General features: G+C 71.5%; 51 protein-coding genes and 1 pseudogene. 26 read left to right on the top strand and 26 right to left on the bottom strand.

Annotated features, from left to right (window positions below; translation table 11 throughout):
• Positions 1-177: 177 nt before the first annotated feature.
• Positions 178-1,236 (bottom strand): SGNH/GDSL hydrolase family protein, encoded by a 1,059-nt coding sequence (locus ABZ887_RS12620; protein WP_361286921.1) that lies wholly within the window; start codon positions 1,234-1,236, stop codon positions 178-180.
• A 150-nt stretch (positions 1,237-1,386) separates the two neighbouring features.
• Here ABZ887_RS12620 and ABZ887_RS12615 point away from each other — a divergent pair, with 150 nt between their 5' ends.
• Positions 1,387-2,778 (top strand): cystathionine beta-synthase, encoded by a 1,392-nt coding sequence (locus tag ABZ887_RS12615; protein WP_361286918.1) that lies wholly within the window; start codon positions 1,387-1,389, stop codon positions 2,776-2,778.
• Between the two features lie 367 nt (positions 2,779-3,145).
• On the opposite strand, the gene ABZ887_RS12610 is transcribed toward ABZ887_RS12615, so the two are convergent.
• Positions 3,146-3,973, bottom strand: a complete 828-nt coding sequence (locus tag ABZ887_RS12610) for a helix-turn-helix transcriptional regulator (RefSeq protein ID WP_361286915.1) — start codon at positions 3,971-3,973, stop codon at positions 3,146-3,148.
• A 146-nt stretch (positions 3,974-4,119) separates the two neighbouring features.
• Between ABZ887_RS12610 and ABZ887_RS12605 the strand changes: the two genes are divergently transcribed.
• Positions 4,120-4,881 carry an SDR family oxidoreductase gene (locus tag ABZ887_RS12605; protein ID WP_361286912.1) on the top strand — a complete coding sequence of 254 codons (762 nt, stop codon included), beginning with the start codon at positions 4,120-4,122 and terminating at the stop codon, positions 4,879-4,881.
• 29 nt (positions 4,882-4,910) lie between these two features.
• Here ABZ887_RS12605 and ABZ887_RS12600 read toward each other — a convergent pair whose 3' ends face one another.
• The 6 genes from ABZ887_RS12600 to ABZ887_RS12575 all read right to left on the bottom strand — a co-directional run bounded on the left by ABZ887_RS12600 (position 4,911) and on the right by ABZ887_RS12575 (position 9,456).
• Positions 4,911-5,330, bottom strand: a complete 420-nt coding sequence (locus ABZ887_RS12600) for a hypothetical protein (RefSeq protein WP_361286909.1) — start codon at positions 5,328-5,330, stop codon at positions 4,911-4,913.
• Positions 5,331-5,402: 72 nt separating this feature from the next.
• Entirely contained in the window at positions 5,403-6,029 is a 627-nt protein-coding gene (locus ABZ887_RS12595; RefSeq protein ID WP_361286906.1) for a carbonic anhydrase, read from the bottom strand.
• A 143-nt stretch (positions 6,030-6,172) separates the two neighbouring features.
• Entirely contained in the window at positions 6,173-7,102 is a 930-nt protein-coding gene (locus tag ABZ887_RS12590; protein ID WP_361286903.1) for an ABC transporter substrate-binding protein, read from the bottom strand.
• 11 nt (positions 7,103-7,113) lie between these two features.
• On the bottom strand, positions 7,114-7,776 hold the full coding sequence (locus tag ABZ887_RS12585; RefSeq protein ID WP_217550742.1) for an ABC transporter permease: 663 nt from the start codon (positions 7,774-7,776) through the stop codon (positions 7,114-7,116).
• A 1-nt stretch (position 7,777) separates the two neighbouring features.
• Positions 7,778-8,419 (bottom strand): ABC transporter permease, encoded by a 642-nt coding sequence (locus tag ABZ887_RS12580; RefSeq protein WP_217550740.1) that lies wholly within the window; start codon positions 8,417-8,419, stop codon positions 7,778-7,780.
• The gene (locus ABZ887_RS12575; protein ID WP_361286898.1) at positions 8,416-9,456 is read right to left on the bottom strand and encodes an ABC transporter ATP-binding protein; all 1,041 of its coding nucleotides are present in this window, start codon (positions 9,454-9,456) and stop codon (positions 8,416-8,418) included. Before ABZ887_RS12575 ends, ABZ887_RS12580 begins: the two co-directional genes overlap by 4 nt.
• Positions 9,457-9,597: 141 nt before the next feature.
• Here ABZ887_RS12575 and ABZ887_RS12570 point away from each other — a divergent pair, with 141 nt between their 5' ends.
• The 3 genes from ABZ887_RS12570 to ABZ887_RS12560 all read left to right on the top strand — a co-directional run bounded on the left by ABZ887_RS12570 (position 9,598) and on the right by ABZ887_RS12560 (position 12,643).
• A complete protein-coding gene (locus ABZ887_RS12570) occupies positions 9,598-11,106 on the top strand; it encodes an aromatic amino acid ammonia-lyase (RefSeq protein WP_361286895.1) in 1,509 nt (502 codons plus the stop codon).
• The gene (locus ABZ887_RS12565) at positions 11,103-11,945 is read left to right on the top strand and encodes a MurR/RpiR family transcriptional regulator (protein WP_351716865.1); all 843 of its coding nucleotides are present in this window, start codon (positions 11,103-11,105) and stop codon (positions 11,943-11,945) included. Before ABZ887_RS12570 ends, ABZ887_RS12565 begins: the two co-directional genes overlap by 4 nt.
• A 95-nt stretch (positions 11,946-12,040) precedes the next feature.
• A complete protein-coding gene (locus ABZ887_RS12560) occupies positions 12,041-12,643 on the top strand; it encodes a hypothetical protein (RefSeq protein ID WP_361286892.1) in 603 nt (200 codons plus the stop codon).
• Between the two features lie 7 nt (positions 12,644-12,650).
• Here ABZ887_RS12560 and ABZ887_RS12555 read toward each other — a convergent pair whose 3' ends face one another.
• The 5 genes from ABZ887_RS12555 to ABZ887_RS12535 form a co-directional block, all read right to left on the bottom strand.
• Positions 12,651-13,025 (bottom strand): hypothetical protein, encoded by a 375-nt coding sequence (locus ABZ887_RS12555; RefSeq protein WP_361286890.1) that lies wholly within the window; start codon positions 13,023-13,025, stop codon positions 12,651-12,653.
• 16 nt (positions 13,026-13,041) lie between these two features.
• Positions 13,042-13,542, bottom strand: a complete 501-nt coding sequence (locus ABZ887_RS12550) for a roadblock/LC7 domain-containing protein (RefSeq protein ID WP_361286887.1) — start codon at positions 13,540-13,542, stop codon at positions 13,042-13,044.
• Between the two features lie 31 nt (positions 13,543-13,573).
• Positions 13,574-14,365 carry a transcriptional regulator gene (locus tag ABZ887_RS12545; protein ID WP_361286884.1) on the bottom strand — a complete coding sequence of 264 codons (792 nt, stop codon included), beginning with the start codon at positions 14,363-14,365 and terminating at the stop codon, positions 13,574-13,576.
• Positions 14,362-14,751 carry a hypothetical protein gene (locus ABZ887_RS12540; protein WP_361286881.1) on the bottom strand — a complete coding sequence of 130 codons (390 nt, stop codon included), beginning with the start codon at positions 14,749-14,751 and terminating at the stop codon, positions 14,362-14,364. Before ABZ887_RS12540 ends, ABZ887_RS12545 begins: the two co-directional genes overlap by 4 nt.
• A gap of 173 nt (positions 14,752-14,924) precedes the next feature.
• Positions 14,925-16,307 (bottom strand): diaminopimelate decarboxylase, encoded by a 1,383-nt coding sequence (locus ABZ887_RS12535; RefSeq protein WP_361286878.1) that lies wholly within the window; start codon positions 16,305-16,307, stop codon positions 14,925-14,927.
• Between the two features lie 180 nt (positions 16,308-16,487).
• On the opposite strand from ABZ887_RS12535, the gene hutU reads away from it, so the two are divergent.
• The 4 genes from hutU to hutI all read left to right on the top strand — a co-directional run bounded on the left by hutU (position 16,488) and on the right by hutI (position 22,067).
• Positions 16,488-18,152: a urocanate hydratase gene (gene hutU, locus ABZ887_RS12530; RefSeq protein ID WP_361286875.1), complete on the top strand. Its 1,665-nt coding sequence runs from the start codon at positions 16,488-16,490 to the stop codon at positions 18,150-18,152.
• A 146-nt stretch (positions 18,153-18,298) separates the two neighbouring features.
• Positions 18,299-19,501 carry an allantoate amidohydrolase gene (locus ABZ887_RS12525; protein WP_361286872.1) on the top strand — a complete coding sequence of 401 codons (1,203 nt, stop codon included), beginning with the start codon at positions 18,299-18,301 and terminating at the stop codon, positions 19,499-19,501.
• Positions 19,492-20,853, top strand: a complete 1,362-nt coding sequence (locus ABZ887_RS12520) for a formimidoylglutamate deiminase (protein WP_361287344.1) — start codon at positions 19,492-19,494, stop codon at positions 20,851-20,853. Before ABZ887_RS12525 ends, ABZ887_RS12520 begins: the two co-directional genes overlap by 10 nt.
• Positions 20,854-20,888: 35 nt before the next feature.
• Positions 20,889-22,067 carry an imidazolonepropionase gene (hutI, locus tag ABZ887_RS12515; RefSeq protein ID WP_361286869.1) on the top strand — a complete coding sequence of 393 codons (1,179 nt, stop codon included), beginning with the start codon at positions 20,889-20,891 and terminating at the stop codon, positions 22,065-22,067.
• A 1-nt stretch (position 22,068) separates the two neighbouring features.
• On the opposite strand, the gene ABZ887_RS12510 is transcribed toward hutI, so the two are convergent.
• Positions 22,069-23,568, bottom strand: coding sequence for an RICIN domain-containing protein (locus tag ABZ887_RS12510; RefSeq protein WP_361286866.1), 1,500 nt, complete (start codon positions 23,566-23,568; stop codon positions 22,069-22,071).
• Positions 23,569-23,716: 148 nt separating this feature from the next.
• Positions 23,717-24,610, bottom strand: coding sequence for an RNA polymerase sigma factor SigF (locus ABZ887_RS12505; RefSeq protein ID WP_361286863.1), 894 nt, complete (start codon positions 24,608-24,610; stop codon positions 23,717-23,719).
• A gap of 306 nt (positions 24,611-24,916) precedes the next feature.
• Between ABZ887_RS12505 and ABZ887_RS12500 the strand changes: the two genes are divergently transcribed.
• The 6 genes from ABZ887_RS12500 (at position 24,917) to ABZ887_RS12475 (ending at position 30,220) form a co-directional block, all read left to right on the top strand.
• A complete protein-coding gene (locus ABZ887_RS12500) occupies positions 24,917-25,312 on the top strand; it encodes an STAS domain-containing protein (protein ID WP_361286860.1) in 396 nt (131 codons plus the stop codon).
• 196 nt (positions 25,313-25,508) lie between these two features.
• Positions 25,509-26,027 carry an ATP-binding protein gene (locus tag ABZ887_RS12495; RefSeq protein ID WP_361286858.1) on the top strand — a complete coding sequence of 173 codons (519 nt, stop codon included), beginning with the start codon at positions 25,509-25,511 and terminating at the stop codon, positions 26,025-26,027.
• A gap of 237 nt (positions 26,028-26,264) precedes the next feature.
• Positions 26,265-26,948, top strand: coding sequence for an LPXTG cell wall anchor domain-containing protein (locus ABZ887_RS12490; protein WP_361286855.1), 684 nt, complete (start codon positions 26,265-26,267; stop codon positions 26,946-26,948).
• A 28-nt stretch (positions 26,949-26,976) separates the two neighbouring features.
• A complete protein-coding gene (locus ABZ887_RS12485) occupies positions 26,977-27,837 on the top strand; it encodes a hypothetical protein (RefSeq protein WP_361286852.1) in 861 nt (286 codons plus the stop codon).
• A gap of 56 nt (positions 27,838-27,893) precedes the next feature.
• Complete coding sequence (locus ABZ887_RS12480) at positions 27,894-28,907, top strand: hypothetical protein (protein ID WP_361287342.1); 1,014 nt, start codon at positions 27,894-27,896, stop codon at positions 28,905-28,907.
• A gap of 2 nt (positions 28,908-28,909) precedes the next feature.
• The gene (locus ABZ887_RS12475) at positions 28,910-30,220 is read left to right on the top strand and encodes a hypothetical protein (protein ID WP_361286849.1); all 1,311 of its coding nucleotides are present in this window, start codon (positions 28,910-28,912) and stop codon (positions 30,218-30,220) included.
• A gap of 109 nt (positions 30,221-30,329) precedes the next feature.
• Here ABZ887_RS12475 and ABZ887_RS12470 read toward each other — a convergent pair whose 3' ends face one another.
• Entirely contained in the window at positions 30,330-31,826 is a 1,497-nt protein-coding gene (locus ABZ887_RS12470) for an oligopeptide:H+ symporter (RefSeq protein ID WP_361286846.1), read from the bottom strand.
• A 490-nt stretch (positions 31,827-32,316) separates the two neighbouring features.
• On the opposite strand from ABZ887_RS12470, the gene ABZ887_RS12465 reads away from it, so the two are divergent.
• Positions 32,317-32,994 carry a response regulator transcription factor gene (locus ABZ887_RS12465; RefSeq protein WP_058928367.1) on the top strand — a complete coding sequence of 226 codons (678 nt, stop codon included), beginning with the start codon at positions 32,317-32,319 and terminating at the stop codon, positions 32,992-32,994.
• Between the two features lie 129 nt (positions 32,995-33,123).
• Positions 33,124-34,395, top strand: a complete 1,272-nt coding sequence (locus ABZ887_RS12460; protein ID WP_361286843.1) for an ATP-binding protein — start codon at positions 33,124-33,126, stop codon at positions 34,393-34,395.
• A gap of 6 nt (positions 34,396-34,401) precedes the next feature.
• Here the strand turns inward: ABZ887_RS12460 and ABZ887_RS12455 are convergent, their stop codons facing one another.
• The gene (locus tag ABZ887_RS12455; RefSeq protein WP_361286840.1) at positions 34,402-34,905 is read right to left on the bottom strand and encodes a GtrA family protein; all 504 of its coding nucleotides are present in this window, start codon (positions 34,903-34,905) and stop codon (positions 34,402-34,404) included.
• Positions 34,906-35,111: 206 nt separating this feature from the next.
• Between ABZ887_RS12455 and ABZ887_RS12450 the strand changes: the two genes are divergently transcribed.
• The 4 genes from ABZ887_RS12450 (at position 35,112) to ABZ887_RS12435 (ending at position 39,298) form a co-directional block, all read left to right on the top strand.
• Positions 35,112-36,251: a 5-(carboxyamino)imidazole ribonucleotide synthase gene (locus ABZ887_RS12450; protein ID WP_361286837.1), complete on the top strand. Its 1,140-nt coding sequence runs from the start codon at positions 35,112-35,114 to the stop codon at positions 36,249-36,251.
• Positions 36,248-36,772 carry a 5-(carboxyamino)imidazole ribonucleotide mutase gene (purE, locus tag ABZ887_RS12445; RefSeq protein WP_361286834.1) on the top strand — a complete coding sequence of 175 codons (525 nt, stop codon included), beginning with the start codon at positions 36,248-36,250 and terminating at the stop codon, positions 36,770-36,772. Before ABZ887_RS12450 ends, purE begins: the two co-directional genes overlap by 4 nt.
• Positions 36,773-36,793: 21 nt before the next feature.
• A complete protein-coding gene (locus tag ABZ887_RS12440; RefSeq protein WP_361286831.1) occupies positions 36,794-37,972 on the top strand; it encodes a dipeptidase in 1,179 nt (392 codons plus the stop codon).
• Positions 37,973-38,200: 228 nt separating this feature from the next.
• Positions 38,201-39,298, top strand: coding sequence for a dipeptidase (locus ABZ887_RS12435; RefSeq protein ID WP_361286828.1), 1,098 nt, complete (start codon positions 38,201-38,203; stop codon positions 39,296-39,298).
• 55 nt (positions 39,299-39,353) lie between these two features.
• Here ABZ887_RS12435 and ABZ887_RS12430 read toward each other — a convergent pair whose 3' ends face one another.
• The gene (locus ABZ887_RS12430) at positions 39,354-39,743 is read right to left on the bottom strand and encodes a VOC family protein (RefSeq protein ID WP_361286825.1); all 390 of its coding nucleotides are present in this window, start codon (positions 39,741-39,743) and stop codon (positions 39,354-39,356) included.
• 39 nt (positions 39,744-39,782) lie between these two features.
• The gene (locus ABZ887_RS12425; protein WP_361286822.1) at positions 39,783-40,142 is read right to left on the bottom strand and encodes a VOC family protein; all 360 of its coding nucleotides are present in this window, start codon (positions 40,140-40,142) and stop codon (positions 39,783-39,785) included.
• 117 nt (positions 40,143-40,259) lie between these two features.
• Between ABZ887_RS12425 and ABZ887_RS12420 the strand changes: the two genes are divergently transcribed.
• Positions 40,260-40,766: a CGNR zinc finger domain-containing protein gene (locus tag ABZ887_RS12420; RefSeq protein ID WP_361286819.1), complete on the top strand. Its 507-nt coding sequence runs from the start codon at positions 40,260-40,262 to the stop codon at positions 40,764-40,766.
• Between the two features lie 195 nt (positions 40,767-40,961).
• Here the strand turns inward: ABZ887_RS12420 and ABZ887_RS12415 are convergent, their stop codons facing one another.
• Entirely contained in the window at positions 40,962-42,305 is a 1,344-nt protein-coding gene (locus ABZ887_RS12415) for a UDP-glucose/GDP-mannose dehydrogenase family protein (protein ID WP_361286816.1), read from the bottom strand.
• A 177-nt stretch (positions 42,306-42,482) separates the two neighbouring features.
• On the opposite strand from ABZ887_RS12415, the gene ABZ887_RS12410 reads away from it, so the two are divergent.
• A complete protein-coding gene (locus ABZ887_RS12410; RefSeq protein ID WP_361286813.1) occupies positions 42,483-43,640 on the top strand; it encodes an acyl-CoA dehydrogenase family protein in 1,158 nt (385 codons plus the stop codon).
• 180 nt (positions 43,641-43,820) lie between these two features.
• The gene (locus ABZ887_RS12405) at positions 43,821-44,186 is read left to right on the top strand and encodes a four-helix bundle copper-binding protein (RefSeq protein WP_361286810.1); all 366 of its coding nucleotides are present in this window, start codon (positions 43,821-43,823) and stop codon (positions 44,184-44,186) included.
• 74 nt (positions 44,187-44,260) lie between these two features.
• Here ABZ887_RS12405 and ABZ887_RS12400 read toward each other — a convergent pair whose 3' ends face one another.
• Positions 44,261-45,568: an LCP family protein gene (locus ABZ887_RS12400; protein ID WP_361286807.1), complete on the bottom strand. Its 1,308-nt coding sequence runs from the start codon at positions 45,566-45,568 to the stop codon at positions 44,261-44,263.
• A 118-nt stretch (positions 45,569-45,686) separates the two neighbouring features.
• Here ABZ887_RS12400 and ABZ887_RS12395 point away from each other — a divergent pair.
• A pseudogene (locus ABZ887_RS12395) lies at positions 45,687-46,234 on the top strand (acyl-CoA thioesterase).
• Between the two features lie 153 nt (positions 46,235-46,387).
• Here the strand turns inward: ABZ887_RS12395 and ABZ887_RS12390 are convergent.
• Positions 46,388-47,839, bottom strand: a complete 1,452-nt coding sequence (locus ABZ887_RS12390; protein ID WP_361286804.1) for an LCP family protein — start codon at positions 47,837-47,839, stop codon at positions 46,388-46,390.
• A 249-nt stretch (positions 47,840-48,088) separates the two neighbouring features.
• On the opposite strand from ABZ887_RS12390, the gene ABZ887_RS12385 reads away from it, so the two are divergent.
• On the top strand, positions 48,089-49,138 hold the full coding sequence (locus tag ABZ887_RS12385; RefSeq protein ID WP_361286801.1) for a glycosyltransferase family 2 protein: 1,050 nt from the start codon (positions 48,089-48,091) through the stop codon (positions 49,136-49,138).
• A 24-nt stretch (positions 49,139-49,162) separates the two neighbouring features.
• Here the strand turns inward: ABZ887_RS12385 and ABZ887_RS12380 are convergent, their stop codons facing one another.
• The 4 genes from ABZ887_RS12380 to ABZ887_RS12365 all read right to left on the bottom strand — a co-directional run bounded on the left by ABZ887_RS12380 (position 49,163) and on the right by ABZ887_RS12365 (position 55,929).
• The gene (locus ABZ887_RS12380; RefSeq protein ID WP_361287339.1) at positions 49,163-50,716 is read right to left on the bottom strand and encodes an LCP family protein; all 1,554 of its coding nucleotides are present in this window, start codon (positions 50,714-50,716) and stop codon (positions 49,163-49,165) included.
• A 259-nt stretch (positions 50,717-50,975) separates the two neighbouring features.
• The gene (locus ABZ887_RS12375) at positions 50,976-52,700 is read right to left on the bottom strand and encodes an LCP family protein (RefSeq protein WP_361286798.1); all 1,725 of its coding nucleotides are present in this window, start codon (positions 52,698-52,700) and stop codon (positions 50,976-50,978) included.
• Between the two features lie 191 nt (positions 52,701-52,891).
• The gene (locus tag ABZ887_RS12370) at positions 52,892-54,616 is read right to left on the bottom strand and encodes an LCP family protein (RefSeq protein ID WP_361286795.1); all 1,725 of its coding nucleotides are present in this window, start codon (positions 54,614-54,616) and stop codon (positions 52,892-52,894) included.
• Between the two features lie 242 nt (positions 54,617-54,858).
• Entirely contained in the window at positions 54,859-55,929 is a 1,071-nt protein-coding gene (locus ABZ887_RS12365) for an LCP family protein (protein ID WP_361287336.1), read from the bottom strand.
• Between the last annotated feature and the right edge of the window lie 313 nt (positions 55,930-56,242).

Below are 56,242 nucleotides of genomic sequence, written 5' to 3'. Positions count from 1 at the left end.
TGCGGGCCGGTGGGGGCCGATCGCGCAGTTCCCCGCGCCCCTTTCGGGGCGCTGCAGTCGCGTCAGCTACATAGCTGCGGGCAGGCGTGCCGCAGGGCGGCACGGGTGGGCGCGGCGGCACCCTGCCAGCGCCGGTAAGCGTCCCCACCCCCGGCCCCGGCCCACCCCACCGTCCCCCTACTCGGTCGTACCGGCCCTCGACCTCGCCTCCTCGGAAGCCGAGTCGGGTGGCAGGGTGGGCGGTTCCACGTGCTGGCGCCGCCGGCGTTTCAGCAGGGCCCACGGTCCCCGCGGCCCCGTCGGCATCGCCGCCGTGACCTCCGTGCCTGCCTCGGCCGCCGCCTCCGCCGCGGCCCGCGCGACCGGCAGGAAACCCTCGCGGCGGGTGACGTCGGGGCGTTCCTCCTCCGCAGGCCAGAGGCCCAGCGCCGCGCAGACCGTCGGCAGCACCGCCATCGCCGCCGTGGCGTAGCCCTCCGCAGAGGGATGGAAGTTGTCGGGGCCGAACAGCTCGCGCGGGTTGGCCGCGAACTCCGGGCCGAGCAGGTCGCCCAGCGACACCGTGCGGCCGCCCTGCTCCACCGTGCCGATCGTCTGGGCCGCCGCCAGCTGCCGGGAGGCCCGCCGGGCCAGCCAGCGCAACGGCTGCCGCACCGGCTCGATCGTGCCCAGGTCGGGACAGGTGCCGACCACCACCTCGGCCCCCGCCGTACGCAGCCGCCGGACGGCCGCCGAGAGGTGACGGACCGAGCGGGTCGGCGGCATGCGGCGGGTGACGTCGTTGGCGCCGATCATGATGACGCAGACGTCGGGGATGGGCGAGCCCGTACCCAGCACGAGGGCGACCTGGCGGTCCAGGTCGTCGGACTGGGCACCGGGAAGGGCCACGTTGCTGAGCTCCACCGGGCGTTCCGCGACCGCGGCGAGCCCGGACGCCAGCAGCGCGCCCGGTGTCTGGGCGGCGCGGTGCACGCCCTGCCCGGCGGCCGTGGAGTCGCCGAGCATGGTCAGGCGGATGGGCGGCTCACCGCAGGCGTCGTATCCGACGCCGTAGCGGCCGTCCGCCGGCGGCACCCGGCCGCCACTGTTGCCGTTGTGCACCGCCGTCCTGGCCATCCGCACCTCGGCCAGCACCAGGCCCACCGCGGCCGCGCCGACCAGCCCGACCCCGCCGCCGCCGTACGCCGCCCCGGCCGCGATCCGCCGGGCCACCCGCGCCCTCGACATGTTCGTCATGCGTCGCCGCCACCTCCTCGTTGCCGCACATCCACTCCTTGCCCCGTACAGCCCGTGCGTCAATCTCAACGGGGAGTGAACCTCCGGAACAGGGCCTTAGGCTGGCCACACCACTAGGACCACACCTTTTGCAAGCAACCGGAGACAACGGTGCGATTCCACGACTCGATGATCAGTCTCGTCGGCAACACCCCGCTGGTGAGACTCAACAGCGTCACCCAGGGCATCCAGGCCACCGTGCTCGCCAAGGTCGAGTACTTCAACCCGGGCGGGTCCGTGAAGGACCGCATCGCGCTGCGGATGATCGAGGCCGCGGAGAAGAGCGGGGAGCTGCAGCCCGGTGGCACGATCGTCGAGCCGACCAGCGGGAACACCGGGGTGGGGCTGGCGATCGTGGCCCAGCAGAAGGGGTACAAGTGCATCTTCGTGTGCCCCGACAAGGTGAGCACCGACAAGATCAACGTGCTGCGCGCGTACGGCGCCGAGGTGGTCGTCTGCCCGACCGCCGTCGACCCGGAGCACCCGGACTCGTACTACAACGTCTCCGACCGGCTGGTCCGCGAGACGCCCGGCGCCTGGAAGCCGGACCAGTACTCCAACCCCAACAACCCCCTCTCCCACTATCACTCGACCGGCCCCGAGCTGTGGGAGCAGACGGCGGGGAAGATCACCCACTTCGTGGCGGGCGTGGGCACCGGCGGGACCATCTCCGGTACCGGGCGCTACCTGAAGGACGCCAGTGAGGGCCGGGTGCAGGTCGTCGGCGCCGACCCGGAGGGCTCCGTGTACTCCGGCGGCTCCGGGCGGCCGTACCTGGTCGAGGGTGTGGGTGAGGACTTCTGGCCCACCGCCTACGACCGGACCGTCGCCGACGAGATCGTCGCCGTGTCGGACAAGGACTCCTTCCAGATGACCCGGCGCCTCGCCAAGGAGGAGGGCCTGCTGGTCGGCGGCTCCTGCGGGATGGCGGTCGTGGCCGCGCTGCGGGTGGCGGAGCGGCTCGGCCCGGACGACGTGGTCGTGGTCCTTCTCCCGGACAGCGGCCGTGGGTACCTGAGCAAGATCTTCAACGACGAGTGGATGGCCGACTACGGCTTCCTGGAGGACGAGGGCCCGAGCGCCCGCGTCGGCGACGTGCTCAGCGACAAGGCCGGAGCCACCATCCCGTCCCTCGTCCACATGCACCCGGACGAGACCGTCGGACAGGCCATCGAGGTGCTGCGCGAGTACGGCGTCTCGCAGATGCCCGTCGTCAAGCCGGGCGCCGGCCACCCGGACGTGATGGCCGCCGAGGTCGTCGGCTCGGTCGTCGAACGCGAGCTGCTCGACGCGCTGTTCAACAAGCGGGCCTCCCTGGAGGACCCGCTGGAGAAGCACATGTGCGCCCCGCTGCCCCAGGTCGGCTCCGGCGAGCCGGTCGGGGACCTGATGACGGTGCTGGGCGCGGCCGACGCCGCGATCGTCCTCGTCGAGGGCAAGCCCACCGGCGTGGTCAGCCGACAGGACCTGCTGGCCTTTCTCGCCAAGGGCGGCAAGCAGTAGCGAACGTCCGGTGAACGGCCCGTGACCCGGGGGAACTTGCTGTTTCCTATCCGAGTGGTGGACTTCGCGGAAGTGGTACGAGCGTGTCACGTGCGCGCAGCACCCGCTTAACACGGGTCCGGCAGATTAGTGGGTGTCGGCAGGGCGGGAGCGGCTCCCCGCCCCGGCCGACACCGAACGTCCAAGGACCTCCGGAGCGGCTCCCGGACCTCCATGGACGCCTGGACGCGCAAGCCCGGCCCTGACCCGGCTGCCGTCCCTCGCGGGGACCGCCGTCGTCCCGCCCCCCGGTAACGGGGGTGCGGCGGTCCCCGCGCATTACTTTTCCCGGGCTTTCCCGGACTTCCCGGTTCTCACGTCTCCCGGCTCATGCCGTCGTCGCCCAGCTCCCCAGCAGCGCCAGTCGTTCCGCCGTCTCCGAGCCCGGCTCGGGGGTGTACGCCACGATCGTCTGGTCCGGGTCCGTCGGGACCGTGAGGGTTTCGTAGGGGAGGGTGAGCAGGCCCGCCACCGGGTGCTGGATGCGTTTCGTGCCGTACGCGCACTCCTTGACCTCGTGGTCCGCCCACAGCCGGCGGAAGTCCGCGCTCTTCAGCGAGAGTTCGCCGACCAGCGAGGCCATGCGGGGGTCGTCGGGGTGGTGGCCTGCGTCGATGCGCAGGTTGGCGACGGTCTGGGCGGCGACGGCGGCCCAGTCGGGGTAGAAACCCGCGGCGGCCGGGTCGAGGAAGACCTGGCGCGGGATGTTCCGCTCGGCCGGGGCCAGGGCGCTGAAGCCGTTCACCGAGTCGCCGAGCGCGTTCCAGGCCAGGACGTCCATCCTGCGGCCCAGTACGAACGCGGGCGTCCGCTCCATGCCGTCCAGCAGCAGCTGTACGCCGGGGCGGACGCGGGGACGGGCCGGGCGCGCGGTGTTGCCCTTCTTGTGCGGCCGGGCGACCGTCAGCAGGTACGCGTGCTCGGTCTCGTCCAGGCGCAGGACACGGGCGATCGCGTCGAGCACCGCGTCAGAGACACTCGGGCCTCTGCCCTGTTCCAGACGGATGTAGTAGTCGACGCTCACCCCCGCCAGTTGCGCCACCTCCTCGCGGCGCAGGCCCGGTACGCGGCGCCGGCCGTACGAGGGCAGCCCCACCTCCTCGGGCTGGATGCGGGCACGGCGCGAGCGCAGGAAGTCTCCGAGTTCCCCGTCCATGGGTTCGATCGTAGGGGAGTCGCGTTCTTCCAACCTGGTTCTGCCAGACCCAGGAAAAGGTCAGCCCTGGGTAGGCCGCCCGGCCCCGGCGAGTGTGGAGACACGCCACCGGGGCAGGCCCGGCGGCACTCACCAGGGAGTACCTCATGTCGTACGACAACCTGACCGGCCGTACCGCCGTCGTCACCGGTGCCGCCAGCGGGATCGGGGCGGCCGTCGCCCTGCGGCTCGCGGAGTCGGGCGCCCGGGTGGCGCTGCTCGCCCGGCGCGCGGACCGGCTGGAGACGGTGGTGGCGAAGATCCGGGCGAACGGCGGGGAGGCCCTCGCCGTGGTCGCGGACGTCACCGACGACGCGTCCGTCCAGGCGGCGGCCGACGCCGTGCACGCGGCCTACGGGAGCGTCGACCTCGTCGTCAACAACGCCGGCGTCATGCTGCCCAACCCCGTCGACGACGGCCGTATCGACGAGTGGCAGCGCATGCTCGACACCAACGTGACCGGTGTGCTGCGGGTGCTGCGGGCCTTCACCGGGGACCTGGTGGCGGCCGCGGCCGAGGGCCGGACCGCCGACCTCGTCAACGTGTCGTCCATCGGCGCGCACGTCGTCTTCCCGACCTTCGCGGTGTACGGCGCCACCAAGGCCGCCGTCACCTTCCTCTCGCAGTCCCTGCGCACCGAGTTCGGGCCGCGTGACGTGCGGGTCACCAACGTCGAGCCGGGGCTGACGGACACCGAACTCGGCACCCACATCGACGGCGAGGAGCTGCGCGAGCAGGTGGCGGGCATGTTCGACGGGATGGGGGCGCTGGCCGCCGAGGACCTCGCCGACCTGGTCGGCTATGTGGCGAGCCGCCCCCGGAACGTCAACCTGCGGCAGGTCGTCGTCCAGCCGACCCGGCAGGTGTGACCCGGCCCGGCCCCGGCCCCGGCCCCGGGTCAGTCCTCGTGGCCGTGGTCGCCCCGGCGGAACAGGCCGGGATTGAGGCGGACGGCCTGGGCCATGTTGACGCCGACGATGCCCACCCAGGCGGTCACCAGACCGGGCAGGTGGGCGATGCCGCCGCCGATCGCCGACAGCGGGATCGCCAGCACCAGCGAGACGATCCCGAAGCCGAAGCGCTCGCCCCACGAGTCGGTGCCGCCGCCCCTGGCGCCACGAGCCCCCCGGGCGACCTGCATCTGCTGCTCGGCGAGGCTCCTGCGCAGCCGACGCTCGACGGCGCCGTCGATGCGCTGGTCGATCTTCTCGACGAAGGAGTCGGCCAGTTCCGACTCGTACTCGGGCCCCAGCTCCCTGCGGGCGTGCAGGGTCGCGTCGAGTTCCTTCTTCAGGTCGGTGTCACGCGCGTCCGTCATGGCGTCCACGGTAGGGATCCGGGGCGTGCGCCGCACTGGGGCAATCCCCCGCATCCGGCGGGGGGTCCGCCCTCAGGGCAGCAGCGACACCAGCCTGCTGCCGGCGTCGAACCGGGCCGCGACCACCGACGCCCCCGCGAACCCGGGGTCCGCGCGGATCGCGTCCCGTGCCCACACCGTCTGGGCCCGCATGGTGTGTTCGGCCCAGTCGCCGGGCAGCGCCCTGGTGCGCAGGGCGGCCGGTGCGATCTCCCTGGCGAGGAGTTCCAGGTGAGCGGGGACGGGCGCGCCGGTGCGCAGCCGGGCGAGGGTGGCGGCCACGGCTCCGCACCCTTCGTGGCCCAGCACCACGACCAGCGGGACGCGCAGTTCCTGCACGCCGTACTGGAGCGAACCGAGCACCGCCTCGTCCAGCACCTGCCCGGCCGTCCTTATGCTCAGCAGGTCGCCGAGGCCCTGGTCGAAGACCAGTTCCGGGGCGGCTTCGGAGTCGACGCAGCCGAGCACCACCGCGAACGGGCGCGGTGCGGCGGCCGCCCGGCTCCGGCGGGCGTGGCCGGTGGCGTACCGCCGGTTGCCCTGGAGCAGTTCGTCGAGGGCGGCGCTCGCCGAGGCGGGCCCGACGGCCGCCGACGAGAGGGCGACGGCCGGCGCGCCGACGGCGGTGGCCGTCGGAAGGGCCCTGGGGTTCGAGGCCATGACGCTTCCTCAGGTGCTGGCGCTGATGGTTCTCATCACTGTACGCGGCGGAAGCGTTACCCTCGGTGTCGGTTTAACGGCTCTTGGCCGGATCATCGCCCGCGCGATACCGATGCGGTGGCGGGCGATCGATGGACGGGCGGTCAGGTCAGCCCGTGCTGTTTCGCGTAGGCGGCCGCCACGTCCTCCGGGTCCTTCTTGTCGTTGTCCACCTGGCTGTTGAGCTGGGTGAGCTGGTCGGTGGTGAGGACGTTGCCCAGCCGGGCGAGGGCCTTGCGGACGGTGTCGTCGGCCTTGCGGTCGGCGATCAGCGGGACGATGTGCTGGCTGGGGATCAGGTTCTTGGGGTCGGTCAGCACCACCCAGCCGTTCGCCGCGATGTCGGTGTCGGTGGTGAACAGGTTCGCCACGTCCACGTCGCCCTTCTTCAGCGCGCCCTTGACCAGCGGCCCGTCCGAGTCGAGCGACTTGAACTCCTTGAACTCGACGCCGTACACCTCCTGGAGGCCGACGGCGCCCACCCGGCGCTTCTTCACCTCGGGCGCGGCCCCGATGACCAGCTTGCCGTTCTGCTTGGCCAGGTCGGCGAGCGAGGTCAGGCCGTACTTCTGCGCGGTCGCCCGGGTGACGACGAAGCAGTCGGAGTCGGCGGCCTGCCCGTACGGCAGCACCTGGAGGCCGGCGGGCAGCGCCAGGGTGAGCGCGTTCTGCATGGTGCCCGGCTCGGCCGAGGCGTCCTTGGGGGCGAGGTAGTTGAGGAGGGCGCCCTGGTACTCGGGCAGCAGGTCGATGTCGCCGGCCTTGAGCGCGGGGATCACGATCTCGCGGGTGCCGAGGTTCGGGCGGACCTTCACCTTGACGCCGGCCTTCTGGAGCACGGCCGCGTAGAGGTAGCCGAGCACCTGGTTCTCGGTGAAGTTGGCGGTGCCGATGGTGATCCCGCTCTTGCTGGAGCCGCCGCCGGCGGTCGAGCCGCTGCTCTCGTCCAGGGAGGTGATGCCGCCGGAGCAGGCGGCGAGGGCGGGGACGGATCCGGCGGCGAGCAGGCCACCGAGGAGGGTGCGACGGTTCATCTTCGGGTTCCCTAGGCAGTGCGGTGGCGGAAGAGGAAGCGCTGGAGGGTGCTCAGGAGCAGGTCGAGGACGACGGCGACGACCGCGACAAGGACCGCGCCGCCGAGCACCTGGACGAGGTCGCGCTGGGCGAGTCCGTCGAAGACGTAGCGGCCGAGGCCGCCGAAGGAGACGTACGCGGCGATGGTGGCCGTGGCCACGACCTGGATGAGCGCGAGGCGCAGCCCCGTCATGATCAGGGGGAGCGCGAGCGGCAGTTCGACCTGGAAGAGGACCTGGTGGCCGCGCATGCCCTGGCCGCGGGCCGCGTCCTTCACGTCCGGGTCGACGGCGGTCATGCCCGCGTAGGTGTTGGTGACGATCGCCGGGACCGCGAGGGCGACCAGCGCCACGTACACCGGCAGCATCGACAGGCCGCCGGCCAGGAAGACCAGCACCACCAGGCCGACGGTCGGCAGCGCGCGTCCGAAGGACGCCAGGTTGATGGCGACGAACGCCCCCTTGCCGGTGTGCCCGATCAACAGGCCCAGCGGGAGGCCGATCGCGGCGGCGATGAGGGTGGCGAGCAGCGAGTACTGGAGGTGCTCGCCGAGCCGGTGGGCGATGCCGTCGGAGCCGGCCCACTGGGAGCCGCTGGTCAGCCAGGTGCCGAGGTTCTTGAAGAGTTCGAACATGTCAGGCTCGCCTCCGCCGCCACGGGGTCAGTACGTACTGGAGGGCCACCAGCAGGGCGTCCGCGACGACCGCGAGCAGGATCGTGAGGACCACGCCCACGATCACCGGGGTCGGGAAGTCGCGCTGGAAGCCGTCGGTGAAGAGCTGGCCGAGGCCGCCGTCGCCGATGTAGGTGGCGACGCTCACCAGCGAGATGGACATGACCGTGGCGATCCGCACGCCCGCCATGATCACGGGGAGGGCCAGCGGGAGTTCGACGGTGAGGAGCGTGCGCAGCGGGCGGGTGCCCATCGCCTTCGCCGCCTCCTTGGTCTTCGCGGGGACCGAGTCCAGCCCCTCGACCGTGTTCCTGAGCAGCACGACCAGCGTGTAGACGGTCAGGCCGATGACGGTCGTGGTCCGGGTCAGGCCGCTGATCGGGAGCAGCAGCACGAAGATCGCGATCGACGGGATCGTGAAGAGCACGTTGGAGAGGCCGAGCAGGAAGCCGCGCAGCGGGCGGACCCGGTGGGCGACCACCGCGAGCGGCAGCGAGATCAGCAGGCCGAAGAAGACGGCGGTCATCGCGGCCTGGAGATGGGAGAGGGTGAGGCTGGTGAGGTCGTCGGTGTGGTCGCCGATCCACGACCAGTCGATGGTCATGCCGCCACCTCCCGGGCCGCGCTGTGCGCCTGACCGGCGTGGACGTGGATGTCGTCGCGGGACGAGACACCGGTGAGGACGCCGTCCGCGTCGACCCGGGCGACCAGCCCGGCCGGGGAGGCGATCGACTCGTTCAGCGCCGCGAGCAGCGAGTCGCCGTCCTTGAGCGGCCGTACGGGGAGTTCGGCGTCGTCCTTCGAGGCCCAGTGCAGGGGCTTGCCCGCGGCGTCGAGGACGAGGGTCCAGTCGCCGCCTCGGGGTGCCGGGCCCTGCGGGACGCCGGCCAGGGTCTCCAGCGAGAGCAGCTTCAGGCCGCGCTCGGCGCCGAGGAAGTCGGCCACGAAGTCGTCGGCCGGGCGGGCCAGCAGTTCGGCGGGCGGGGCGATCTGGACCAGGTGGCCGCCGGTGCGGAAGATCGCGATCCGGTCGCCGAGCCGGACGGCCTCGTCGACGTCGTGCGTGACGAAGACGATGGTCTTGTTCAACTCCTTCTGGAGCCGGAGCAGTTCGTCCTGGAGCTGGGTGCGGACCACCGGGTCGACGGCGCCGAACGGCTCGTCCATCAGCAGCACCGGCGGGTCGGCGGCGAGCGCGCGGGCCACGCCGACGCGCTGCTGCTGTCCTCCGGAGAGCTGGTGCGGGTAGCGCTTGCCGGCGTCGGCGGCGAGGCCGACGGTCTCCAGGAGTTCGGCGGCGCGGGCGCGGGCCTTCTTCCGGTTCCAGCCGAGCAGCAGCGGGACGGTGGCGATGTTGTCCAGCACCGTGCGGTGCGGGAAGAGGCCGGCCTGCTGGATGACGTACCCGATGGACCGGCGCAGTTCGGCGGCGTCCTGCTGGGTGACGTCCTTGCCGTTCACCTTGATCGTGCCGGAGGTCGGCTCGACCATCCGATTGATCATCCTGAGGGTGGTGGTCTTGCCGCACCCGGAGGAGCCGACCAGGACGGTGACCCCGCCCTCCGGCATCTCCAGGGAGAGATCGTGGACTGCTGTCGTGCCGTTGGGGAAGCGCTTGTGGACCGCGTCGAACTGGATCATGAGATGTCCCTTGCCCGGCTGTATAACGTCATGCAGAGTTCTCGTTAGGTGAATAGGTTGTCAACGGTCTCGCGTTAATCCGAGGTAACGGATGACCGCAACGCATGATCGAGTGTCCGGATTGAGGGGAGTTTGGGCGTGATGTCTTCTCGTATCGTGGACGCTCCCGGAACAATGCATTCCGGCCTGGTGGTCCTCGACGGCATCGGCATGGGTGTCGAGGACGTCGTACGCCTCGCCGACGGCGCCGCCCGCCCGGTACCGGGCACCGAGGCGATGCGCCGCGCGGAGGAGTCCTGGAACGCCGCCCGGCAGATCGCCGCGACCGGCCGCGTCTACGGCCGCTCCACCGGCGTCGGCGCCAACCGGAACGAGGCCGTGCCCACCGAGGCCGCCGCCGGCCACGGACTGCGGCTGCTGCGCAGCCACGCCGGCGCGATCGGCGACGAACTCCCCGCCCGGCAGGTCCGCGCGATGCTCGCGGTCCGCGCCAACCAGCTGCTGGCGGGCGGCGCGGGGCTGCGGCCGAGTGTGGTCACCGCCCTGTGCGAGGCGCTGGAGTCCGGCGCGTACCCGGCCGTCAACGAGTTCGGCTCGGTCGGCACCGGGGACATCGCGGCCCTCGCCCAGGTGGGCCTCGCCCTGGTGGGGGAGCACCCCTGGCGGGGCGCCGGGGCACCGGAGCCCCAGCCGCTGGACAACAACGACGCCCTCGCCCTGATCAGCAGCAACGCCCTCACCCTCGGCCAGTCGGCGCTCGCCCTGCACGAGCTGCGCGGGCTGATCGAGGCCACCCAGGTGGTGGCGGCCCTGTCACTGCTCGCCGTCGACGGCTCCCACGAGGCGTTCGCGGCACCCGTGCACGCGGCCCGCCCGCACCGCGGCAGCGTCGAGGCCGCCCGCCGGATGCGGGAGCTGATCGGCGCCGCCGACCGGCCGACCCCACCGCTCGGCCGGATCCAGGACCCCTACGGCTTCCGCTGCCTGCCCCAGATCCACGGCCCCGCCCATGACGCGGCCGACGCCTTGGAGGGGGTGCTGGCGATCGAGATCAACGCGGCCGCCGAGAACCCCCTGATCTCCGTCGAGGACCTGGCCGCCTACCACCACGGCGGCTTCTACCAGGCCCAACTCGCCCTCGCCCTGGACCACTTCCGGCTCGCCGTCACCCAGGTCGCCCGGCTGTCCACCTCCCGCCTCTCCTCCCTGAACGAGCCCGCCTTCACCCGGCTGCGCCCCTTCCTCGCCGACCAGGAGCCCGCCTCCTCCGGCGTGATGATCCTGGAGTACGCCGCCGGCGCCGCCCTCGGCGACCTGCGCGCCTTCTCCGCACCCGCCTCCCTCGGGCACGCTGTACTCTCCCGAGGCGTCGAGGAGCAGGCCAGTTTCGCCTCGCTCGCCGCCCGTCAAACGCTGCGCGCCTGCCGTGCGTACCGTCTGGTGGTCGGCTGCGAACTCGTCGCCGCCGTACGGGCGCTGCGCCAGCGCGACCTGAGGCCCGAACCCGGGCTCGGGGCGGGCAGGGCGCTGGAGCTCGCCGAGGCGGTGCTCGACGCGGAGGTGGCCGACCGGCCGCTGACGGACGACGTGACGGAGGCGGCCGGGCTGCTCGACCGGTTCACGGACATCTGGAGGGGGAGCACGTCATGAACGTGACCGACAGCCCTGCGACTCGCTTGCAGGCGCTCTTCGAGGGGCACCGGCTCACGCCGACCCAGCGGCGCATCGCGCACAGCATGGTGCGGCGCGCCGCCGACGTGCCCTTCCTGTCCAGCGTGGAGCTGGCCGAGCTGGCCGGGGTCAGCCAGCCCTCCGTCACCCGCTTCGCGGTGGCCCTCGGCTTCGACGGCTACCCGGCGCTGCGCAAGCACCTGCGCGAGGTCGTGCCCCCCGAGCAGGCGGCCGGCTCCGGTTCGTACAACGAGTACCAGCAGGCCGTCGAGGCCGAGATCGAGAACCTCCGGCACCTCGCCGAGGTGCTCGCCGACCCGCGCCCGGTGCAGCAGGCGGGACGGCTGCTGGCCGCCTCCCGGCCGCTGCCGGTGCTCGGGCTGCGCGCGGCCGCCTCGCAGGCGTACGGCTTCGCCTACTTCGCCGCCAAGGTCCACCCGGACGTCCGGCTGCTCAACGAGGGCGGCACGATGATCCACGACCGCATCGACGCGGCCGTCCTCGCCGGTGCCTCGGCCCTGCTGTGCTTCGCGCTGCCCCGGCATCCCCGCGAGGTCGTGGACACCCTCGGCTATGCCAAGGAGGCCGGGCTGACCGTGGTCACCGTCGCCGACTCCGCCTTCGCGCCCGTCGCCAAGGTCTCCGACCTGCTGCTGCCGGCCGCCGTCGGCACCGGGCTCGCCTTCGACACGGCCTGTGCGCCGATGCTGCTCGGCCGGGTGCTCCTGGAGGCGATGTGCGACGACCTGCCGGACGCGCAGGCCCGCCTGGAGGAGTTCGACACCCGGGCGGCGGCACGGGGACTGTTCGTGGAGTGAGCCTTCACCACATGGTTCTTTAAGGCTCGTCTCACGTTCGCTGGTTAGCGTCCCGCCATACGGACTGGGCCGAGACCGGCGAGGAGGCTGCGGACATGGCGCGTGCGGGACGAGAGGGACGAGGCGGACAGGGCCTGGCCCGGGTGGCCGTGGTCGTACGGGCCGGGGCCGCGCCGCTGTGGTGGTCCGGGGTGTTCGCCGCCGGCGTCGGGGTGCTGCCCCCGGGGACCACCGGACGGCGGATCGGGGTGCTGGCCGGGGCCGCGCTGTTCATCATCGGCGCCGCCGTCGTGGCGCTCACCCGCCGCAAGCGGTACACCGCGCTGGTGCGCGGTGCCGCCCGGGCCGGCAAGCACGACGTCCTCCAGGACCGTGCGGTCACCGTGCGGAACTGGCGCCGCGGGCACCGCTGGTGGCTGCTGCTGGCCTTCGCCGTGGCACTCGGCTCCGCCTTCGCGATGCCCGCGGCGGGCGGCATGCTGCTCGCCGGGACCGGCACCGGGCTGCGGCTGAAGGCGGCCTGGCTGGGCCGCCGGGAGAAGGCCGGCGAACAGCTGCTGTGGCTGCGCGTCGACTGGCTCGACAAGCGCGGCGGCCGCCCGGCGGGCAAGGACGTCAGGGCGTACCGCGGTACCGGCATCGCGGCGGGCGACGCGGCCCCGGGCGGAGCACGCCGCCGCACCGCGGCGCTGGTCTGAGGTCCGGTCAGACCTCCAGGTCCTCCTCGATCTTCTTCAGCTGGTGCCGGGCCATCGCCAGGTTGGCGCGGGCCTGGTCGAGCACCAGGTAGAGGAAGAGGCCGTTGCCGCCCCGGCCCTTGAGCAGCCGGATCAGGTGGTACTGGTTGGAGAGCGTGATCAGGATGTCCTCGATGTCGCCCTTGAGGCCGAGGTGCTCCATGGTGCGCATCTTGGCGCGGATCACGTCGGTGTTCCCGGCCGCGGCCACGTTCAGGTCGAAGGTCTTGCTGCCGCCCATCGTGCCCAGCGCCATCCCGCTGGTGTAGTCGACGAGCGCGACGCCGGTCGCGCCCTCGATGGAGGTGAGGCACTCTTTCAGGGCGGTTTCGGTGTTGGCCATGACTTTCTGGTTCCTTTCAACTGTCGGTTGCGGTGCGCGCGTCGGTGGTGGTGCTGGTGCGTGGCGTGCGCGTGGTTCTGGTCCGTGTGGCTGCGCTGCGGGCCGGGCGCAGCGCCTTGGCGGCGGCCTCGGCGGCGTCGACCACCTCGCCGATCCGGGCGGCGGCCCGGCGGCCCTCCAGGTGGAGCCGGCCGACGTTCACCCGGTCCTCGGCGAGCAGGGTGAGCACGGCGCTGTGACCGGCGGCATAGGTGGCGACATAGCCGTCCTCGCCGCGCACCAGCAGCTCCCTGAGCTCGCCCTTGCCGGTGGCGTCGGAGACCCGGACGGCGACGCCGAGCTCGGCCGCGGTGAGCGCGGCGAGCCCCTCCGGGTCGACCCCCGGGCAGTCGTGGGCGACGACCAGGCCGTCGACGCCGGCCGCGAGGGCCCCGGTGAGCTGGGGCATCCGGGTGCGTAACCGGCGCAGTTCGTCGAGGACGGCCTCTCTGTCGGAGCTGCCGGGTTCTGCCGCCATCAGCTGTCTCCTCTCGGCGGGGCGGTGCCGTTCAAAGGGCCTCCAGCGCATCCCTGAGCCTCTTCAGCAGCGCGATGTCGGGGTCGGTGACCGGGGGAAGCGGGGGCGGGGCGGTCGGGGTGTTCCTCGGGGCGAGGAGTCCGGCCGCCGCCAGCCGCCGTATGTCCACCAGCGTGTGGAAGGCCGGCCGGCCCAGCTCCCGGGCGATCCGGGTGGCGGTGCGGACACCGTCCACCCGGTCCAGGACCGCCCGCTGCCGGGGGGTGACCGGCGGCGGTGCGACCGGGTCGGCGCGGATCAGCGGGGCGACGTCCGCCGACGGGTCGGGCCAGATGCGGTGCAGCAGCTCGCGGCGGCGCAGGGTCTCGCGCTCCAGGTCCGTGACGGGCACGGCGTGCAGCGGGCCGGCGGCGGCCGTGGTGCCGTAGCGGAACCGGCCCGGGGTGCTGCTCGGCGCCAGCGCGAAGTACCCGGCGTCGTAGAGGGCGCCGAGCCGGCACAGCTCCAGGGCGCCCCGCGGGAGCAGGCCGGCGGCGAGCAGCCGGTGGACGGCCGCGGGTATGTCGTCGGTCCAGGGCCAGGCCGCCGCGTCGAGCGTGCCGTGGGCCGTGAGGAGCACGTCGAGGCCTGGGGCGAGCGGGCTCTCGGCGTGCACCACGCGGCCCTCGGCCAGGTGCAGGGTGCCGTGCTCGCGGACCAGGACACCCGTGGCCCGCTCCTCGGCGAGGCGTATCAGCATCGGTGACAGCGCCCCGGGCACTCTCTCGTGCAGGGCCGCACGGTCCCGGACCGGCAGCGGCGGCGGCGTTTCGACCACGGTCATCCCAGCACCAGCCGCTCGGCCATCTCGCCGAGCCGGATCCGGGCGAGGGCGAGATTGCCGTCCTCGCGGGCCAGCCACAGATGCAGGAACACGGTGGCGTCGAAGGACGTGACCACGAACCGCAGCAGGTGGTAGCTGTCCCGGTTGCTGACGATCAGGTCCTCCACCGGAGGGCTCAGATCGGCGTCGTCCTCCGTGCTGAACGCCCCGTGCTCGGCGGCCAGCCGGGCCAGCTCGGCGGCCTCCGCGGCGGTGGTCTCGTGGTCACCGCCGGGTGCGTCCCCGACCGTGCCGAGGGCCAGCCCGCTGGTCCAGTCGACCAATGCGGCGCCCCGGGCCCCGGGCAGCCGCATCGCTTCCAGTAAGCACTCGTCGATTCCGGGCACCGTGGCTCCCCTCCCGCCGCGCGAATCTCCGGTTGAGTGACGCAGACACTACGCAACGTGCGCGGGGAGGGGTGAGTCGTTTGGCATTTTCCAGTGGAACATGCGCCCGGCAGACTAGTGTTGGTCAACTGGCCTGCTTTTCACACCAGTTGATCTCTGTTGTCCGAGGTGTCTCAACGGCTTCCGGTTGCACGCAGGGTGGTGAGTGCGTCCGCGTGCGCCCCTCCGGATTCGGCCACGACCTCGGCGACCGTCTGCGGCTCCCGTACGACGGCGAACGCCACGCCCCCGCCGCCGTCCGGAGCGAAGCCGTAAACCCCGGGGCGGGCAAGGGAGTTGTAGGAGTAGTGACTGCCGAAGTAGTACGCCCCGGTGTCCAGCGCGGCCGCCAGGTCCCCCTGCTCCAGCGGGGGCAGCGCGCGCCCCTCGGCGAGCAGGTCGCCCGCGAAACAGGCCGGCCCCGCCACGTCCTGCACCACCGGGACCCCTTGCTTGGGCCGCCCCTTCGCGTCGTACGCGGCGATCCTGAGCGGCCACGCCCCCGGCACGTACACCGTGCGCGGCGCCACCTGCACCCCCGCGTGCGTCACCGCGATCCGCCGCCCGCCGGAGCTCTTCGCGTACTCCACCCGGGCCACCACCGTGCCGTGCCGGGCCAGCAGCGACCGCCCGAACTCCGTCACCAGCCCGTACCGCCCGTCGAACAGCCCCGGCACCGCCTCCGCCAGCAGCCGCGCGTACTGCGCGTACGTCGGCTCCGTCGCCTCCGAGGCGAAGTTGACCGAAAGCCCGCCACCGATGTCGAGGGTGTCGACCTGCTGCCGCCCGGCATGCGCGTTGATCTCCTCGGCCAGCGCGTACGTCTCCGCCACGCCCCGCACCAGCAGCGGCAACGGGATCCCCTGCGACCCGATGTGCGCGTGCAGCCGCGTCAGCCACGGCCGCTCCGCGAACGCCTGCACGACCCACTCCCGGGCCCCCTCGTCCCGCAGCCCCACCCCGAACTTCGAGGTCGCCGTCGCGGTGGAGGTGGCCCCGATCGACCCGGCCCCGATCTGCGGGTTCACCCGGATCCCGAGCGCCGGGGAGACGGCGCCGCTCGCGTTCACGAGGGCATCGAGGCGCCGGAGCTCCTGCGGGTTGTCCGCGTTCACGGCCACACCCAGCGCCAGCGCCTCGCGCAGCTCCGCCGCCGTCTTCGCGGGCGCGTCGAACACGATCCGCTCCGCCGGCATCCCGGCCGCCCGCGCCAGCGCCAGCTCGCCCGCGCTGGCCACCTCGGCGCCGAGGCCGGCCTCGGCCAGCAGCCGCACCACCGGGACCAGCGGGTTCGCCTTCACCGCGAAGGCGTGCAGGATCGCGGTGCCGGGCGCCGCGACCGCATCGAACGCCCGGCGCAGCGCCACGGCGGACGTGTGGATGCCCTGCACGTCCAGCAGGCCTACGATCGGCGCGTCCGGCCCCAGCAGCCCCTGCTCCACCGCCGCCCGCACGGCGTCGTCCCGCCGCCCGACCCGCTCGCCGTCGTCCTCGCTTCCGTCCCCGTATCCGTCCATGACGCCCCCCGACATGTCATCGTCCGCACCCTTAAGGCCCATAAGTCCAGCGAAACATCCGGGACGCGGCCGCGCTGGCGGACCGAACGTATTGACTAGTTCTATTCAGCGAGCCAGGATGTGAATAACCGCAGGAATACTTCGCTGGCCGTTGATCCCTGATCCGCTAGGAGGCAGACCATGTCAGGACCCCGCCCCGTACGAGCGCCGCGCGGTACGGAACTGAGCGCCCTGGGATGGCAGCAGGAAGCCGCCCTGCGGATGCTGCAGAACAACCTGGACCCCGAGGTCGCCGAGCACCCCGACAAGCTCGTCGTCTACGGCGGCACCGGCAAGGCCGCCCGCGACTGGCGCTCCTTCGACGCGATGGTCCGCACCCTGCGCACCCTCAAGCAGGACGAGACCATGCTGGTCCAGTCCGGCCGCCCGGTCGGCGTCATGCAGACCCACGAGTGGGCCCCCCGCGTCCTCATCGCCAACTCCAACCTCGTCGGCGACTGGGCCAACTGGGAGGAGTTCCGCCGTCTGGAGGCCCTCGGCCTGACCATGTACGGCCAGATGACCGCCGGCTCCTGGATCTACATCGGCACCCAGGGCATCCTCCAGGGCACCTACGAGACCTTCGCCGCCGTCGCCGCGAAGAAGTTCAACGGCACCCTCGCCGGGACCATCACCCTCACCGCCGGCCTCGGCGGCATGGGCGGCGCCCAGCCCCTCGCCGTGACCATGAACGACGGCGTCGCGATCTGTATCGACTGCGACCCGCGCGCCATCGAGCGCCGCATCGAGCACCGCTACCTCGACGTCAGGGCCGACTCCCTCGACCACGCCCTCCAGCTGGCGACCGAGGCCCGCGACGCCCGCCGCCCGCTGTCCATCGGCGTCCTCGGCAACGCGGCCGACCTGGTGCCGCAGCTGCTCGCCATGAACGCCCCCATCGACATCGTCACCGACCAGACGTCGGCGCACGACCCGCTGTCGTACCTGCCGGTGGGCGTGGCCTTCGAGGACATGGCGGACGCCGCGGCCAAGGATCCGGCCGGGTTCACGACCCGTTCGCGTGAGTCGATGGCCAAGCACGTCGAGGCCATGGTCGGCTTCATGGACGCCGGCGCCGAGGTCTTCGACTACGGCAACTCCATCCGCGGCGAGGCACAGCTGGCCGGATACGAGCGGGCGTTCGCCTTCCCCGGCTTCGTCCCGGCCTACATCCGCCCCCTCTTCTGCGAGGGCAAGGGCCCCTTCCGCTGGGCCGCCCTGTCCGGAGAGGCCTCGGACATCGCCAAGACCGACAAGGCCATCCTCGACCTCTTCCCGGAGAACGAGTCCCTCGCCCGCTGGATCAAGATGGCCCAGGAGCGGGTCCACTTCCAAGGCCTGCCCGCGCGCATCTGCTGGCTCGGCTACGGCGAGCGGGACAAGGCCGGCGAGCGGTTCAACGACATGGTGGCGAGCGGCGAGCTGGCCGCTCCGCTGGCGATCGGCCGCGACCACCTCGACTGCGGCTCCGTGGCCTCCCCCTACCGCGAGACGGAGGCCATGCTGGACGGCTCCGACGCGATCGCCGACTGGCCGCTGCTGAACGCGATGGTCAACGTGGCGTCGGGAGCGTCCTGGGTCTCCATCCACCACGGCGGCGGGGTCGGCATGGGCCGGTCCATCCACGCCGGGCAGGTGACCGTCGCCGACGGTACGAAACTCGCCGGTGAGAAGATCCGCCGGGTGCTGACGAACGACCCCGGCATGGGTGTCATCCGGCACGTGGACGCCGGGTACGACATCGCGGAGTCGGTCGCCGACGAGCGGGGGGTCCGGGTGCCGATGCGCGAGGGTGGCGACGCGTGACGAAGAGCGGGGACTCTTCGGTGGGGGCCGAGCTTTCGTCGCCGGGTGCGGGTGCGGGTGCGCCCACCCGTTCCGCCCTGCGGAACGACTGCCCACAGCCTGTGCGGCCTGAGCAGTCTGTACGGAGCGCGGCCTCCTTCCACTCCATGTGGCGTGAGCTGCTTCCCGTCGGGCGGCACGCCGACTCCCGCGGCTACCGGCGGTTCGCCTGGACCGGGGCCGATGCCGAGTGCCGGGCCTGGTTCCAGGAGCAGGCCGAGGCGCGCGGGCTGGTGTACGAGGTCGACCGGAACGGGAACCAGTGGGCCTGGCTCGGGGACCCGGCGGCCGGGGACGCCGTCGTCACCGGGTCGCATCTGGACTCCGTGCCGGACGGCGGCGCCTTCGACGGCCCCCTCGGCGTCGTGTCGTCCCTCGCCGCGCTCGACGAACTCCGAGGGCGGGGAGCCGAGTTCACCCGGCCCCTCGCCATCGTCAACTTCGGCGACGAGGAGGGCGCCCGGTTCGGGCTCGCCTGTGTCGGGTCCCGGCTGACCGCGGGGCACCTCACCGTCGAGCAGGCCCACCGGCTCACCGACGGGGACGGCATCACGCTGCCGCAGGCCATGGCGGCCGCCGGCTACGACCCCGACGCCATCGGGCCCGACCCCGAGCGGCTCGCCCGCATCGGCGCCTTCGTCGAACTGCACGTCGAGCAGGGCCGGGCGCTGGACCTGTCCGGCGACCGGGTGGGCGTCGCCAGTGCCATCTGGCCGCACGGCCGCTGGCGGTTCGACTTCCGGGGCGAGGCCAACCACGCCGGCACGACGCGGCTGGTGGACCGGCGCGACCCCATGCTGTCGTACGCCGAGACCGTGCTCGCCGCCCGCCGCGAGGCCGAACTCGCCGGTGCCGTCGCCACCTTCGGCAAGATCGCCGTCGAGCCGAACGGCGTCAACGCCATCCCCTCCCTGGTGCGCGGCTGGCTCGACTCCCGCGCCGCCGACCAGGCCACCCTCGACACCGTCGTCGGCGGCATCGAGAAGGCCGCCCGGGAGTACGCGGAGGCGCACGGCATCGACCTCGACGTCGTCCGGGAGTCCTTCACACCGGTCGTGGAGTTCGACCACGCCCTGCGGGACGAGCTGGGCCGCATCCTCGGCCGGGACACCGGTCTGACCGTGCCCGTCCTGGGCACCGGTGCCGGACACGACGCCGGGATCCTCTCGGGGAGCATCCCGACCGCCATGCTGTTCGTGCGCAACCCCACCGGCGTCTCGCACTCCCCGGCCGAGTTCGCGGCCGAGGACGACTGCGTGGCCGGGGTGAGCGCACTCGCCGACGTACTGGAAGGGCTGGCCTGCGCGTGACGACACGGACGACGTACTGGTTGGAGTACGCCTGGCTGGACACGCACGTCGAGCCGGGCGTCGCCGTGGAGGTGGCCGACGGCCGGATCACGGCGGTGCGGACCGAGGTGCCCGCGCCGCCGCCCGGGGCCGAGATCCTGCGCGGCCTCACCCTCCCCGGTCTCGCGAACGCCCACTCGCACGCCTTCCACCGCGCCCTGCGCGGCACCGTCCAGGTCGGCTCCGGGACCTTCTGGACCTGGCGCGAGGTCATGTACTCCTTCGCCGACCGGCTGACCCCGGAGACCTACCACGCGCTCGCCCGCGCGGTGTACGCCGAGATGGCGCTGGCGGGCGTCTCCTGCGTCGGCGAGTTCCACTACGTCCACCACGCCCCCGGCGGCACCCCGTACGCCGACCCCAACGCCATGGGCGAGGCACTGATCGCGGCGGCCGCCGACGCCGGGATCCGGATCACCCTCCTCGACACCGCCTACCTCTCCTCCGGCATCCTGAGCGAGCACCGCGGCGAGCCGCCCAACGCCCACCAGCTGCGCTTCTCCGACGGCAGCGCGGAGGCCTGGGCCGAACGCTGTTCAGTTCTCAAGGAACGGGATCACGCACGGATCGGGGCGGCGATCCACTCGGTACGGGCCGTGCCCGCCGGGCAGCTGGCGACCGTGGCCGGCTGGGCCGAGCAGCGGCGGGCCCCGCTGCACGTGCACCTTTCCGAGCAGACGGCGGAGAACGACGCCTGCCTGGCCGCCCACGGCCGCACGCCCACCCGCCTGCTCGCCGACCACGGCGTCCTCGGCCCGCGCACCACGGGCGTCCACAACACCCACCTCACGGACGAGGACATCGCGCTGATCGGCGGCTCCGGCACCGGCACCTGCATGTGCCCCACCACCGAGCGGGACCTGGCCGACGGCATCGGACCGGCCGTGGCCCTGCAGCGCGCGGGCTCCCCGCTCTCCCTCGGCTCCGACAGCCACGCCGTCATCGACCTGCTCGAAGAGGCGCGCGCGATGGAGCTGAACGAGCGGCTGCGCACCCGCACCCGGGGCCACTGGACGGCCGCCGCCCTGCTGCGCGCCGCCTCCGCCGACGGCCACGCCGCCCTCGGCTGGGACGACGCGGGCACCATCGAGACCGGCATGCTCGCCGACCTGACGACGATCGCGCTCGACTCCGTCAGAACCGCGGGGCCGGTACCGCGGCTGGGCGCCGAGACGGCCGTATTCGCGGCGACCGCGGCGGACGTACGGCACACGGTCGTCGGAGGCCGGCACGTCGTACGGGACGGGGCGCACACCCTCGTACCCGATGTGCCTCAGGCCCTCGCACGGGCCGTCGAAGCCCTCCGTACCTGACGACCAGCCCCCACAAGGACTCCGACGAGGCCATCATGAGCAGCAGCACCGTCATCACCAACATCGCCACGCTGGTCACCAACGACCCCTCCCTCGGTGACAACTCCCCTCTCGGTCTGATCCAGGACGCGGCCGTCGTCATCGACGGCGACCGTGTCGTGTGGACCGGTGAATCCAGCAAAGCACCCGCCACTGACAATCGGGTCGACGCGGGCGGCCGGGCGGTGCTGCCGGGCTTCGTGGACTCCCACTCCCACCTGGTCTTCGCGGGCGACCGCACCCAGGAGTTCAACGCCCGCATGTCCGGCCGGTCGTACACCGCGGGCGGCATCCGTACGACGGTAGCGGCGACCCGGGCCGCCTCGGACGAGGAACTGGAGCGGAACCTCACCCGTTACCTCGACGAGGCGCTCCGCCAGGGCACCACCACCTTCGAGACCAAGTCCGGCTACGGCCTCACGGTCGCCGACGAGTCCCGCGCCCTGCGCATCGCCGCCGCCCACACCGACGAGGTCACCTACCTCGGCGCCCACATCGTCTCCCCGGACCACGCCGACGACCCGGCCGCCTACGTCGCCCTCGTCACCGGCGAGATGCTCGACGCCTGCGCCCCGTACGCCCGTTGGATCGACGTCTTCTGCGAGAAGGGCGCCTTCGACGGCGACCAGGCCCGGACGATCCTCACCGCGGGCAGGGCCAAGGGCCTGACCCCGCGCATCCACGCCAACCAGCTCTCCTACGGCCCCGGTGTCCAGCTCGCCGTGGAACTCGACGCGGCCAGCGCCGACCACTGCACCCACCTGACGGCCGCCGACGTCGACGCGCTGGCGAGCGGCAGCACGGTCGCCACCCTCCTCCCCGGCGCCGAGTTCTCCACCCGCGCCGAATGGCCCGACGCCCGCCGTCTCCTCGACGCCGGCGTGACCGTCGCCCTCTCCACCGACTGCAACCCCGGCTCCTCCTTCACGTCCTCCGTCCCCTTCTGCATCGCCCTGGCGGTACGGGACATGCGCATGACCCCGGACGAGGCGGTCTGGTCGGCGACGGCGGGCGGCGCGGCGGCCCTGCGCCGAACCGACATCGGCCGCCTGACCCCCGGCGCCTACGCCGACCTGCTCCTCCTGGACGCCCCGAGCCACGTCCACCTGGCCTACCGGCCGGGGGTGCCGCTGGTCAGTGGGGTGTGGCGGAAGGGCGTCCGGGTCGTCGGCTGACTCAGCTCGCCCCTGCCCGCCAGCGCTGGCCCGTGCCGTCGTCGACCGGGGTCAGGGAGAGCTGGTCGGCGCCGGTCGGGGTGAGGGCTGTTTCGAGGGCTATTTCCGGGCGGATCTCGCCGTCGGGGGTCACGGTGAAGCGGAGGTTGTCGCCGTGGTCGCCGTCCACCGAGTCGCAGCTCCAGATGCCGACGCCCTTGTCGACGGAACCCCGGCTGTCCAGGCAGAAGTCGGGGTCCCCGGCGGACTGCAGGACGCCCCGGTCCGGGTCGACCCGCCAGCGCTGGGTGGCGGAGGCGGAGCAGGGGGCCGTGATCACGTCGGTGCCGTTGTCGAAGTCGCCGTCACGGACGTCCAGGCAGCGGGCGGTGGCGAGGTTCACGACCTGGGCGTAGGCCGTTCCCGGTGGGTCGGGGGTGGGGGACGGGGACGGGCGCGGAGACCGGGTGGGGGTATGTGACATAGCACTGGTTGTGGGCGTCGGCGTAGGCGCAGGCGAGGCGCCGGACGGGCTCGGGGACACGGTCGCCGTCACGGTCACCTGGGGGCTCGGTGGCAGCGGGGTCGCGGCCGCCGGGTCCGGGGCGTGCGTGTCCCGGTGGGCCAGGAGGACCAGCAGCAGCGGTACGAGGGCCACGCCCAGTGCCGTGGAGGTGAGGAGGAGGCGCCGGGACCGGAGGCGGCGCTGCCGGGGCGGGGCAGGGTCGGAGGGAAGGGGCGGCGGGGTGTCCTGGTGTGCGTACGCCGTTCCGGCCCACGGCAGCAGACCCTCCGCCAGGGTCTCGCGCGGGGCGTCCCGGAGCGCGGTGAGGTCCTCGAACGCGGCCGTGCAGTGCGGGCAGTGGGCCATGTGCGCGTGCAGGTCGGGGCTGTGGCGGGGGTTCTCCGGGCGGACCGACTCCTCGATCAGGCGACGGAAGTCCGCACAGCGGGGGTCGTCCGAGGCGGCCAGGCGGCTGCGCAGGCAGGCCTGGGCCAGGGCCTGGACGGCGGACGGGGTGTCGTACCGGACGTCCTCGGGGGTCAGGCCCAGGTACGTGGCGGTCCGTTCGGCGGGCTCCCGGTCCAGCACGGCGTACCAGAGCAGGCCCTGGGTGCGGGACGGCAGGGACTGGAACGCCGGGAGCAGGGGCGGGGTCTGGCCGCCGGGGACGCCGGAGGAGTTCAGGACCAGCAGGAGGGTGGCGTCCAGGGCGGCGGAGTGTCCGTCGTGCGCCCAGTCGGCGGCCAGCCGGGCGGTGAGCAGGAGCAGGTGGTGGCGGAGCGGTACGACCGGTTCGGCGCCGTGCGCGATGTCGCGGGCGGCGGTGGTGAAGGTCTGCGCGGTGAGCCGGCGGGCCGCCGCGTCGCCGGCCGTGCAGAGGCGGGCGTGGGCGAGGACCGCGGGGTGGTGGCGGGAGCGGAGTTCCTGGAGGGCGGGGTAGGCGGTGGCCGTGGGGGTGCGCAGGAGTTCGGTCAGGCGTGCGTCCGAGGGCGGGTCGCCCTGGATGTCCTGGACCATCGTGCACCCCTTCTCGCGGGCCGTCCTTGCTGACGTACCGGCCAGTTTGGGGTGTGACTCGCGGTAGCGGGGGAGCTTTGGCCAAAGACGCGGCGGGCCGGGACGGGGGGATTCCCCTCGCCCCGGCGGCGGGGCGGTCCGGCCGGGGCTATTCCTCCAGTGTCAGCGCCCTGCGCAGCTGTACGAGGGTGCGGGACAGCAGGCGGGAGACGTGCATCTGGGAGATCCCGAGTTCCTCGCCGATCTCCGACTGGGTCATCCCCGCGACGAAGCGGAGGGAGAGGATGGTGCGGTCCCTGGGCGGGAGTTCGGCGATGAGGGGCTTCAGGGACTCGATGTACTCGATGCCCTCCAGGCCGTGGTCCTCGTAGCCGATGCGGTCCGCCAGGGCGCCCTCGGACTCGTCCTCCTCGGGTTGCGCGTCCAGGGAGGAGGCGGTGTAGGCGTTGGAGGCCGCCATGCCCTCGACGACCTCGTCGTGGGAGAGGCCGAGGCGTTCGGCGAGTTCCGCGACGGTGGGGGCGCGGTCCAGTTCCTGGGCCAGTTCGTCGCCCGCCTTGGCGAGGTCGAGCCGGAGCTCCTGGAGGCGGCGCGGGACGCGTACCGACCACGACGTGTCACGGAAGAAGCGCTTGATCTCGCCGATGATCGTCGGCATCGCGAAGGTGGGGAACTCCACGCCCCGGGAGAGCTCGAAGCGGTCGATCGCCTTGATCAGGCCGATGGTGCCGACCTGGACGATGTCCTCCATCGGCTCGCTGCGGGAGCGGAAGCGGGAGGCGGCGAACCTGACCAGCGCGAGGTTCAGTTCGACGAGGGTGTTGCGGACGTACGAGTACGCGCGGGTGCCTTCCTCCAGCGACTCCAGCCGCTCGAAGAGGGTCTTGGACAGGGCCCGCGCGTCGACCGCGTCGACCTCGTCGTACGGGGGGATCTCCGGGAGTCCGAGTTCCGCGGGGAATCCCTCGATGGCATCCAGTGGTTCCGGTGGGGGTGTCGACGTCGCGGTCGGGGTGGGCGAGGCGTCGAGCCGGGGTGACATGGTGTCCTCCGTCGTTCTCGGCGATGAGGCTGCCGAAGCCGTGCGTGCACTGCGGTGTGCGGCGCCTCCAAAGCCGGCCGTGTCGGTTGCGTGTCCCTACTAGCCCTACCGGCTGCGCCGAGCCACTCGCAAGTCCGTTCTATTACTGTGTGTCATGTTTTGAGAGGTTGTTCAGGTGTCGGGTTGCGTGCAGAAGGCGTAATGTTCGAGGGCGTCGCCAAGGCGTTCGGCGGACATGGGCGGGCATCGTCGGACATCGGTCCGGACGGTGGCGGAAGCGGTCACGACCTCGGGAGAGAGACGTCAATGGACCACGGGACGGTCGGCAGCGCACAGTCGGGCCGGCTGCTGGTGGAGGTGCGGGAAGCAGGCTCCAGCGCCGTGGTGACCCCGGCGGGTGAGCTCGATCACCACACCGCCGACCTGCTGCGCGAACCGCTCGACGATCTCCTCGGCAAGGGGTTCGCACGCCTCGTCGTCGACTGCTCACGCCTCGAGTTCTGCGACTCCACCGGCCTGAACGTGCTGCTCGGCGCCCGGCTGCGGGCCGAGGCCGCCGGGGGCGGGGTGCACCTCGCCGGGATGCTGCCCGTCGTCGCCCGGGTCTTCGAGATCACCGGGGCCGAGGCGGTCTTCACCGTCCACGACTCCGTCGAGGCCGCGCTGGCCGACGAGGACGGCGGGTCCGGCGGCACGGGCTGAGCCCGGCCCGCCCGGCGTCCGGAACCGGAGGGTGTTCCGGGGGTGTTCCCGGGGATCGCTCGGGCAGGAGAGATTCTGGATCTGCCGGTGCCCCACCCGGCCACGTCTGAGTGGAGCGCGCCGACCGGCCCGTACCACACTGCAGCAACGCGAACTTTTGAATCGTGAACCGGTGAAACGGTGAGGTGAAGCGCTGATGAGCACCACCCGGCCTTACCCGCCGGGCGACCTCGGCCCGGAGCCCGGCGGCGCTTCCGGGATGTCCGGGGAGGCGGCGTCCGACGAGCCGCCCGCCTCGACGGGGGGTCGTCAGGTCCGCAGGCTGCGCCTGCACGGCGAGAGCGGGGTCGTACCGCTCGCCCGCGACTTCGCCCGCGAGGCGCTGTACGCGTGGGGATGGCTGCCGGCCGCGACCGCCGACCGCAGGGCCGCCGCCGAGGACGTGCTGCTCGTCGTCTCCGAGCTCGTCACGAACGCGTGCCTGCATGCGGAGGGGCCGGAGGAGCTGTTCCTGGCCTGCGACCGGAAGGTGATCCGGGTGGAGGTGTCCGACCGGGGGGCCGGGCAGCCGGCGCCGCGGACGCCGCATCGGGCGGGGCGGCCGGGGGGGCACGGGATGTTCATCGTGCAACGGCTGTGTCTGGACTGGGGGGTTGTGCGGACGGCCGGGGCGGCCGGGAAGACCGTGTGGGCGGAGTTGGGGGCACCGGCGTAAGAGGGCGCCGCGTTGGGTTGTTTTGCGGCTTTCCGCCGGTGGGGGCTTGTCGCGCAGTTCCCCGCGCCCCTTACGGGGCGCTACAGCTCACGGGGCGCTTTGGCATCGCCACACTTCCGCCACGCCCTTTCTCTTCCCTCCTTATGGGCCCCGGCGTACCTTGACGGCCGAATCTGATACCTCGTCAGTAGCGAATGGGGTGGACCGACCGTGTCGTCGTACCCGAAACGTACCGCCGTGCTCGTGTCCGCCGCCGCCCTGGCCGGGTCGGCGGTGCTGCTCGGCGCCCCGGCGGCGCACGCCACCGTCGTGAACGTCAACTACCACTGCAAGACGCCGATCGGGGACAAGAGCGCCGTCTCCCCGATCGACATCACGGGCGTCAAGAGCGGCAGCGGCTACAAGATCACGATGTCCTGGCAGAAGGGCGTCTCCTCCAGCCCCGTCGAACTCGGCAAGGGCGCGATGAACCCGAGCGCCACCATCAAGCTCGGCGGCGCCGACAGCGGCACCCTGAACGTCACCGGCAGCGCCAACCAGGCCGCGATCCCCGCCAACACCCCCATCAAGATCAACGACTTGAGCGGCACCTACACCCCGGAGAAGTCCGGCAAGGTGACGTTCACGGCGGGCACGCTCACCATCAAGGCGCTCGGTACGACGACCACCTGCACCCCCACCAACAACCCCGGCCCGTCCCTGACCCTGGACGTGACCGCGGCGGGCGGCGGTTCGAGCAGTTCCGGCAGTTCCGGATCGTCGTCGTCCGGCGGCACCGGCACCGACTCCGGAGGCACCCTCCCGAAGACCGGCCCCGAGGACTCGTTCGTCGCCCTCGGCACCCTGGGCGGCACCGTGCTGCTCGCGGGCGCGGCCGGCACGCTCTGGCTGACCCGGCGGAACCAGACCGTACGCCGCTGACCTCCGGGTCCGACCGCTGGAGCCGCCCATGCCGTCCGCCCAGACCGCCGCCCGTGTCCTCGGCGTCACCGTGCTGACCCTGTTCGCCACCGCCCCGCGCGCGTCGGCGGCCACGGGCTGGTCCCTCGCGCCCGCGGGCGACGGGCGCCCCTCCTTCTACGCCGAGGGCGCCCCCGGAGCGGTCCTCCAGGACACCGTGTCGGTGACCAACCCCGGCGGCCACCCGGTCACGGTACGGCTGACAAGCATCGGTATCGGCACCGGCGTCCCGGTGACCTTCGCCGAACCGGCCGTCCGGGTCCCCGCCCGCACCCGCGCCGACGTCCCCTTCACGGTGACCGTCCCGACGGGCGCGGCCCCCGGCGACCGCTCCGGCACGCTCGTCGCGAAGGACGCCGACGGCCGCACCGCCACCGTCCGGGTCCGGCTGCGCGTCGGCGGCCCTGCGCTCTCCGCGCTGACCGTCGAACACGTCGCCGTCCACGGTGACCGCATCACGTACGAGCTGGTCAACCGGGGTACGACGGTCCTGGTACCGAAGCTGGCCGTGCACGCCGAGGGAGTCTTCGGCCGCGACCTCCTGGACCGGGCCCCGCGCCCCCTCCCGGTCCGCCTCGCCCCCGGCAGCCGCACCGCACTCAGCGAGCCCTGGCCCGGCCACCCGGCCTTGGACGCCGTCGACGTCCGCCTGACGGCGACGGCGGCGGGCGGTGCCCAGGACACGGCGAGCACGCGGGCACGGTTCGTGCCCTGGGGCGCGGTGGCGGGAACCGCGGGCGCGCTGACGGCAGGCGCCGCTGTGACGGTCGTACGACTGCGCCGGCGCCGCGCCGGCCACGCGGCCGAACCCCTATCCACGAAAGCCGAGTTGACGGGAGCGGTGAGGTGAGGGTGCGGGCGTTCCTGATACTGACGGCGGTGTTCTCGCTGTTCCTGGCGGCGCCCATGGCGGCAGCCGCCGGCGGGCCGACCGTCAGGGTCTCCAAGTCCCAGGCCGGAACCGGCGGTTCGGTCACCGTCAGCGGCACCGGCTGGCGGCCGCACACCCTGCTGATGATGCTGGTCTGCGGCCGGTCCAGCCCGTCCCGGGGCGTGATCGGCGGCACCAACTCCTGCGCCAACGCCGACGGACGGGCCGTCACCACCGACGCGAACGGCGGCTTCAGCAAGGAACTCCCGGTCTCCGAACCGCCGGTGCCCTGCCCCTGCGTGGTGCACGTGGCCACCGTCACCGGCGCGACCGCCACCGCGGACGCCGCCTTCAAGGTCGCCGGACACCCCGTCAAGGCGCTGCCCGCCGAGTCCACCGGCGGCCGTCTGTCGATGCTCACCGACACCCGTCTCGACGGTTCCTCGGGCCTGCTGACCTGGTTCGGCGCGCCCCCCTCCCGCACCCTCGTCTTCACCATCGGCAACGCGGGCACCTCCACCCTGAAGGACCCCGTCTTCCAGGTCGGCACCGCACACGGCGTGTTCGCCCCCCAGTGGGACGAGCAGCAGTGGCACGGAACCCTCGCGCCCGGCAAGAAGGCGCAGGTCAAACTGCCCGTCGAACTCTCCGCCGGGGCGCACGGCGACTACAACGTCTCCCTCAGGTACGACGGCAAGGTCCTCGCCGAGCAGCCCTGGGGCGTCGGCCGCCCCTGGGGCGTGACCCTCTTCTGGCTCCTGCTCTGCGTGGTCGTCCCGGCCGCGGTCTTCCGCATCGGCATGGCGGTGGTGGACCGGATACGGCCGCCCCGCGCCGGCGGTGTCCGCCACCGGGGACTGCCCCGCCCGGTCTTCCGGGTGCCGCACCTGCGCACCCCCGAGCCCGCGCCCTCGACGACCGCCACGACCTCCACCCTGCCGTGGTTCACCCCGGACTCCGATCCGGGCGCCACGGCCGGCCGGCTCTCCGCACCGCACGACGACAGCTCCACGAGTCCCACGACTCCGACCACGAAAGGATCCACGTGATCATGCGAAGGAGAGTGACACCGGTCAGAGCGGGTGCGGCGGCGGCCGCGTTGGTCCTCGCCGGGGCCGGCGCGCTGCTGGGCGCGGCCGCCGGCCCGGCCCAGGCGGCCGAGGTGTCGTTCGCGACGCACTGCGTACCGCCCGCCGGGGTCGCCGACCCGATCGACGGGACCACGAAGGTCGAGATCACCGCACCCGCCACGGCGAAGGTCGGCGACACCGTCGACATCACCTGGAAGTTCGTGCAGGCCGCGTCCAAGAACCCGGACATCATCGACCTGCCCGCGAACACCGTCCAGCCGTCCGGCACGCTCAAGGCGGCCGGCGCCCAGACCGCCGACATCGCCATGCAGGGGCCGCGCGAGAACCCGGCGATCCCCAAGGGCGGCGACATGGTGCTGTCCGACATGACGGGCACCCTGAAACTGACGTCTCCCGGCGAGGTGACGCTCACGCCGGACGCGTACACGGTCAACGCCTACGGGACGGACACCGTGTGCACCCCGACGGGGACGGTGCCGAAGGCGGCGACGATCGAGGTGACCGGAACCGGTTCGAGCGAGTCGGCGTCCCCGTCGGACAGCACCTCGGCCTCGGCCTCGGCGAGCCCGTCCGACTCGGCGTCGGCGTCCCCCTCCGACTCGGCGTCGGCGTCGGCCTCCGCGTCCGCCTCCGACGGCACGGGCAGCGGCCAGACCGACTTCACGGGCAAGGAGGTCGAGATCCCCTACGCCTGCAAGACGCCCATCGGCGACAAGAGCGCGACCTCGCCGGTGCAGATCAACGCCAAGAAGGACGGCGGCAGCTTCGACCTCACCGTGCAGTTCAACGGCTCGGTCATGGACAGTCCCGCCGACATCCCGGCTGACTCGGTGAAACCGTCGATGGAGGTGGTCCTGGGCGGCGCCGACACGGGCACGGTCCATGTGGAGGGCCCCACCAACTCCTCCGCGATCAAGTCCGGCGACCCGATCGAGATCCCGGACCTGACGGGCACGTACAAGCCGGGGGCGAGCGGCGAGTCGACGCTGTCGCCGGGCGTCCTGACGGTCGAGGCCCTCGGCACGACCACGACGTGCACGCCGACGAAGACGGCGGTCTCCCTGACCCTGGACACGACGGAGCAGGCGAGCGGCGCGTCGGGTTCGACGACGTCGGGCAGTTCATCCAGCAGTTCGAGCAGCAGCGGCGGCCTGGCGGAGACGGGCGACAGCAGCAACGGCGCACTGAAGGCACTCGGTCTGGTGGCGGGCACCGCGATCCTCTTGGGCGGCGCTGTGTTCACGTTCATGCCTCGAAAGAGGACGCGCTGATTTTTTAGGGGCGCGGGGAACTGCGCGACCAGCCACACACGACGGACAGCCGACAACGCAAGAGGGCCACCGGAATCCAGAATCCCGGTGGCCCTCTGTCAGAAGACGATCAGTGAACGTCTCCCATGAGCTCCCGAACCTTCTTCCGGTACAGCCACACAGCCACACCGGCGACCACGGCGAGCACCGCCTGGAACGTCACGATCCCCGTCTTGTTCAGGTCGACACCCGCGATGGACAGCAGACCGGTCGTCGCGTCACCCGCGGTGACCGCGAGGAACCACACACCCATCATCTGGGACGCGTACTTCGCCGGAGCCATCTTGGTCGTCACGGACAGACCCACCGGGGACAGCATCAGCTCACCCACGGTCTGCACGAAGTAGATCCCGACCAGCCACATCGCCGCGGCCTTGTGACCACCGTCGGCGATCGACAGCGGCGCGAGGAACAGGAAGAACGACGCACCGATCAGCACCAGACCACCCGCGAACTTCACCGCGGTGCTCGGCTCCTTGCCCCGGCGGGCCATCGCCAGCCACGCCCAGGCGAAGACCGGCGCGAACGCCATGATCATGACCGGGTTGACGGACTGGTACCAGGAGACCGGGAAGTTCCAGCCGAAGACGGTGTTCTTGGCGGAGGCGTCGGCGAACAGGGAGACGGTCGAGCCGCCCTGGTCGTAGATCATCCAGAAGACGGCCGCGGCCACGAAGAACCAGATGTAGGCGCTCATCTTGCCCTGCTCGGCGCGGTCCAGGTCCTTGTCGCGCTTGATGCGGGCGATGACGACGACCGGGATCACCAGACCGGCGATCGTGATCGGGACCAGCAGCCAGTTCAGCGTGTAGACGCCGGACACACCCACGACGACGTAGAAGACCGCGGCGACGGCGGCCCAGAAGCCGGCCTTCGTCAGCGTCGCCTTCTTCTCCGCGGCGGACAGCGGCGTCGGGACGATGTCCGAGCGCGAGCTCAGGTGGCGCGTGCCGAGCAGGAACTGGGCGAGACCCAGCGCCATGCCGAGCGCGGCCAGCGCGAAGCCGATGTGCCAGTTGTAGTTCTCGCCGACCGTGCCGATGACCAGCGGCGCGGCGAACGCGCCCAGGTTGATGCCGATGTAGAAGAGCGTGAAGCCACCGTCGCGGCGCGGGTCGTCCGGACCGTCGTACAGGTGGCCGACCATCGTGGAGATGTTGGCCTTCAGCAGGCCTGAGCCTATGGCGACCAGGCCGAGGCCCGCGAAGAAGGTGCCGGAGCTGGGCAGCGCCAGCGTCAGGTGGCCGAGCATGATGATCGTGCCGGCGACGGCGACCGTCTTGCGGGGGCCGAGGACCCGGTCGGCGAACCAGCCGCCCGGCAGGGCGAGCAGGTACACGAGCGACAGGTAGACGGAGTAGATCGCCGTCGCCGTGGCCGCGCTCATGTGCAGGCCGCCGGGAGCGACCAGGTACAGCGGGAGCAGGGCCTTCATGCCGTAGTAGGAGAACCGCTCCCACATCTCGGTCATGAAGAGAGTGGCCAGTCCGCGGGGGTGGCCGAAGAAGGTCTTCTCGGAACCGGGGGTGCCCGGTCGGACCGAGTCCTTCGTCAGGCTGGACGCCATGGGTCGTTCCTTGCTGGTCGGGACGCGCGGTGGGGCTGTGCGCGCCCGTGGGGGGAGCGGCCGGCACCGGCGGGTCGGACCGTCCACCCCACGCCCAGGGGAGTCCGCTCCGGATCACGGAGCGGCGGACGGCGACCACCGGGATCCACGCCCCGTGACGCTGTGTCGCGTCCGGAGCCCGGCCAGAGGTCATTCCTTTCGAGGCTGGCCAGGCCAGCCCGCACACAAAAGAGACCTTCAGTGCGACATTCCCACCAAAGGTCACCGGGTGTACTACAGGCGTTCACGTCACTGTACGTCAGGACACTGCCGGATATGGAAGGACTTGAGACAGGGATCACAGGTGTCGGCGGAACCTCGCACCCGGTTTCGAAGGTCCCTCCTACGATCGCACCTTTCGCCCATAGGTTCGTACCACTGTGCCCCAAGGTAAGAATCCCTGGTGCCGATCACACTCCAGTACTGCGCGTAATCGGACTACCATCACCCCATGACCCGTGTACTGCTCGCCGAGGACGACGCGTCCATCTCGGAGCCGCTGGCCCGCGCACTGCGCCGGGAAGGTTACGAGGTGGAGGTGCGCGAGGACGGACCCACCGCGCTCGACGCCGGAATGCAGGGCGGCGTCGACCTGGTCGTGCTGGACCTCGGGCTGCCCGGCATGGACGGCCTCGAGGTGGCGCGTCGGCTGCGTGCCGAGGGCCACACCGTGCCGATCCTCATCCTGACCGCGCGGGCCGACGAGGTGGACACCGTCGTCGGTCTCGACGCCGGCGCCGACGACTACGTCACCAAGCCGTTCCGGCTCGCCGAACTGCTCGCCCGGGTCCGGGCGCTGCTGCGGCGCGGTGCGGCGGAGCCGGCGCAGCCGCCGGCCACGCACGGGGTCCGGATCGACGTGGAGTCGCACCGGGCGTGGATGGGCGACGAGGAACTCCAGCTCACCGCGAAGGAGTTCGACCTGCTGCGGGTGCTGGTGCGGGACGCGGGGCGGGTCGTCACGCGGGACCAGCTGATGCGGGAGGTCTGGGACACGACGTGGTGGTCGTCGACCAAGACGCTCGACATGCACATCTCGTGGCTGCGCAAGAAGCTCGGCGACGATGCGGCGAACCCCCGGTACATCGCTACTGTGCGTGGTGTCGGGTTCCGGTTCGAGAAGAGCTAGGTCGGCTACGCGCGTTGCGCCGTGGGTGGCTGGTGTGGTGTGCGCGACTGGCTGTCGTCGTGGGCTGGTCGCGCAGTTCCCCGCGCCCCTGAAGGGGCGCGCTGAAGTCGCCGTTTCCCGGAGAGTGCTGTGCGTCGTCGTCTGATTCAGTCCACCCTCGCCGTCGTACTCGTCGTCATCGCTGTCTTCGGCGTCTCTCTCGTCATCGTCGAGTCGCGCACCATCAGCAACAGTGCCCAGGAACGTGTCGACTCCGAGGCGCTCCGTCTCGCCAGCATCGTCGACAGCCGGATCCTCGGGGACGAGGCCGTCACCGCCGAGATACTGCGGAGCCAGGTCGGCAAGGAGCAGTACGCCGTCATCCGGATCCCGGGCAAGCCGGCGATCGAGCTCGGGGTCAAGCCCGAGGGCGATGTCATCCACTACACGGCCGACGGTGAGGAAGGCGAGACGGTCACCGTCCAGGAGCCGCGGTCGACGGTGACCCGGGAGGTCGGCCGTACGCTGCTGATCATCGGGGCCGTCGCGCTGCTCGCCGTGATCGCCGCCGTGCTGCTCGCCATCCGGCAGGCCAACCGGCTCGCCTCCCCGCTGACCGACCTCGCCGAGACCGCCGAGCGGCTGGGATCCGGTGATCCGCGGCCCCGGCACAAGCGGTACGGGGTGCCGGAGCTGGACCGGGTCGCGGACGTGCTGGACTCCTCCGCCGAGCGGATCGGGCGGATGCTCACCGCGGAGCGGCGGCTGGCAGCCGACGCCTCCCACCAGCTGCGCACGCCCCTGACCGCGCTGTCCATGCGGCTTGAGGAGATCACCCTCACCGACGACCCGGACACCGTGAAGGAGGAGGCGAACGTCGCGCTGACGCAGGTGGAGCGGTTGACGGACGTGGTGGAACGGCTGCTGACGAACTCCCGCGACCCGCGCACCGGCTCCGCCGTCTCCTTCGACCTGGACGAGGTCATCCAGCAGCAGCTCGCCGAGTGGCGGCCCGCCTACCGCAGTTCCGGCCGGGCGATCGTCAACTCCGGCAAGCGGCATCTGCGGGCGGTGGGTACCCCGGGCGCGGTGGCGCAGGTGCTGGCCGCGCTGATCGAGAACTCGCTGATGCACGGCGGCGGCACGGTCGCCCTGCGGACCAGGGTGACCGGCAACCAGGCCGTGGTGGAGGTGACGGACGAGGGGGCCGGGGTGCCGGCCGATCTCGGCAACCGCATCTTCGAGCGGACCATCAGCGGCCGGAACTCCACCGGGATCGGGCTGGCCGTCGCGCGTGACCTCGCGGAGGCCGACGGGGGCCGCCTGGAGCTGCTCCAGGCCCAGCCGCCGGTGTTCGGCCTGTTCCTGTCCCGCACCCCGCCGGCGCACAAGCCGGAAGAGGACCTGCCCATGGTGCGCTGAGGCGTTCTAGCGGACCCGCTGCCTGGGCTTCTCGGTGTCGGCGGCCCGCTCCAGGATCGCCTCCGCGTCCGCGACCGTCTCGCGGGCCGGCAGCGCCTTGAACACCCAGGTGCGGTACGACCAGAAACGGAACAGCGTCGCCACGCCGATGCCGACGAACTTGAAGACGTTGCTCTGCAGCGGGCTGTCCCAGCCGAAGCCGTAGGTGGCGAGATACAGCAGACCGTTCTCGATCACCAGGCCGACCGCGCTGAACAGCAGGAACAGGGTGAGTTCCTTGGTGCGGCCGCTCTTCTCGCGGTCCCGGTACGTCCAGTAGCGGAAACCGAGGTAATTGAAGATGATGGCGACGACGGTCGCTATGACGCTGGCCCGCACCACCGGCAGGTCGGTGACGTGCCGGACCACGTTGAAGACGCCGAGATTGACGAGAATGCCGGCCCCGCCGACCGCGCCGAATTTGGCGACCTCGCGTACGAGCCGTTGCAGCCCCGAGGAACCACGTTCCATGGTTGTGAGGGCTCCCGTCCGTAGGTATTGCGACCCAGCCACTCTAACGACCCAGTATGTCCCACGCCTGTGGATGGCGACACAGGTCGGGAACGGCTTGGAAAGAGCACCGGAAAAGCGGGGCAAGAGGCGGCGAAGCGGCAGGTAAGAGCCGTGGTCGAGGGCACGGAAACCGGCCACCCTGGCGCGGCCGATACCCTAGGGGCGTGACGTTCCCGGTAGTCGGCATGGTCGGCGGTGGCCAGCTCGCTCGTATGACACACGAGGCGGGCATCCCGTTGGGCATCAGGTTCAAGCTCCTCAGTGACACCCCTCAGGACTCGGCGGCCCAGGTGGTGAGCGATGTCGTCATCGGCGACTACCGCGACCTGGACACGCTGCGTGCCTTCGCGCAGGGCTGCGACGTGATCACCTTCGATCACGAGCACGTGCCCACCGAGCACCTGCGGGCCCTGGAGGCGGACGGCATCCCCGTGCGCCCCGGTCCCGACGCGCTGGTGCACGCCCAGGACAAGGGCGTGATGCGGGCGAAGCTCGACGCGATCGGCGTGCCGTGCCCCCGGCACCGGATCGTGGCCGACGCGGAGGACGTGGTCCGCTTCGCGGCCGAGGGCGACGGCTTCCCCGTCGTCCTGAAGACCGTGCGCGGCGGCTACGACGGCAAGGGCGTGTGGGTGGTGGAGACGGCCGAGGAGGCCACCGACCCCTTCCGGGCGGGTGTGCCCGTCCTCGCCGAGGAGAAGGTCGACTACGTCCGCGAGCTCGCCGCCAACGTCGTGCGCTCCCCGCACGGCCAGGCCGTCGCCTATCCGGTGGTCGAGTCCCAGCAGGTGAACGGCGTCTGCGACACGGTCGTCGCGCCCGCTCCCGACCTCGACGAGTCCCTGGCCCTGCAGGCCGAGGAGATGGCCCTGCGGATCGCCAAGGAACTGGGCGTGGTCGGTCACCTGGCCGTCGAGCTGTTCCAGACCCGCGACGGCCGCATCCTCGTCAACGAGCTGGCGATGCGCCCGCACAACTCCGGCCACTGGAGCCAGGACGGCGCGATCACCAGCCAGTTCGCCAACCACGTCCGGGCGGTCCTCGACCTGCCCCTGGGCGACCCGCGCCCGCGCGCGAAGTGGACGGTCATGGTCAACGTCCTCGGCGGCGACTACCCGGACATGTACTCCGCGTACCTGCACTGCATGGCCCGCGACCCCAAACTGAAGATCCACATGTACGGCAAGGACGTGAAGCCCGGCCGCAAGGTCGGCCACGTCAACACCTACGGCGACGACCTGGACGACGTTCTCGAGCGCGCACGTCACGCTGCCGGCTACCTGAGAGGCACGATCACCGAATGAGCCCCCTTGTTGGCATCGTCATGGGTTCGGACTCCGACTGGCCCGTCATGGAGGCCGCCGCCCAGGCCCTCGACGAGTTCGAGATCGCGTACGAGGTCGACGTCGTCTCCGCGCACCGCATGCCGCGCGAGATGGTGACGTACGGCGAGCAGGCCGCCGAGCGCGGTCTGAAGGTGATCATCGCGGGTGCCGGGGGAGCGGCCCACCTCCCGGGCATGCTCGCCTCCGTGACCCCCCTCCCGGTCATCGGCGTGCCCGTCCCGCTGAAGTACCTGGACGGCATGGACTCGCTGCTCTCCATCGTGCAGATGCCGGCCGGTGTCCCGGTCGCCGCGGTCTCGGTCGCCGGTGCCCGCAACGCGGGCCTGCTGGCCGCCCGGATCCTCGCCGCGCACGACGAGGACCTGCTGCAGAAGATGCGGGACTTCCAGCAGGACCTCAACGACCAGGCCACCGAGAAGGGCAAGCGGCTGCGGGCCAAGGTCGACGGTGGGTCGAACGGCTTCGGCTTCGGCAAGTAGGACTCCGGGAAGCAATACGCAATGACCTCATCCGACGAAGCCCGGTCCCTGCTGCGCGAGTTCCCGGTCGTCGACGGCCACAACGACCTGCCGTACGCACTGCGCGAGCAGGTCCGCTACGACCTCGACGCCCGTGACATCGCCACCCACCAGAACGCGCATCTGCACACCGACATCCCGCGTCTGCGCGAGGGCGGGGTGGGTGCGCAGTACTGGTCGGTGTACGTCCGCTCGGACCTGCCGGGCGCGGTTCCGGCGACCCTCGAACAGATCGACTGCGTACGGCAGCTGATCGCCCGTTACCCGGCCGACCTGCGGGCCGCGCTGACCGCCGCGGACATGGAGGCGGCGCGCACGGAGGGCCGTATCGCCTCGCTCATGGGGGCGGAGGGCGGCCACTCCATCGACAACTCGCTGGGCACCCTGCGCGGTCTGTACGAGCTGGGTGTGCGCTACATGACGCTCACCCACAACGACAACAACGACTGGGCGGACTCGGCGACCGACGAGCCGAACGTGGGCGGTCTGTCGGCCTTCGGCCGCGAGGTGGTGCGGGAGATGAACCGCCTCGGCATGCTGGTCGACCTCTCCCACGTGGCGGCCACGACCATGCGCGCCGCCCTCGACACGTCCACCGCACCGGTGATCTTCTCCCACTCCTCCTCCCGGGCCGTCTGCGACCACCCCCGCAACATCCCGGACGACGTCCTCGAACGCCTTCCCGCCAACGGCGGCATGGCGATGGTGACGTTCGTGCCGAAGTTCGTGCTCCAGGCGGCGGTCGACTGGACGGCGGCGGCCGACGACAACATGCGCGCCCACGGCTTCCACCACCTCGACACCACGGAGGACGCGATGAAGATCCACCGGGCCTTCGAGGAGAGCCACCCCCGCCCGATCGCCACCACCGCCACGGTCGCCGACCACCTCGACCACATGCGCGAGGTCGCCGGCGTCGACCACCTCGGCATCGGCGGCGACTACGACGGCACCGCCTTCACCCCCGACGGCCTCAACGACGTCTCCGGCTACCCCAACCTCGTCGCCGAACTGCTGGACCGCGGCTGGTCCCGGTCCGACCTGGCCAAGCTGACCTGGCAGAACGCGGTCCGGGTGCTGGGCGCGGCGGAGGACGTGGCCCGGGACCTCCAGGAGACGCGGGGACCGTCCCACGCGACCCTCTCCGAACTGGACGGCTGATCGGCAGATCGGCAGACCGGTCGATCGACCGATCGTGAGGGCGGGGCAGCCGGTGCGGCCGGCGGCTCCGCCCTCGTGCGTGCGGCGGCACGACCGGGCACCGCGGCCCGGCGGGGGGACAGGCGTACCCCCGAACGCCCCGTCCACCAGGAACCCTCCCGGGCAGCCGTGCGACGGTGGGCTACAGCCCCTTCACGACGTAGGTCACAGCGACGTACGGAGCCCTTCATGGCCGACCTCCAGCACGACATCCACACCACGACCGAGGTCGGCAGGGAGGACTGTCTCCCCGACGACCCGTTCCCGGTGGAGTCCGGCGCCGCGTTCCTGGAACGGGCCCACGCGCTGCTGGAGGCGCATCCGGTCGCGGACGGCTACAGCGGGCTGCCCCGGGCGCTCGCGCGGCTGCCCTGGTACGACCTGGAGCTGGGCGAGGCGGCTGTGGACACGGACGTGCCCCGGCTGCGCGAGGGGCACGTGGGCGCGCTCTTCTGGTCGCTGCAGGTGCCGGAACGGGAGCGGGGCGACCGGGCCGTGGGCGCCACCCTGGAGCAGCTGGACCTGGTGCGCCGGGTGGTCGAGGCACACCCGGAGGGGCTCCGGCTGGTGCGCACCGCCGGGCAGGTCATCGACGCCCGCAACTGCGGCCGGGTCGCCGTGGTGCTCGGCCCGGCCCCCGCCGCCGCCCTCGACGACTCCCTCGGCATCCTGCGGGTCCTGCAGTCCCTGGGCCTGCGGGTGCTCTCCCTGGCCGGTGCCGCCTGGGCGGGGGAGACGGGGCTGACCCGGTTCGGCGAGGAGGTGGTCCGGGAGATGAACCGGCTCGGGCTGCTCGCCGACCTGTCCGGCGCCCCGGAGGCCGCGCTCGCCCGGGTGCTCGCGCTCTCCAAGACACCGGTCCTGTGCACCCGCTCCGCCGCCGCGGCCGTACGCCCGCACCCCGCCAACCTCTCCGACGAACTGCTCGCGCGGCTGGGGGAGCAGAAGGGCCTCTGCATGGTGCCGCTGACGGCCGAGCAGACCGGGCCGTCCGTCCCGGACGTCGCCGACCACCTCGACCACGTCCGCGTGGTCGCGGGCCCCGAGTGCGTCGCCCTCTCCGGCACCTACGACACCGGCGTCGCCCACCCCCGCGACCTCGCCGACACCTCCCGCTACCCCCACCTGATCGCCGAGCTGCTCCGACGCGACTGGTCGGAGACCGAACTCTCCCTGCTGACCTGGGGCAACGTCCAGCGGGCCCTGCGCAGTGCCGACTTCACCGCCCGAGCGACCCAGCGCCGCAGGGAAGCGAGCCCGCCCCGGCCGACCGACACCGAGGCCTGACCGGCGGGACCGTCCGGGACCTGCCCGGCCGAGACCCGGTCAGCCGATCAGCCGGTCAGTCGATGCGGCAGAGGCAGAACGGATGCCCGGCCGGGTCGGCGAACACCCGGAAGTCCTCCGCCACGGGGTCCTCCTCCCGCCGCAGCAGCCGCGCCCCCAGCGCCAGCACCTTCTTCTCCGCCGCGTCGACGTCCTCCCACGTCGGACCCGCGTCGAGGTCGAGATGGAACTGCTGGGAGCCGTGGTCGGCCCGCGGCCACTCGGGCGGTGTGTACCCCTCCGCCAGCTGGAACCCCAGCCGCAGCCCGTCCGGCAGCCTCAGCACGACCCAGTCGTCCTCCTCGGCCACCAGGGTGCCGCTGACGACGGCGGCGTAGAAGGCGGCCAGCGCGCGCGGGTCGGGACAGTCGATCACCACGTTGCGCAGACGGGCGACGGACGCCATGGGTCCTCCTTCTCTCAGCAGACTCTCGGCAGGTTTCTCTCAGCAGGCACAGAGACAGAAAGGGTGCCCCGCCGGGTCGGCGTACACACGGAAGGTGCGCTCCCGGTCCGCCGCGTCCAGCGGCTTCGCGCCCAGCTCCAGCACCCCCTTCTCGGCGGCGTCCAGGTCGTCCACCACCAGGTCCAGGTGGAACTGCTGTGAGTCCTCGGGCGCGGGCCACTGCGGCGCGACGAACCCCGGCGCCTTCTGGAACGCCAGCGCCTGCCCGCCGGGCACCGCCAGGTCCACCCAGTCCCCGTCCCCCTCGACGCTGCCGCCCAGCACCCCGGCGTAGAAACCGGCGAGCGCGGACGGGTCGGGACAGTCCAGGACGACGACACCGAGCTTGGCGAGAGCCATGACTTCCTCCTCGAAGACGGAGTTACCTGTAAAGCCGGTCAACCAGTAACGTCGGTTACCGCATGCTCCCGCACTGGAGGTAACGTCGCAACCGGATTGGGGAGGTAACTTGCAGAGATGAGTGAGAGATCGCCCGCGCCGGGCGGCCTGGCCCTGGTCGAGGCCCTGGTGAACACGCTGGACCTGGAGTCGGGCGCCGACGCGCTCGACACGGCGGACGGCAGGGCACGCCTCGGCATCACGGAGGCCGAACTCCCACCGGCCCGCGTCCTGCGCGAGTCCCTGCGCGCCGCCCTGCTCGCCCACGCCGGGTACCCCCCGCACCGCGAGGTCACCCCCCTGGGCGAGCTGCTCGCCGAGGCCCGGCTGTACGTCGCCGTGGACCCCGCCGACGGCTCGGCCCGCCTCCTGCCGGCCGACGAGGACGGGCTGCTCGCCCGCACGGCGGCGGCCGTCGCCACCGCCGCGATCGAGGGCACCTGGACCCGCCTCAAGGCCTGCGAGGCCGACACCTGCCATTGGGCGTACTACGACCGCAGCCCGGCCGGCCGTGGCCGCTGGTGCTCGATGCAGGTGTGCGGGTCACGCCAGAAAATGCGCCGCTACCGGGCCAAGGACCGGTAAGGCACAGCCGGTTCACCGGTCACGCGTGTGCCGCGTGGTGCAGAATGCAACAAGACACCGGTTCGGCCGACTGAGCCTCGGCCGAACCGGTGTCGTTTTTGACGCCCTGAGTGGACGCGCCCCAAAGGGGCGCGGGGCTGTATCGATGTGCGGCTCCGCCGCGTGGGCGCGACCAGCCCCATACGGCCTGCAGGTTCAGGCGGTCGGCCGCCCCATCGCGCGATACGTCCACCCGGCCCGCCGCCAGACCTCGGGATCCAGCGCGTTACGCCCGTCGAGGATCACCCTCTTCGCGGCCATCCCACCCAGCGCCGCCGCATCCAGCTCCCTGAACTCCCGCCACTCGGTGAGGTGCAGCACCACGTCGGCCCCCCGCACACACTCCTCGGCGCTGACGGCGTAGCCGAGTGTCGGGAACAGCCGCCGCGCGTTGTCCATCCCCTTCGGGTCGTACACGGTCACCTGGCCGCCCTGCAGCTGGATCTGCCCGGCGACGTTCAGCGCCGGCGAGTCACGCACGTCGTCGGAGTCCGGCTTGAACGTCGCGCCGAGGACCGCGACCCGGGTCCCGAGGAAGGACCCGCCGCCCAGCGCCTCCCGGGCCATCTCGACCATCTGGCCCCGGCGCCGCATGTTGATGGAGTCGATCTCGCGCAGGAAGGTCAGCGCCTGGTCGGCGCCCAGCTCACCGGCCCGCGCCATGAACGCCCGGATGTCCTTCGGCAGGCAGCCGCCGCCGAACCCGATCCCGGCGCGCAGGAACTTCTTCCCGATCCGGTCGTCGTACCCGATCGCCTCGGCGAGCTTGGCGACGTCGCCGCCCGCGGCCTCGCAGACCTCGGCCATGGCGTTGATGAAGGAGATCTTGGTCGCGAGGAAGGAGTTCGCGGACGTCTTCACCAGCTCGGCGGTCGGGAAGTCGGTCACCACGAACGGCGTACCCTCGCCGACCGGCGTCGCGTACACCTCGCGCAGCAGCTTCTCGGCCCGCTCGCTGCGCACGCCGACCACGATCCGGTCGGGGTGCAGGGTGTCCTGGACGGCGAAGCCCTCGCGCAGGAACTCCGGGTTCCAGGCCAGCTCGGCGCCGTCCCCGGCCGGCGCGTGCTCGGCGAGGTAGGCGGCCAGCCGCTCCGCCGAGCCGACCGGCACCGTCGACTTGCCGACGACGAGGGCGGGCCCGGTCAGATGCGGGGCCAGCGACGCGATCGCGGAGTCGACGTACGACATGTCGCAGGCGTACTCGCCGTGCTTCTGCGGGGTGTTCACGCAGACGAAGTGGACGTCGCCGAAGGCGCCGACCTCGGCCCAGTCGGTGGTGAAGCGCAGCCGACCGCTGGAGCCCTCGAAGCCGGCCACGTGCCGGCGCAGCAGCTCGTCGAGGCCCGGCTCGTACATCGGGGTCTCGCCGCGCTCCAGCATCGCGATCTTCTCGGGTACGACGTCCAGCCCGAGCACCTCGAAGCCCAGCTCGGCCATGGCCGCGGCATGGGTGGCGCCGAGATAGCCGGTGCCGATCACGGTGATCTTGAGGCTCATGAATGCTCCAGCTCGGGGACGTCGGTGCAGGCTGCGGCCCGAGCATAACCGGGCCGTCTTCCGGGCAACTTTCCCGCTGTCGCCAAGCTCACGTGACCTATCCGTGGGCCGCGTTCTAAACTTTGAGTTACTTAACAGTAATTAGCGTCAGCACCACTGCGTCTGGAGTGAGAGACCTTGGCCGGATCGGCTGACTTCGACCTGTACCGCCCGTCCGAGGAGCACGACATGCTCCGTGACGTCGTCCGCGCGCTGGTCGAGGCGAAGATCGCCCCGTACGCCGCCGCGGTCGACGAGGAGGCCCGCTTCCCGCAGGAGGCGCTCGACGCCCTGGTCGCCAACGACCTGCACGCGGTGCACGTACCCGAGGAGTACGGCGGTGCCGGCGCCGACGCGCTCGCCACGGTCATCGTGATCGAGGAGGTGGCCCGCGCCTGTGTGTCGTCCTCCCTCATCCCGGCCGTGAACAAGCTGGGTTCGCTTCCGGTGATCCTCTCCGGCGGCGAGGACCTGAAGAAGAAGTACCTGACCCCGCTCGCCAAGGGCGACGCGATGTTCTCGTACGCCCTCTCCGAGCCGGACGCGGGCTCCGACGCGGGCGGCATGAAGACGAAGGCGGTCCGCGACGGGGACCACTACATTCTCAACGGCGTGAAGCGCTGGATCACCAACGCGGGCGTCTCCGACTACTACACGGTGATGGCCGTGACGGACCCGGACAAGCGCACCAAGGGGATCTCGGCCTTCGTCGTGGAGAAGGCCGACGAGGGCGTCTCCTTCGGCGCCCCGGAGAAGAAGCTCGGCATCAAGGGCTCGCCGACCCGCGAGGTCTACCTCGACAACGTCCGCATCCCCGCCGACCGCATGATCGGCGCCGAGGGCACCGGCTTCGCCACCGCCATGAAGACCCTCGACCACACCCGGATCACCATCGCCGCCCAGGCCCTCGGGGTCGCCCAGGGCGCCCTCGACTACGCCAAGGGCTATGTCCAGGAGCGCAAGCAGTTCGGCAAGCCGATCGCCGACTTCCAGGGCATCCAGTTCATGCTCGCCGACATGGCCATGAAGATCGCCGCCGCCCGCGCCCTCACCTACCAGGCCGCGGCCGCCTCCGAGCGCGGCGACGCCGACCTCACCTTCCAGGGCGCGGCGGCCAAGTGCTTCGCCTCCGACGTCGCCATGGAGGTCACCACGGACGCCGTCCAGCTCCTCGGCGGCTACGGCTACACCCGCGACTACCCGGTCGAGCGCATGATGCGCGACGCGAAGATCACCCAGATCTACGAGGGCACCAACCAGGTCCAGCGGATCGTCATGGCCCGCAACCTGCCGTAACCGCACCGGCATCCGACGAGAAGGCGCCCTTCGGGGCGCCTTCTTCGGCTTCGGCGCCGAACGCCGCTGCCGCATGCCGTTGCCGAATGCCGCTGCCGAATGGCACTACCGGACGGTCGGGCTTAGGACGAGAACCAGACGGGGAACACCCCGGACCCCGCACCCCACCCTGGAGGAGCCATGACCCAGACCGGACCCATGACGGCCATGTCCAAGCAGATGCAGGACTGCGTCAACATGTGCATGGCCACCCACACGATGTGCGAGGAGACCATGAGCTCCTGCATGTCGATGGAGGGCGGCCAGGCCCACATGCGCATCATGCGCGCGCTGATGGACTGCTCCGAGGCGACCCGGATGTGCGCCGACATGATGATGCGGCGCTCGCCGCTCTCGCCCGAGATGTGCGCGATGTGCGCCAAGGCCTGTGACATGTGCGCCGAGGCGTGTATGACCATGCCGGACGACCCGCAGATGAAGCGCTGCGCGGACGCGTGTGGCCGCTGCGCCGAGATGTGCCGCTCGATGGCGGCCATGCCCATGTGACACGCCGATGGGGAAGGGCGCCCGGCCCTTCCCCATCTCGCGTTGCCCGCCGTCGGGACGGCCCGGCCGTCGGGTCAGTTGCCGGAGACCGTGACCTTCTCGTCGTTCTTCAGCTCGTCGACCAGGGTCTTGACCTTCGTCTTGTCCCAGACGAGGTTGCCGCCCGTGGAGCCGGAGATCGGCATGTTCATCGAGACGCCGTCGCCGCCGTTGACGTCCTTCATCGCGAAGAACATCGACGCCAGGTCCCACAGGCTCATGTCCTTGTCGACGGTGAGGGAGTCGAGGCCCGCGCCGAGGGTGGGGTAGAGCTTGAAGGGGTTCAGGACCGTCGACGGGGTGGCCACCTGGTGGGCCAGGGCGGCCAGGAACTTCTGCTGGTTCTTGGTGCGCTGCAGGTCGGACGTGGCGAAGGCGTGCCGGGTACGGACGAAGGCCAGGGCCTCCTCGCCGTTCAGGGTCTGCTTGCCCGCCTTGAAGTTCGCGCCCGAGTAGCTGTCCTTGAAGCCCTTGTCGATGGTGATCGTGACACCGCCGACCGCGTCCACGATGTCCGCGAAGCCGGCGAAGCCGATCTCCACGTAGTGGTCGATGTGCAGACCGGTGTTGTACTCGACGGTGCGGACGAGGAGGGTCGGGCCGTCCTCGGCGTAGGCCGCGTTCAGCTTCGTGTGGCGGCCGGTGCCCTTGTAGACCTTGCCGGACGTCGACCCCTGGTACGACGGGATCTCCACGTCCGAGTCACGGGGCAGGGAGATCAGCGTGTCGCCGTTGTCGCCGACGTGCAGGATCATCATCGAGTCGGTGCGCTGGCCCTCGGCCGACCCCGTGTGCAGCTTCTTCTTCTCCTCGGCCGACATGCCCTTGCGGCTGTCGGAACCGACGATCAGGTAGTTCGTGCCCTTGCCCGCCGCGGGCCGGTCGATCACCTTGGACAGGTCGACGTCCCGGTGCAGCTTGGAGTCGGCCCAGAAGTAGGTCGAGACGGATGTGACGATCAGCACGCTCAGGACGACGATCGCGGTCCACTTGATCCGCCTGCGCCAGTTCGGAGCCGGCCGCGGCCCGCGCTCGGGCGTACCGGAGGGACCACCGCCCCCGGGGCCGCCGCCGTAGACCTGGCCGGTGTTGTAGCCGCTGTCGTAGCCGTCGTACCCGCCACCGCCACCGCCACCGTCTCCGTACCCGCCGCCGTACGACGGCTGCTGCGGGACCCCGCCGTACCCGCCGCCCTGCTGCGGGGCGCCGTACGGCGGTGCCGACGGCTCTCCGCGTCGTACCTGGCGCATCACGCGGGCGCCCTCAGGCTGCGCGCTTGCGCTACCGCGTCCGTACTGGTTGCCGCGGTTGTCGTTCGACCGCCCCTCGGGCCATTCGTTCATGGGCCCCAGTGTGCAGGCAGCGGCCATGCCTCTTACAAGGGTCGTCGGAAAATCAGGGCACCGCTGTTGCGAACCCGACACAAATTCCGCGATTGTCCCTCGGCATAAGGTGGGGGCCATGACAGACCAGGCCCCCGAGGCGGAATCCGATATACCCGGCAAGCCGACGTCCGCGTCCCGGACCACGCTGAGCCACATCATGACCCACAGCGACACCAACCTCCTCGGGACGGTGCACGGCGGTGTGATCATGAAGCTCGTGGACGACGCGGCGGGCGCGGTCGCCGGCCGCCACTCGGCGGTCCCGCCGTCACCGCGTCCATGGACGAGATGGCGTTCCTGGAGCCGGTCCGCGTCGGCGACCTGGTCCACGTCAAGGCCCAGGTCAACTGGACCGGCCGGACGTCGATGGAGGTGGGGGTGCGGGTCCTCGCCGAGCGCTGGAACGAGTCGACGCCCGCCACCCAGGTCGGCTCGGCCTACCTCGTCTTCGCGGCGGTGGACGCCGACGGCAAGCCGCGCCGGGTGCCGCCGGTCCTGCCGGAGACCGACCGGGACCGCCGGCGCTACCAGGAGGCCCAGATCAGACGCACGCACCGGCTCGCGAGGCGGCGGGACATCAGGGAGCTGCGCGAGCGCAGGGTGGCCGAAGGGTACGTGGACTAGCGCGGGTCGTGTCTCGGCCGCGGGTGCGTGGGGGCTGGTCGCGCAGTTCCCCGCGCCCCCAAAAGAAGGGGCGCTGCAGGGCGCCCCTTTAGGGGCGCGGGGAACTGTGCGAGCAACCCCACCGGCCCGCAGCCGACCGACGACCGACGACCCTCAGCAGACCTTCTCGTCCCCCCGGATGACGGAAGCCTCCACCTTCGGCGGCACCGGCGCAGCCGCCCGTACCGTCCGCACCGCCCCCTTGAAGTCCGCCCCCACCGTCACCCGCAGCACCGGCCCCTGCCCCGGCACGGCCCGCAGCACGCTGCCCGGCAGGGCCGCCGCCAGCGAGCGGGCCGAGCGGTCCCACCGCGGGTCGAAGGAGATCACCGTCCGCCCCAGGTCACGATGGGCGGCGGTCACCGGCCGGTGGTTCGTCGCGAAGCCCGTCGCCGCCAGCGCCGCGTCCATCCGCCGCGCCAGCCCCGCCGTACCCGTGCCGTTCTCCACCTGGACCCGGATCGTCGCGGGCGCCACCTCCACCGTCACCGGCGCCGGCCCCTGTGCCCCCTGCGGCCTCGGCGCGAGAGAGGGCGAGGGCGATGGCGAGGGCGAGGGCGCCGGCGTGGCCGCGTGCGCGGGCGCCGGCGTCGCTGCCGCGAGCGGCTTGTCCTCGCGCAGCGACTGGAACAGACGGTCCGCTCCGGCCCGGTCCCACTTCAGCGTCGAGCCGATGCCCTTCACCACGTACCCGAGCTCCCCGATGGGGACGGTCGTGAACTCGGACGAGGACGGCGAGAAGTTGCGCATCGCCCGGCCGAGGTCGAGCAGTTCGTCCGTGCCGAAGCCGGTGTCGGCCCGCACCGACCCCAGCACCGCCCGCGTCACGTCCCGGAACCTGATCGGGTTGAGCAGCACCCCGTTCGACGTCGCCCGCTCGATCAGCGCCGCCAGGAACTGCTGCTGCCGCTTCATCCGGCTCAGGTCGCTCGCCGCGTCGACATGCCGGGAGCGGACGTACTGCAGGGCCTGGCCGCCGTTCAGGGTGTGCGTGCCGGGGGAGAGGTGCAGGCCGGTGTAGGAGTCCTTCAGGGGCTGGGCGGTGCAGATCGGGACCCCGCCGAGCACGTCCACGGTCCGCATGAACGTGATGAAGTCGACCTCCAGGTAGTGGTCGATCTTCAGGTGGGTCATGTCCTCGACGGTGCGGACGGTCTGCTGCGGGCCGCCCTCCGCGTAGGCCGCGTTCAGCTTGATGGGGTGTGCGGGGTGGGTCCGGCCCGTCGCCTCGTCGACGTGCGACGGCACCTCGGCGTACGAGTCGCGCGGCAGGCTGACCACGGTCGCCCGCTCCCGGTCCGCCGAGATGTGCACGATCATGATCGTGTCGGTGCAGTGGCAGGGCGCCCCGCCCAGCCGGTACTTCCGCCGCTCGTGCTCGGTGATCTGGTCACGGCCGTCGGTGCCGACCAGCAGCACGTTCATACCGTGGCCCGGGGCGGGACGGTTCTTCATGTCCTTGAAGGGGTCGACCCGGGCGATGTCCGCGTCCAGGCCGGCCATCACGGAGTGCCCGATCCCGGCCGACGCCAGCACCACCACCGAGAGCGTGGTCACGGCCCGCATGGCCCAGCGCGGCCGCCGGGGCCTCCTGGGTCGTACCGGCGGCCGCGGGGCCTGACGGGTGGGCTGCGGTCGGCGCTGCGGCCGGACGGGCCGGGCGGGGGACCGGGGCGGGCTGGCGGACAAAGGACACCTCCGGACGAGGCCGTACGTGGGATCCGTGAGCACCGTAGGCCGATACGACCTTCAGCCCGCCCCACCGCCCGTGCGGCGCGCACCGGTGTCCCCCGTTCGCGGTAACGTGAGCCCCCTATGAACGCCAAGCCCGACGTGCGGCACCCCGCAGTTTCTGTGATCATGCCCGTCCTCGACGAGGAGCGGCACCTGCGCGGGGCCGTCCAAGCGATCCTCGCGCAGGAGTACGCCGGCGAGCTGGAGGTCGTCATCGCCCTCGGTCCGTCCAAGGACCGCACGGACGAGATCGCCGCCCAGCTCGTGGCCGAGACCGCGTCATCCGAGAACAAGCGCGTGCACACCGTGCCGAACCCGACCGGGCGCACCCCGGCCGCGCTGAACGCCGCGATCAAGGCCTCCCGGCACCCGATCGTGGTCCGTGTCGACGGCCACGGCATGCTCTCCCCGAACTACATCGCCACCGCGGTACGGCTCCTGGCGGAGACCGGCGCGATGAACGTCGGCGGCATCATGCACGCCGAGGGCGAGAACGCCTGGGAGGACGCGGTCGCGGCGGCCATGACCTCGAAGATCGGCGTCGGGAACGCGGCCTTCCACACGGGCGGCGAGGCCGGGCCCGCCGACACGGTCTACCTCGGTGTCTTCCGGCGCGAGGCGCTGGAGCAACAGGGCGGCTACAACGAGGAGTTCGTCCGCGCCCAGGACTGGGAGCTGAACTTCCGGATCCGCGAGGCCGGCGGGCTGATCTGGTTCTCGCCGGAGCTGAGGGTGTCGTACCGGCCGCGGCCCAGCGTGAAGGCGCTCGCCAAGCAGTACAAGGACTACGGCCGCTGGCGGCACGTCGTCGCCCGCTACCACGAGGGCTCCATCAACCTGCGCTACCTCGCCCCGCCGACGGCGGTGTGCGCGATAGCCGCGGGGATCGTCGTGGGCGCGCTGGTCACCCCGTTCGGGTTCGTCGTCCCCGGCGGCTACCTCGCGGCGATCGTCGCCGGGTCCCTCCCGGCCGGCAAGGGGCTGTCGCTGAAGGCACGGCTGCAGATCCCGGTCGCCCTCGCCACCATGCACATGTCGTGGGGGTACGGCTTCCTGACCAGCCCCAAGGCCCTGGCGAAGCGGGTCATCGCGTCCCGCCGCCCGGCGGTGCTCAGCTCCACCGGCAGCTGAGCACCCCCGCGAGACCGGCCCGGGCTACCAGGTGTAGTCCGGGTCGACGTGCATGCACGCCTTGGTGTCCGAGGCGTTGAGGGCGTTCGCCGACGCCGGGGTGGTGTCATCGTCGTCGGCGGTGTACTTGGTGCCCGAGCGCCAGTCGGCGCCCACGACCACGGTGACCCCGTCCACGGCCGTGGACTTCTTCACCTGGCTGGTGGGGATGCCCAGGACCTTGGCGACCCGCTGGGCGTCGCCCGCCAGGTCCGCGCTCGGATAGCGCACCAGCGTCTGGTCCTCGCTCAGCAGCGCCGAGGAGTCGGCGGCCGCCTTCGTGAAGCCCTTGCCGACCAGCAGCTGGGTGACGGCGGCGGCCCGGCCGGTGACGGCGGTCTCCGTGCTGCTCTTCGTGCCGTTCTGCACCTGCACGGCGATCTTGCCGTCGGCCGCCGCCTTGTCGGTGACCTTCGTCGTGGTCGTCGTCGTCTTCTTCTTGTCCTTGCCGTCCAGCGCGACGTCCTCGCGGACCAGCCGCCACAGCTTGGCCGCGTCGGTGGGCTTGGGCAGGACCCGGTTGCCGTCGGAGGAGTACACGAACGGCATCGTCGTCATGGTGATGCGGTTCGTGGGGACCTTCTTCAGCTCCTTGCTCAGGTCGTAGAGCTTGGTGACCGTGCCGAGGCCGGTGTCGACGGTGAGCGCCTTGGTGGCCGTCTCGGCGAGCCCCAGGAGCTTGTCGGGGTTGCTGAGGGTGGCGTTGGAACGCAGCTGGCGGACCATCGAGTTCATGTACATGTGCTGGGCCTTGGTCCGGGCTATGTCACTGCCGTCCTCGAAGCCGTAGCGGGTGCGCAGCCACTGCAGGGCCTGCTTGCCCTTGACGGAGGTGGTGCCCTTCTTCAGCTTCAGGCCGGAGCCGTGGCCGGTGGAGGTGTGCGAGTAGATGTTGGCGTCCACGCACACCGGCACCCCGCCGATCGCGTCCGCCATGGACACCACGCCGGAGAAGTCGACCATCATGAAGTGGTCGATGTGGATGCCGGTGAGCTTCTCCCAGGTGGCCACCGTGCAGCCGGGCCCGCCGCGCTCCAGGGAGGCGTTGGTCATCGTGTCGGTGCTGGCCGCGTAGACCTTGCCGGTCTTCGAGTCGGTGCACTTGGGGATGGACACCAGGGTGTCGCGGGGCATGGACACCACCGACATGTTGGTGCGGTCGGCGGACACGTGCAGCAGCATCTGGACGTCGGCCCGGGCGGCGGTGCCGATGTCCTTGGCGCCGCCCAGCTTCTGGTTCTCGGCGGTGTCCCGGGCGTCGGAGCCGATCAGCAGGATGTTCAGCGGGGTCTGACCGGCCGCGTTCGCCTTGGACGCGGTCGCGCGGTCCTTGGCGTCGGCGTTGTTCAGGTTCTCTTTCTTGATGTTGCCGTTGAGGTGCTCGTAGTACAGGTATCCGGCGGTGGCGGTGCCGGCCATGGCCAGCACCAGGATCGAGGCCGACCAGCGGACGATCCGGCGCCTGCGGCGCTTTCGGTCACCGTCCGTACCGCGTCTGCCCTGCAGGCCGCCGCCACCGTCCTGGGGCGTGAGAGACATGGTGTCCTCGACCGCGGACACCACGTCGGACACCTCCCCCCGCACACTGCTGTGCACCACCTTGCCCGCCCTCCCGCTCACACCTGCCGCCACACCCGGAACTCCCGGGAACCTGAAGCACGGCGGCAGTGTCGTGCAGCCGTTTAGGAGTTGCCTGTGCTTACCTGTGCGGACCTGTGTGTGAAGAGACCGTGCCGCCTGTAATGACCCTGTACGAGAACCTTGTACGGCCCCTGTGCAGGACCGGCGGCACGGCCCGCTACCAGCGGTAGGGCGCGTACACGTCCATGCACTGCTTGGTGTCCGAACCGTTGATGGCGTCGGCGTTGTCCGGCAGGTCACCGGCCTTCGGCGCGGACTGCTTCGGGTACGCCGTCCCGTCCCGCCAGTCGGCGCCGACGACGAGCGTGACACCCGACACATTTGTCGTCTGCTGCACCTGACCGGTGGGGATCCCCAGTGCCTTGGCGACCGCCTGGGCGTCGCCCTGCAGGTCCGCGCTCGGGTACTGGACCACCGTCTTCTCCACCGACTGCGCGGCCGCCGAGGTGTCCGCCGCCGCCTTCGGGTAGCCCTTGCCGGCCAGCACCCGGGCCAGCGCCCGGGCCCGGCCGCCGACCGCGGCCTCGGTGGCCGTACCGGTGGCGTTCTGCACCAGCACGCCGAGGCTGCCCGCGGAGACGGACGGTTCCTTGGTGGGCGTGGCGCTCGCCGTGGCCTTCTTCTTGCTCTCCTCGGTGCCGCCGTTCTTGTCGAACGCCACGTCGTCGCGGAGCATCTGCCACATCTTGGCGGCGTTGGCGCCGTCCGGCACGAGGTGGTCCTGGTTCTGCGGGTCCTGGACGTTCGGCATGGTGAGCGAGGTGATGCGGTCCGTCGGCACCGACTTGAGCTGCATGCCCAGGTCGTAGAGCTTCTTCGGACTGCCGATCTCCTCCGAGACCGTCAGCGACTTGGTGGCCGCCTCGGCCAGGTCCATCAGCCTGCCGGTGTCGGTGAAGACGTTCTGCCCCTTCAGCGTCCGGATCATCGAGTTGAGGTACATGTGCTGGGCCTTGGCCCGCAGCGGGTCACTGCCCCAGGCGTGCCGGGTGCGCAGCCACTGCAGGGCCTGCTCGCCCTGCACCTTGTGCGTGCCGGCCGTCATCTTCAGCCCGGAGCCGCCGGGCACCGCGGCCGTCGGCCGGTCCCACACGTTCTGGTTCACACAGACGTCGACGCCGCCGATGGCGTCGGCCATGTTCACCACGCCCGCGAAGTCGATCGTGATCCAGTGGTCGATGTAGACCCCGGTGAGGTTCTCCCAGGTGGCCAGCGTGCAGCCGGCGCCGCCGCGGGCCAGCGACTCGTTGATGATGGTGTTGGTCGCCGCGTACACCTTGCCGGTGTCCGGGTCCGTGCACTTGGGGATGTCGACGCGGGTGTCCCGGGGGATGCTCACCATCGCCGCGCTCTTGCGGTCCGCCGACAGGTGGATCAGCATCTGCACGTCGCCGAGCGGCGGGCTGCCCCGGTCGTACTTGGCGCCGCCGAGTTTCACGTTCTCGTCGGAGTTACGGCTGTCGGAGCCGATCAGCAGGATGTTCAACGGCGTCTGACCGGCCGCGTTCGCCGCGGACTTGTGCGCCTTGGCGTCGCCGATGTCGCGCTGGCCCTTGTGGATGTTGCGGTTCAGGTGCTGGTAGTAGAGGTAACCGGCACCGGCCGTGCCGAGGACCACCACCGACAGCACGGTCGCCGACCAGCGCAGCACCCGCCGTCCGCGCCCGCCGTTCCTGCCCCGGCCGCCGTCCGGGCCGCCGTTCGGGCCGCCGGGCGAGTCACCGCCCGAGCCGGCCTTGGCGCCGCCCTTCGCGCCGTCCCCCGCACCGTCCTTGCGAGGTCCGCCGCCGGGTCTGCCCGGCGCCCGGGGTGCCTTCGGTGCGAGGGACATCGTGTCCTCGACCGCAGGCACCTCCTCCCCCCGCACATCGCTCTGCGTCAACTCCCTGCCCTCCCCACCCTGCGCCCTGCGCACACGGGCCCGCCGCCACGCCCCCCATCGGACGCCACACGGACCACACGGGTCCGCCCCGCGCCCGGTTAGACGCGTGACGGACCCATAGGGTTACCTGCTTATTCGCTGTTACTTGGCGGTCGCCGGGCGTAACTCTTCGTCGCGCCGGTCTACTTGGCCTACTTGGCGCAGGTCACCTTGTCCGCCGTCGTCTTGCTGTCCACGTCCGGCGCCTTTGTCGGTGTGGTGAGGGAGACTCCCGCCCCCTGGAAGTCCTTGCCCAGCGTCAGGGTGATCGCGGGCAGGCCCTGGGAGTTGATCACGCTCTTCCCGGGCTTCATCGCGGAGCCCGACAGCCCCATGAGGCTGGCCAGTTCACGCGCCTGGTCGGCCTGGTCGGGCGCGTACTCCAGGGTGGTCTTGCTCACTGCGGCGTCCGCGTTGCCGGCGTTCTCCGACTTGAGGACGCCCTCCTGGTTCTGCAGCCAGCTGAGGGTCTCCTGGGCGCTGCCGGCCGGGGCCCCGCCGTTGAGGATCCGCACCCGCACCGCGGAGGCCGCCGACTTGGAGCCCTCCAGGCGGGCGGCGGCCGCGTCCTTGCTGGCCTGCGCCTGCTTCTTCTTGACGGCCGTGAAGGAGACGTCGTCCTTGATCGCCTGGAAGACGGCGGGGGCCTTCGTCTCGTTGAGCACGACGGTCGCCTTCACCTTCTCCGCCGGGTTGTCCAGCACCGGGATGGTGGTGAAGGTCAGGTTCTTCGGGTTGAGCTTGCCGAGCTCCAGACCGAGGTCCTTCAGCTTGTAGATGCTGTCCAGCTTGGAGTCGACGGTGAGCGCCTTGGTGCCGACCTCGGCCAGCTTCAGCAGCTTGGTCGGGCTGGTGAGCGTCGAGTTGGAGCTGAGCTTGCGCATCAGGGCGCTGAGGAACTGCTGTTGGAGCTGGATCCGGCTCAGGTCACCGCCGAAGCCGACCGAGTGCCGGGTGCGCACGAACGCCAGCGCGGTCTCGCCGGAGATGTTGTGGGTGCCCTTGGACAGCTTCAGGTGCGAGTCCGAGTCGTCGATGTCCTTGGCCAGGCACACCTCGACCCCGCCGACCGCGTCGGTCAGCGTCTTGACCGCGTTGAAGTCGGCCACCATGAAGTTGTCGGCCTGGATCCCGGTCAGCTCGGTCACCGTGCGCACGGTGCAGCTGGCGGTACGGCCGTCCTGGCCGAGGCTGGTGTTGAACCGGACGTTCTCGGTGCCCGCGATGACCTTCTCGCTCCCGTCCGACTGCTGTGTCTGGCAGTCGGGCACGTCGACGATGAGGTCACGCGGAATGCTCAGCGCGGTGGCGTTCGAGCGGTCCTTGGAGATGTGCAGCAGGATCGTGGTGTCGGCGTGCCCGACGCTGCCGGCGTCGCCGTAGCCCTCGTTGCCCGAGCCCGTCCGCTTGTCGGTGCCGATGATCAGCAGGTTGATCGCCTTGTCCTTGCTGAAACCACCGGTGCTCGCGCCGTCGTCGGAGACCGACGTGATGTTGTCGTTGAGGTGCTTGATGTACAGGTAGCCGGCGGCCGAGGCGGCGACCAGCACGAAGGCCATCGTCCCGCCGGTCCACAGCAGGACCTTCTTCGCCTTCGACTTCTTCTTCACAGGCTGCCGCCGCGAGCGCCGCCCCGCCGGCGGCTCGGGCTCACCGCGCCGTCTGCGCTGCTCCGGCACCTCCGAGCTCGCGGTCTCCCGCGGCTCCCGCGCACCGCCCGCGGCGGCGCCCGGCGAGGCGGGCCTGCGCGGCCCGGGTACCGACGACTGCGGTGCGGAAGGCGTCAGTCGCAGTTCGTATTCGCCGGTGTTCGGATTGAGTACCCACTGGTCTGCGGGATCGATGTTGTCCGCCCGCCCACGGCCTTGCGCGTCCACGGTTGTCCGAATCCTCCGTCGGGGCCACGCGGCGCCTTCCCCCCATCAAGGCGCTCGGTCACGTTTCGCGGTGCACGACCCCAGGACGGACCTCGCGGCCGGGTGCACCGGAGCGCTCACACTATCCGCCCAGTTCAGCGTCGAGTGACGCCAGTGACAAATTCATCCTCCCTACAAGCGGGCAATCCGTCTCATTTAACTGACAATGAGCGGCGCGGAAGTTCGCCGCCTTGGCGTGTGCTTTACGTGCACCTGTCCTCGGCGGCGGTGTTACCGCGAAACGTGGTCGCCGCGGAGTTCTCGTCAGAGGGATCCTTCTCGCCCGTGACGTAGTCCGCGACCTTCACGGGCGAGTCGGCCCGCAACAGCGCGAACAGCGCGTCCGCCTTGGCCGCCTTGAGCTGATCGCGGTTGGAGTCATACACATACGGCTCCCGCGGGACGGTGAGGAACTGCACATGGTCCGTGGGGATGCCCCGCAGCCCGCGTACGAGCTGGTACAGGCCGCGCAGACTGGCCAGTTCGGGATCGGTGGTGAGGGCGGAGGTCGCCGAGTCCAGCAGCGGATAGAGCTTCGCCGGGTTCAGCAGCACGTCACTGCTCTGCACCTTGTTGACGAGCGCCCCCAGGAACTGCTGCTGCCGGTCCATCCGCCCGGTGTCACTGCCGTCCCCGAGCGACTTGCGCGCCCGTACGTACCCCAGCGCCTGCTCCCCGTCGAGCGTGACCCGCCCGGCGGGCAGCCGCAGCTTCGCCGCCTTGTCGTCGATGGGCTTCTTCAGACACACCGTCACCCCGTCGATCGCGTCGACCATGTCCTTGAACCCGCTGAAGTCGACGACGGCGTAATGGTCGACACGGATGTCCGTGAGTTTCTCCACCGTTCGCACGGTGCAGGCCGAACCCCCCACCTCGAACGACGAGTTGAACAGCGTGAACGAGGGCTCGCTGCGCCGCCCGTCGCCGCGCAGGCAGCCGGGCACGTGCACCATCAGGTCCCGGGGCAGCGAGACGGCGGTGGCGCTGCGCCGGTCGCGGGCGAGATGCAGCAGGATCGTGGTGTCGGACCGCTGGGTGCCCGAATCCTTGCCGTAGCGACGGTTCCCGTCCCCCGCGCGGCTGTCCGACCCGATCAGCAGGATGTTCTGCGCGCCCCGCACCAGCTCCGTGGGCCTCTCCCGCTCGTACCGGGCGAGCTCGGCCGCGGCCGCGTCGTCGGCGGTGATGTTGTGACTGAGCTTGGCGTAGAGGGCCCAGCCGCCACCGACGGCCCCGAAGAGCAGCACCCCGGCCCCGAGGGCCACCCCCCGTATCCAACGCCGCCGACACCGCCGGGCAAGCCCGTGCCCGGTGGCGGATGCCCCTACGACGTCGGTCACCCCTCAACAGTGCCTCGGGGCGGGGGCGGGGGCGGCGGCAACTACTCCAGACGGGTGAGTGGTCCCACCTTCTTGGGGGCGCGGGGCTGTGTTGATCTGCGGCTCCGCCGCGTGGGCGCGATCGGCTCCTGCTTGTCGGTGGCGGGCGCCTGGTCCCACCTTCTTGGGGGCGCGGGGCTGTGTTGATCTGCGGCTCCGCCGCGTGGGCGCGATCGGCTCCTGCTTGTCGGTGGCGGGCGCCTGGTCC

Origin of the sequence: Streptomyces sp. NPDC047061 (assembly GCF_040643955.1) — a bacterium.
Taxonomy (GTDB): Bacteria; Actinomycetota; Actinomycetes; order Streptomycetales; family Streptomycetaceae; genus Streptomyces.
Note: the sequence above shows the minus strand (reverse complement) of the source record. Positions and strands in the feature narration are given on the sequence as shown.

Bases quoted from the DNA above. Each gene is read 5' to 3' on its own strand.
- ABZ887_RS12620 (WP_361286921.1), bottom strand. From the start codon at position 1,236: ATGACGAACATGTCGAGGGCGCGGGTGGCCCGGCGGATCGCGGCCGGG.
- ABZ887_RS12610 (WP_361286915.1), bottom strand. From the start codon at position 3,973: ATGGACGGGGAACTCGGAGACTTCCTGCGCTCGCGCCGTGCCCGCATC.
- ABZ887_RS12605 (WP_361286912.1), top strand. From the start codon at position 4,120: ATGTCGTACGACAACCTGACCGGCCGTACCGCCGTCGTCACCGGTGCC.
- ABZ887_RS12600 (WP_361286909.1), bottom strand. From the start codon at position 5,330: ATGACGGACGCGCGTGACACCGACCTGAAGAAGGAACTCGACGCGACC.
- ABZ887_RS12595 (WP_361286906.1), bottom strand. From the start codon at position 6,029: ATGGCCTCGAACCCCAGGGCCCTTCCGACGGCCACCGCCGTCGGCGCG.
- ABZ887_RS12590 (WP_361286903.1), bottom strand. From the start codon at position 7,102: ATGAACCGTCGCACCCTCCTCGGTGGCCTGCTCGCCGCCGGATCCGTC.
- ABZ887_RS12585 (WP_217550742.1), bottom strand. From the start codon at position 7,776: ATGTTCGAACTCTTCAAGAACCTCGGCACCTGGCTGACCAGCGGCTCC.
- ABZ887_RS12580 (WP_217550740.1), bottom strand. From the start codon at position 8,419: ATGACCATCGACTGGTCGTGGATCGGCGACCACACCGACGACCTCACC.
- ABZ887_RS12575 (WP_361286898.1), bottom strand. From the start codon at position 9,456: ATGATCCAGTTCGACGCGGTCCACAAGCGCTTCCCCAACGGCACGACA.
- ABZ887_RS12570 (WP_361286895.1), top strand. From the start codon at position 9,598: ATGTCTTCTCGTATCGTGGACGCTCCCGGAACAATGCATTCCGGCCTG.
- ABZ887_RS12565 (WP_351716865.1), top strand. From the start codon at position 11,103: ATGAACGTGACCGACAGCCCTGCGACTCGCTTGCAGGCGCTCTTCGAG.
- ABZ887_RS12560 (WP_361286892.1), top strand. From the start codon at position 12,041: ATGGCGCGTGCGGGACGAGAGGGACGAGGCGGACAGGGCCTGGCCCGG.
- ABZ887_RS12555 (WP_361286890.1), bottom strand. From the start codon at position 13,025: ATGGCCAACACCGAAACCGCCCTGAAAGAGTGCCTCACCTCCATCGAG.
- ABZ887_RS12550 (WP_361286887.1), bottom strand. From the start codon at position 13,542: ATGGCGGCAGAACCCGGCAGCTCCGACAGAGAGGCCGTCCTCGACGAA.
- ABZ887_RS12545 (WP_361286884.1), bottom strand. From the start codon at position 14,365: ATGACCGTGGTCGAAACGCCGCCGCCGCTGCCGGTCCGGGACCGTGCG.
- ABZ887_RS12535 (WP_361286878.1), bottom strand. From the start codon at position 16,307: ATGGACGGATACGGGGACGGAAGCGAGGACGACGGCGAGCGGGTCGGG.
- hutU (WP_361286875.1), top strand. From the start codon at position 16,488: ATGTCAGGACCCCGCCCCGTACGAGCGCCGCGCGGTACGGAACTGAGC.
- ABZ887_RS12525 (WP_361286872.1), top strand. From the start codon at position 18,299: ATGTGGCGTGAGCTGCTTCCCGTCGGGCGGCACGCCGACTCCCGCGGC.
- hutI (WP_361286869.1), top strand. From the start codon at position 20,889: ATGAGCAGCAGCACCGTCATCACCAACATCGCCACGCTGGTCACCAAC.
- ABZ887_RS12510 (WP_361286866.1), bottom strand. From the start codon at position 23,568: ATGGTCCAGGACATCCAGGGCGACCCGCCCTCGGACGCACGCCTGACC.
- ABZ887_RS12505 (WP_361286863.1), bottom strand. From the start codon at position 24,610: ATGTCACCCCGGCTCGACGCCTCGCCCACCCCGACCGCGACGTCGACA.
- ABZ887_RS12500 (WP_361286860.1), top strand. From the start codon at position 24,917: ATGGACCACGGGACGGTCGGCAGCGCACAGTCGGGCCGGCTGCTGGTG.
- ABZ887_RS12495 (WP_361286858.1), top strand. From the start codon at position 25,509: ATGAGCACCACCCGGCCTTACCCGCCGGGCGACCTCGGCCCGGAGCCC.
- ABZ887_RS12485 (WP_361286852.1), top strand. From the start codon at position 26,977: ATGCCGTCCGCCCAGACCGCCGCCCGTGTCCTCGGCGTCACCGTGCTG.
- ABZ887_RS12480 (WP_361287342.1), top strand. From the start codon at position 27,894: ATGGCGGCAGCCGCCGGCGGGCCGACCGTCAGGGTCTCCAAGTCCCAG.
- ABZ887_RS12475 (WP_361286849.1), top strand. From the start codon at position 28,910: ATGCGAAGGAGAGTGACACCGGTCAGAGCGGGTGCGGCGGCGGCCGCG.
- ABZ887_RS12470 (WP_361286846.1), bottom strand. From the start codon at position 31,826: ATGGCGTCCAGCCTGACGAAGGACTCGGTCCGACCGGGCACCCCCGGT.
- ABZ887_RS12465 (WP_058928367.1), top strand. From the start codon at position 32,317: ATGACCCGTGTACTGCTCGCCGAGGACGACGCGTCCATCTCGGAGCCG.
- ABZ887_RS12455 (WP_361286840.1), bottom strand. From the start codon at position 34,905: ATGGAACGTGGTTCCTCGGGGCTGCAACGGCTCGTACGCGAGGTCGCC.
- purE (WP_361286834.1), top strand. From the start codon at position 36,248: ATGAGCCCCCTTGTTGGCATCGTCATGGGTTCGGACTCCGACTGGCCC.
- ABZ887_RS12440 (WP_361286831.1), top strand. From the start codon at position 36,794: ATGACCTCATCCGACGAAGCCCGGTCCCTGCTGCGCGAGTTCCCGGTC.
- ABZ887_RS12435 (WP_361286828.1), top strand. From the start codon at position 38,201: ATGGCCGACCTCCAGCACGACATCCACACCACGACCGAGGTCGGCAGG.
- ABZ887_RS12430 (WP_361286825.1), bottom strand. From the start codon at position 39,743: ATGGCGTCCGTCGCCCGTCTGCGCAACGTGGTGATCGACTGTCCCGAC.
- ABZ887_RS12425 (WP_361286822.1), bottom strand. From the start codon at position 40,142: ATGGCTCTCGCCAAGCTCGGTGTCGTCGTCCTGGACTGTCCCGACCCG.
- ABZ887_RS12420 (WP_361286819.1), top strand. From the start codon at position 40,260: ATGAGTGAGAGATCGCCCGCGCCGGGCGGCCTGGCCCTGGTCGAGGCC.
- ABZ887_RS12415 (WP_361286816.1), bottom strand. From the start codon at position 42,305: ATGAGCCTCAAGATCACCGTGATCGGCACCGGCTATCTCGGCGCCACC.
- ABZ887_RS12405 (WP_361286810.1), top strand. From the start codon at position 43,821: ATGACCCAGACCGGACCCATGACGGCCATGTCCAAGCAGATGCAGGAC.
- ABZ887_RS12400 (WP_361286807.1), bottom strand. From the start codon at position 45,568: ATGAACGAATGGCCCGAGGGGCGGTCGAACGACAACCGCGGCAACCAG.
- ABZ887_RS12390 (WP_361286804.1), bottom strand. From the start codon at position 47,839: ATGCGGGCCGTGACCACGCTCTCGGTGGTGGTGCTGGCGTCGGCCGGG.
- ABZ887_RS12385 (WP_361286801.1), top strand. From the start codon at position 48,089: ATGAACGCCAAGCCCGACGTGCGGCACCCCGCAGTTTCTGTGATCATG.
- ABZ887_RS12380 (WP_361287339.1), bottom strand. From the start codon at position 50,716: ATGTCTCTCACGCCCCAGGACGGTGGCGGCGGCCTGCAGGGCAGACGC.